Annotated in this window: 44 protein-coding genes (1 of these 44 running past the window's edge); 16 read left to right on the top strand and 28 right to left on the bottom strand. The window is 60.1% G+C overall.

The features are described from left to right. Nucleotides 1–127: 127 nt before the first annotated feature. Nucleotides 128–1,753: a methyl-accepting chemotaxis protein gene (locus K0H47_RS03870; RefSeq protein WP_063028219.1), complete on the bottom strand. Its 1,626-nt coding sequence runs from the start codon at nucleotides 1,751–1,753 to the stop codon at nucleotides 128–130. 147 nt (nucleotides 1,754–1,900) lie between these two features. Then, nucleotides 1,901–2,905, bottom strand: coding sequence for an amidohydrolase family protein (locus tag K0H47_RS03875; RefSeq protein ID WP_219272029.1), 1,005 nt, complete (start codon nucleotides 2,903–2,905; stop codon nucleotides 1,901–1,903). Between the two features lie 140 nt (nucleotides 2,906–3,045). On the opposite strand from K0H47_RS03875, the gene K0H47_RS03880 reads away from it, so the two are divergent. Further along, a complete protein-coding gene (locus tag K0H47_RS03880; RefSeq protein ID WP_017477540.1) occupies nucleotides 3,046–3,462 on the top strand; it encodes an OsmC family protein in 417 nt (138 codons plus the stop codon). A 64-nt stretch (nucleotides 3,463–3,526) separates the two neighbouring features. After that, on the top strand, nucleotides 3,527–4,399 hold the full coding sequence (locus K0H47_RS03885) for a pirin family protein (RefSeq protein WP_017477539.1): 873 nt from the start codon (nucleotides 3,527–3,529) through the stop codon (nucleotides 4,397–4,399). A gap of 135 nt (nucleotides 4,400–4,534) precedes the next feature. Here K0H47_RS03885 and K0H47_RS03890 read toward each other — a convergent pair whose 3' ends face one another. The 4 genes from K0H47_RS03890 to K0H47_RS03905 all read right to left on the bottom strand — a co-directional run bounded on the left by K0H47_RS03890 (nucleotide 4,535) and on the right by K0H47_RS03905 (nucleotide 8,249). Further along, nucleotides 4,535–5,263 (bottom strand): dienelactone hydrolase family protein, encoded by a 729-nt coding sequence (locus tag K0H47_RS03890; RefSeq protein WP_063028214.1) that lies wholly within the window; start codon nucleotides 5,261–5,263, stop codon nucleotides 4,535–4,537. A 66-nt stretch (nucleotides 5,264–5,329) separates the two neighbouring features. Continuing rightward, nucleotides 5,330–7,234 carry a molecular chaperone HtpG gene (gene htpG, locus K0H47_RS03895; protein ID WP_063033923.1) on the bottom strand — a complete coding sequence of 635 codons (1,905 nt, stop codon included), beginning with the start codon at nucleotides 7,232–7,234 and terminating at the stop codon, nucleotides 5,330–5,332. Nucleotides 7,235–7,323: 89 nt separating this feature from the next. Continuing rightward, nucleotides 7,324–7,776, bottom strand: coding sequence for a PaaI family thioesterase (locus tag K0H47_RS03900; protein ID WP_063028212.1), 453 nt, complete (start codon nucleotides 7,774–7,776; stop codon nucleotides 7,324–7,326). After that, nucleotides 7,773–8,249, bottom strand: a complete 477-nt coding sequence (locus K0H47_RS03905; protein WP_063028210.1) for a PaaI family thioesterase — start codon at nucleotides 8,247–8,249, stop codon at nucleotides 7,773–7,775. Before K0H47_RS03905 ends, K0H47_RS03900 begins: the two co-directional genes overlap by 4 nt. A gap of 158 nt (nucleotides 8,250–8,407) precedes the next feature. On the opposite strand from K0H47_RS03905, the gene K0H47_RS03910 reads away from it, so the two are divergent. Both K0H47_RS03910 and K0H47_RS03915 read left to right on the top strand, forming a co-directional pair. After that, the gene (locus tag K0H47_RS03910; RefSeq protein WP_017477534.1) at nucleotides 8,408–8,650 is read left to right on the top strand and encodes a hypothetical protein; all 243 of its coding nucleotides are present in this window, start codon (nucleotides 8,408–8,410) and stop codon (nucleotides 8,648–8,650) included. Nucleotides 8,651–8,894: 244 nt separating this feature from the next. After that, nucleotides 8,895–12,428 (top strand): dermonecrotic toxin domain-containing protein, encoded by a 3,534-nt coding sequence (locus K0H47_RS03915; protein ID WP_219272030.1) that lies wholly within the window; start codon nucleotides 8,895–8,897, stop codon nucleotides 12,426–12,428. A gap of 87 nt (nucleotides 12,429–12,515) precedes the next feature. Here the strand turns inward: K0H47_RS03915 and brnQ are convergent, their stop codons facing one another. The 10 genes from brnQ to sdhC form a co-directional block, all read right to left on the bottom strand. Next, nucleotides 12,516–13,829: a branched-chain amino acid transport system II carrier protein gene (gene brnQ / locus K0H47_RS03920; protein ID WP_063028206.1), complete on the bottom strand. Its 1,314-nt coding sequence runs from the start codon at nucleotides 13,827–13,829 to the stop codon at nucleotides 12,516–12,518. A gap of 430 nt (nucleotides 13,830–14,259) precedes the next feature. Beyond that, entirely contained in the window at nucleotides 14,260–15,141 is an 882-nt protein-coding gene (gene sucD / locus K0H47_RS03925; RefSeq protein ID WP_003210566.1) for a succinate--CoA ligase subunit alpha, read from the bottom strand. Further along, nucleotides 15,141–16,307: an ADP-forming succinate--CoA ligase subunit beta gene (sucC, locus tag K0H47_RS03930; protein WP_003210567.1), complete on the bottom strand. Its 1,167-nt coding sequence runs from the start codon at nucleotides 16,305–16,307 to the stop codon at nucleotides 15,141–15,143. Before sucC ends, sucD begins: the two co-directional genes overlap by 1 nt. A 214-nt stretch (nucleotides 16,308–16,521) precedes the next feature. Then, entirely contained in the window at nucleotides 16,522–17,958 is a 1,437-nt protein-coding gene (gene lpdA, locus K0H47_RS03935) for a dihydrolipoyl dehydrogenase (protein WP_017477531.1), read from the bottom strand. Between the two features lie 95 nt (nucleotides 17,959–18,053). Next, nucleotides 18,054–19,292 (bottom strand): 2-oxoglutarate dehydrogenase complex dihydrolipoyllysine-residue succinyltransferase, encoded by a 1,239-nt coding sequence (gene odhB, locus K0H47_RS03940; RefSeq protein ID WP_093207585.1) that lies wholly within the window; start codon nucleotides 19,290–19,292, stop codon nucleotides 18,054–18,056. Between the two features lie 44 nt (nucleotides 19,293–19,336). Next, nucleotides 19,337–22,168 (bottom strand): 2-oxoglutarate dehydrogenase E1 component, encoded by a 2,832-nt coding sequence (locus K0H47_RS03945; RefSeq protein WP_063028202.1) that lies wholly within the window; start codon nucleotides 22,166–22,168, stop codon nucleotides 19,337–19,339. Nucleotides 22,169–22,430: 262 nt separating this feature from the next. Continuing rightward, nucleotides 22,431–23,135: a succinate dehydrogenase iron-sulfur subunit gene (locus K0H47_RS03950; protein WP_003210571.1), complete on the bottom strand. Its 705-nt coding sequence runs from the start codon at nucleotides 23,133–23,135 to the stop codon at nucleotides 22,431–22,433. A gap of 11 nt (nucleotides 23,136–23,146) precedes the next feature. Then, nucleotides 23,147–24,922, bottom strand: coding sequence for a succinate dehydrogenase flavoprotein subunit (gene sdhA / locus K0H47_RS03955; protein WP_063028200.1), 1,776 nt, complete (start codon nucleotides 24,920–24,922; stop codon nucleotides 23,147–23,149). 3 nt (nucleotides 24,923–24,925) lie between these two features. Continuing rightward, nucleotides 24,926–25,294 carry a succinate dehydrogenase, hydrophobic membrane anchor protein gene (gene sdhD, locus K0H47_RS03960; protein WP_003210573.1) on the bottom strand — a complete coding sequence of 123 codons (369 nt, stop codon included), beginning with the start codon at nucleotides 25,292–25,294 and terminating at the stop codon, nucleotides 24,926–24,928. Then, the gene (sdhC, locus tag K0H47_RS03965; protein WP_008433998.1) at nucleotides 25,288–25,662 is read right to left on the bottom strand and encodes a succinate dehydrogenase, cytochrome b556 subunit; all 375 of its coding nucleotides are present in this window, start codon (nucleotides 25,660–25,662) and stop codon (nucleotides 25,288–25,290) included. The genes sdhD and sdhC overlap by 7 nt, the downstream gene beginning before the upstream one ends. 363 nt (nucleotides 25,663–26,025) lie before the next feature. Here sdhC and gltA point away from each other — a divergent pair, with 363 nt between their 5' ends. Continuing rightward, on the top strand, nucleotides 26,026–27,315 hold the full coding sequence (gltA, locus tag K0H47_RS03970; RefSeq protein WP_003210575.1) for a citrate synthase: 1,290 nt from the start codon (nucleotides 26,026–26,028) through the stop codon (nucleotides 27,313–27,315). 163 nt (nucleotides 27,316–27,478) lie between these two features. Here gltA and K0H47_RS03975 read toward each other — a convergent pair whose 3' ends face one another. From K0H47_RS03975 to K0H47_RS03985, 3 genes are all read right to left on the bottom strand, one after another. Then, nucleotides 27,479–29,137, bottom strand: a complete 1,659-nt coding sequence (locus K0H47_RS03975) for a cation acetate symporter (protein WP_003210576.1) — start codon at nucleotides 29,135–29,137, stop codon at nucleotides 27,479–27,481. Then, a complete protein-coding gene (locus K0H47_RS03980) occupies nucleotides 29,134–29,445 on the bottom strand; it encodes a DUF485 domain-containing protein (protein ID WP_003210577.1) in 312 nt (103 codons plus the stop codon). Before K0H47_RS03980 ends, K0H47_RS03975 begins: the two co-directional genes overlap by 4 nt. Before the next feature lie 239 nt (nucleotides 29,446–29,684). After that, nucleotides 29,685–30,536, bottom strand: coding sequence for a glycine betaine ABC transporter substrate-binding protein (locus tag K0H47_RS03985; RefSeq protein ID WP_026077970.1), 852 nt, complete (start codon nucleotides 30,534–30,536; stop codon nucleotides 29,685–29,687). Nucleotides 30,537–30,866: 330 nt separating this feature from the next. On the opposite strand from K0H47_RS03985, the gene K0H47_RS03990 reads away from it, so the two are divergent. After that, on the top strand, nucleotides 30,867–32,420 hold the full coding sequence (locus K0H47_RS03990; RefSeq protein WP_093210195.1) for a glycosyl hydrolase family 17 protein: 1,554 nt from the start codon (nucleotides 30,867–30,869) through the stop codon (nucleotides 32,418–32,420). 88 nt (nucleotides 32,421–32,508) lie between these two features. Here the strand turns inward: K0H47_RS03990 and K0H47_RS03995 are convergent, their stop codons facing one another. Further along, nucleotides 32,509–32,877: a hypothetical protein gene (locus K0H47_RS03995; RefSeq protein WP_063028197.1), complete on the bottom strand. Its 369-nt coding sequence runs from the start codon at nucleotides 32,875–32,877 to the stop codon at nucleotides 32,509–32,511. 236 nt (nucleotides 32,878–33,113) lie between these two features. Here K0H47_RS03995 and K0H47_RS04000 point away from each other — a divergent pair, with 236 nt between their 5' ends. Both K0H47_RS04000 and K0H47_RS04005 read left to right on the top strand, forming a co-directional pair. Further along, the gene (locus K0H47_RS04000) at nucleotides 33,114–34,412 is read left to right on the top strand and encodes a serine protein kinase PrkA (protein ID WP_010166231.1); all 1,299 of its coding nucleotides are present in this window, start codon (nucleotides 33,114–33,116) and stop codon (nucleotides 34,410–34,412) included. Beyond that, nucleotides 34,405–35,193 carry a VacJ family lipoprotein gene (locus K0H47_RS04005; protein ID WP_003210582.1) on the top strand — a complete coding sequence of 263 codons (789 nt, stop codon included), beginning with the start codon at nucleotides 34,405–34,407 and terminating at the stop codon, nucleotides 35,191–35,193. The genes K0H47_RS04000 and K0H47_RS04005 overlap by 8 nt, the downstream gene beginning before the upstream one ends. 30 nt (nucleotides 35,194–35,223) lie before the next feature. Here K0H47_RS04005 and K0H47_RS04010 read toward each other — a convergent pair whose 3' ends face one another. The 7 genes from K0H47_RS04010 to K0H47_RS04040 form a co-directional block, all read right to left on the bottom strand. Next, a complete protein-coding gene (locus tag K0H47_RS04010) occupies nucleotides 35,224–37,215 on the bottom strand; it encodes an FUSC family protein (RefSeq protein WP_177070620.1) in 1,992 nt (663 codons plus the stop codon). Nucleotides 37,216–37,287: 72 nt separating this feature from the next. Beyond that, complete coding sequence (locus K0H47_RS04015) at nucleotides 37,288–38,271, bottom strand: GlxA family transcriptional regulator (protein WP_063028194.1); 984 nt, start codon at nucleotides 38,269–38,271, stop codon at nucleotides 37,288–37,290. 34 nt (nucleotides 38,272–38,305) lie between these two features. Next, a complete protein-coding gene (locus K0H47_RS04020) occupies nucleotides 38,306–39,211 on the bottom strand; it encodes a DUF808 domain-containing protein (RefSeq protein ID WP_177025435.1) in 906 nt (301 codons plus the stop codon). A 67-nt stretch (nucleotides 39,212–39,278) separates the two neighbouring features. Next, complete coding sequence (locus K0H47_RS04025; RefSeq protein ID WP_093207573.1) at nucleotides 39,279–40,700, bottom strand: efflux transporter outer membrane subunit; 1,422 nt, start codon at nucleotides 40,698–40,700, stop codon at nucleotides 39,279–39,281. After that, the gene (locus K0H47_RS04030) at nucleotides 40,697–43,822 is read right to left on the bottom strand and encodes an efflux RND transporter permease subunit (protein ID WP_177025445.1); all 3,126 of its coding nucleotides are present in this window, start codon (nucleotides 43,820–43,822) and stop codon (nucleotides 40,697–40,699) included. The genes K0H47_RS04025 and K0H47_RS04030 overlap by 4 nt, the downstream gene beginning before the upstream one ends. Nucleotides 43,823–43,827: 5 nt before the next feature. Then, the gene (locus K0H47_RS04035) at nucleotides 43,828–46,890 is read right to left on the bottom strand and encodes an efflux RND transporter permease subunit (protein ID WP_017477517.1); all 3,063 of its coding nucleotides are present in this window, start codon (nucleotides 46,888–46,890) and stop codon (nucleotides 43,828–43,830) included. A gap of 13 nt (nucleotides 46,891–46,903) precedes the next feature. Next, entirely contained in the window at nucleotides 46,904–48,031 is a 1,128-nt protein-coding gene (locus K0H47_RS04040; protein WP_218264108.1) for an efflux RND transporter periplasmic adaptor subunit, read from the bottom strand. A 241-nt stretch (nucleotides 48,032–48,272) separates the two neighbouring features. Here K0H47_RS04040 and K0H47_RS04045 point away from each other — a divergent pair, with 241 nt between their 5' ends. Together K0H47_RS04045 and K0H47_RS04050 are read left to right on the top strand one after the other, a co-directional pair. After that, on the top strand, nucleotides 48,273–48,878 hold the full coding sequence (locus K0H47_RS04045) for a TetR/AcrR family transcriptional regulator (RefSeq protein ID WP_063028186.1): 606 nt from the start codon (nucleotides 48,273–48,275) through the stop codon (nucleotides 48,876–48,878). 206 nt (nucleotides 48,879–49,084) lie between these two features. After that, entirely contained in the window at nucleotides 49,085–49,543 is a 459-nt protein-coding gene (locus K0H47_RS04050; protein WP_081253099.1) for a transposase, read from the top strand. 115 nt (nucleotides 49,544–49,658) lie between these two features. On the opposite strand, the gene K0H47_RS04055 is transcribed toward K0H47_RS04050, so the two are convergent. Further along, nucleotides 49,659–50,099, bottom strand: coding sequence for a heme-binding protein (locus K0H47_RS04055; protein ID WP_063028183.1), 441 nt, complete (start codon nucleotides 50,097–50,099; stop codon nucleotides 49,659–49,661). A gap of 267 nt (nucleotides 50,100–50,366) precedes the next feature. Between K0H47_RS04055 and gcl the strand changes: the two genes are divergently transcribed. The 6 genes from gcl to K0H47_RS04085 all read left to right on the top strand — a co-directional run. Beyond that, nucleotides 50,367–52,142 carry a glyoxylate carboligase gene (gene gcl / locus K0H47_RS04060; protein ID WP_063028181.1) on the top strand — a complete coding sequence of 592 codons (1,776 nt, stop codon included), beginning with the start codon at nucleotides 50,367–50,369 and terminating at the stop codon, nucleotides 52,140–52,142. Between the two features lie 10 nt (nucleotides 52,143–52,152). After that, nucleotides 52,153–52,935, top strand: a complete 783-nt coding sequence (gene hyi / locus K0H47_RS04065; RefSeq protein WP_063028179.1) for a hydroxypyruvate isomerase — start codon at nucleotides 52,153–52,155, stop codon at nucleotides 52,933–52,935. A gap of 163 nt (nucleotides 52,936–53,098) precedes the next feature. After that, nucleotides 53,099–53,989 (top strand): 2-hydroxy-3-oxopropionate reductase, encoded by an 891-nt coding sequence (locus K0H47_RS04070; RefSeq protein ID WP_219272032.1) that lies wholly within the window; start codon nucleotides 53,099–53,101, stop codon nucleotides 53,987–53,989. A 179-nt stretch (nucleotides 53,990–54,168) separates the two neighbouring features. Continuing rightward, a complete protein-coding gene (locus K0H47_RS04075) occupies nucleotides 54,169–55,434 on the top strand; it encodes a glycerate kinase (RefSeq protein ID WP_201139706.1) in 1,266 nt (421 codons plus the stop codon). A 17-nt stretch (nucleotides 55,435–55,451) separates the two neighbouring features. After that, nucleotides 55,452–56,867, top strand: a complete 1,416-nt coding sequence (gene pyk / locus K0H47_RS04080; RefSeq protein WP_063028173.1) for a pyruvate kinase — start codon at nucleotides 55,452–55,454, stop codon at nucleotides 56,865–56,867. Nucleotides 56,868–56,998: 131 nt separating this feature from the next. Then, nucleotides 56,999–57,671: the 5' portion of an urea transporter gene (locus tag K0H47_RS04085; RefSeq protein ID WP_063028171.1), read on the top strand. The gene runs 203 nt beyond the window's last position; only the first 673 of its 876 coding nucleotides appear in the window; its start codon is at nucleotides 56,999–57,001; its stop codon lies beyond the right edge, outside the window.

Here is a 57,671-nt window from a genome sequence, read left to right on the forward strand (position 1 = left end):
GCCCTTTGCTTACTTTGGGCTGGGCCGGCATTCCGGCTTTTCCAAAGTGAGCCGCTGTAAGAGCGGAACCCTAAGTGGCCGTAACCTAAATAACGGATATACACCCCACTCTCCAAAAAACACGGGCCTAAACCGAAAACCTAGCCACCATCGTATTGAGATCCACCGCCAACCGCGACAACTCCTGGCTCGCCGCACTGGTCTGATTCGCCCCCGCCGAAGTCTGCTGCGCCAAATCGCGAATATTCATCAAATTGCGATCCACCTCCCGCGCCACCGCCGCCTGCTCTTCCGAGGCACTGGCAATCACCAGGTTACGCTCGTTGATCAGCGTAAAAGCCGAAGCAATCTCCTCCAGCGCCGTCCCAGCCGACTTGGCGATATCCAGCGTCGACCGCGCCCGAGTATTACTCTGCTGCATAGAGCTCACCGCCTGATCAGTCCCCTGCTGAATCCCACTGATCATCTGCTCGATTTCCTGCGTCGACTGCTGGGTCCGATGAGCAAGCGCCCGCACCTCATCCGCCACCACTGCAAATCCACGCCCGGCATCCCCGGCCCGCGCGGCTTCAATGGCAGCATTCAACGCAAGCAAATTGGTCTGCTCGGCAATCGAGCGAATCACATCCAGCACCTTGCTGATGCCATACACCTTCTGCGCCAGGTCCTCCACCTGAGTCGCATTGGCCGTCACGTCATCCGCCAGGGACTCAATCGACAACACCGTCTGATGCACCTGCTCGCGACCATGCTGGGCAATACGGTCCGACTCACGGGACGCCTGTGAAGTGGCCACCGCATTGCTCGCCACCTCCTCCACCGCCGCCGTCATCTGGTTCACCGCCGTGGCCGCCTGCTCAATTTCCTGACTCTGCTGATGCAGCCCACGGGTGGCATCTTCCGTCACACAGCTGAGCTCTTCGGAAGCCGACGCCAATTGGCTGGACGAATCAGAAATACGCCGAATAGTTTCCCGCAGGCTCTCCTGCATGCTTTTCAGCGCCTGCTGCAAACGCGCCGGTTCATCCTTGCCGCTGACGGTAATCACACCGGTGAGGTCGCCGCTGGCCACGCCCTGGGCGACTTTCAGCGACTGGGATAACGGCAGCACGATGCTGCGGGTCAGCAGCAACGCCAGGCCAATGGTGATCAGTGCCGTCACGGCAATCATGCCCACCACCCAACTGCGCGATTGGGTGAACACACTTTGGGCCAGGCTCGCCGCCTGATTGGCGCTGACCTTGTTCAGTGTCACCAGCTCACGCAGGGTGCCGGCCAATTCATCAGCCAACTGATTCATCTCGCCGTTGACCACCTTGATCGCGTCTTCCAACTGGTTAGCCCGGGAAAACGCCATCACTTGCTCTTGGCGTTGCAGGTAGCGCGCTTCCTCGGCTTTAAAGCGATCGAACAGCACCCGCTCTTCGGGCAGCACAATCAACCCTTCATAGAGCGACTGGGCCTTATGCAGACCGTTTTTCAGTTCGGTGATTTTCTGTTCATTCTGCGTGATCGCCTGCGGGTCGCGGTTAAGCAGCAGACGCAACGTCAAGGCCCGCACCCGCAGCAGGTCCTGATTCATCTCGCCGACCGCCATCACGCTGGGCAGCCAGTTGTTTTCCACCTGGTCCGACTGTTGACGCATATTGCCCATCTGCAACAAGGCGAACCCGCCCAGGGCAAATACCATCAGCGCCAGCAAACCAAAACCCAGGCCGGCGCGAGGGGCGATATTCAGACTTCTGATATTCATGCTCGGATCCTTCCAAATGCGCTGCATCCACCTGCAGCGGGCTCTTGAAAGGTATCGGCGAAGAACGGAGTTTGCGTAAGACGAAAACGCGATATCAAAACGCCTTATGATCGCCCTGCCCCGGCTGTAGCGATTCAGCTAAGCCCATCACCTGGGCTTGGGCAGAATCGCCAGGAAATTGTCCCGCGCGACCTTTCTGGCCACGTCCTCAGGCAGCGCATCAAGGAACGGGTCAAAGCTGCGCATTTCCTTACCGAGCTTGTTGAAACGTCCTACCACGTCTGAGCCGAGCATGAAGCGGTCCGGGAAGCGCTCTACCAGCTTTATCCACTCAGGGCGTGGCTTTCCCGCCTCATCCAGCAAGTAAGGCGTGAGCACGCTCCAGGAGAGGTCGACGTACAGGTTCGGATAAGCCTCCAGCATGCGCGCCAGGGTCGGCAGCAAAAAATCCATCTGCGTCTGGTGCCGATGGATTTCCATGCTGCTGCCCGCGTGGGCCCAGATAAACCGGGTGTGCGGATGGTTGCGCAGAGGCTCTTCCATTTCCGCCAGGTACAACGGATTTTTCTCACGCTTGGAGGTGATGTTGGAATGCACCATCACCGGCAGATCATTCTCCGCCGCCAGGTGATAGATGCGGGTCATCGCCTCGTTGTTGGCCCTTGGGGTGTCGCCGGAGGTCAGCGCAGTCAGGTCGTCGTGACGGGTAAAGACTTCGCCGATGCCTTGCCACAGCCCTGGATTGAGGTCGAGCATGCGCTGGATGTGGGACGCGGCGTTTTTATCGTTGGGGTTGAAACCGCTGAGGAACGGGTGAAAGTGCTGGCGTTGTTCCGAGGCCAGCTTATTCACCGCATCGGCGACAAAGACGTCAGTGGCGCTGTACCAATACGCATCGGCATCGTCGCCGGCGTAATAGCGCGGACGCTTGGGTTCGTCTTCATGCCATTTCTTGGCCACGGGAATGCCGGAAATCATCACATGCTCGATGCGATTATCGGCCATGGCCTTGAGCAACTTGTCCATGCCCGCCGACTCCTGGAAGAAGTCGACGTAGTGCAGGTGTGCATCGCTGTAGGCATAGTCGCGGGCCTGCACCGCAAGGCTCGCGGCGGACAGTAAGAGGGCAATACTCAGGCGGGTCCGGCGCACAGGGGTCTCTCAAACAAGGGCTAATGAAGGTAGACCTCAGGCCTCATCCGTGGGTTCAGCGGTAAACAATGGGGAACACCAAGGTGCCAGCATGCTCTATAACTGCATGAGCTTCTTCCTGCCACCCTGTGAGGTTTGCCATGCCTGTTACCGTGAATACGCTGAACGCCGAAAACTTTCGTCACAGCGTCAACATCAATAACCATGAGCTGTTTACCGACCTGCCCAAGAGCCTGGGCGGCGACGATTCGGCGCCCTCTCCCCACGATTACTTCGATGCCGCGCTGGCGTCGTGCAAGGCGCTGACGGTCAAACTCTATGCGCAGAAAAAAGACATTCCGCTGACCGGCGTCACCGTGGAAGTCACCCACGACAGCACCGAAGAGCAAAAGGGCAAATACAAGCTCAGCGTCAAACTCACCCTCAAGGGCGTACTCACCGACGAGCAACGCGATGAACTGCACCGCGTGGCGGATCGCTGCCCGGTGCACAAGCTGATGACCACTGCCGAAGTCACCATCGAGACCAAGCTTTCGGAAGGCGCCTTCAGCCAGTAGCGGCAACCTCCCGTCGAGCGGGTTATGCTCAGGTCTATCAAACCCGCTCAGACTGGGATGCACCATGACCACAACGACCGTGATCCGCCCGCGTGCCGAAGATGTGGAAGGCCAACCGATCCTGCGCCCGCTGCCCTCCCGGCAATGCCGCAGCGTCGGGCCTTTCGTGTTTTTCGACCATATGCTGCAAACCCGTTATGCCCCGGGCACCGGCATGAATATTCGCCAGCACCCGCATATCGGCCTCTCCACCCTGACCTACCTGTTTGAAGGCGAACTCCTGCACAAGGACAGCCTCGGCTCCGACCAGTTGGTCAAGGCCGGGGATGTCAGCTGGATGACCGCCGGCAGCGCCATTGCCCACGTTGAACGTAGCCCTGAGGCGTTGAAGGCCAGTGGTTTCAGCCTGCATGGGTTGCAAGTGTGGCTGGCCTCGCCCAGGGAACATGAGCAAGGACCGGGGCACTACAGCCATCACCCCGCCGCCAGCTTGCCGGTGAGTGACAACCTCGGCGTGCAGATTCGCCTGATTGCCGGCAGCGGCTTTTGCCTCGAATCACCCGTGCCGGTGTTGTCGCCCACTTTGTATGCCGAGGTGCGGATGCAGACAGCTACGACGCTGCTGATCCCGGATGAGCATGCAGAACGGGCGGTGTATGTGCTGGAGGGTGAGGCGCAGTTGGATGGCGAGGTGCTGGAGGTGCATAGCCTGGTGGTGTTGCCGGCAGGCGAAAGCATGGCGCTGTTTGCCGAGACCGATTGCCATCTGGTGGTGTTCGGCGGCGCGGCGCTGGATGGGCCACGGCGGATTAACTGGAATTTTGTGGCGAGTGATCCTGCGTTGATCGAGCAGGCTCGGCAGCGTTGGGCGGCTGGGGATTGGCCGACAGTGCCGGGGGAAAGTGAGCGGATTGAGTTACCTGGAGGCAAGGCTTAAGCGCTTTATTGCTGGTGAAACAGCCTTCGCGAGCAAGCCCGCTCCCACATTTTGACCGTGTACACCCTGAAGGAACGCGGTCGAAAGGTGGGAGCGGGCTTGCTCGCGAAGGGGCCAGCTCAGGCAACCGAACTATCAGCCCTTGAACACTTCATCCAGCAAGTTATGCATCGACTGGAAGGCCCGTGCAGCGGTCTTCGCGTCATACATCATCTTGCCCGGCACATTGGCGTGCGGGTCGGTAAACGAGTGCACCGCACCGCCGTAGCTCAGCAATTGCCAATCAACACCGGCTGCGTTCATTTCATCTTCAAACGCCGGCAGTTGCTCTTTCGGCACCAACGGGTCGGAAGCACCGTGCAACACCAGCACGGAACCCTTGATGTTTTTCGCATCGGCCGGGTTCGGTGTGTCGAGGCTGCCATGGAACGAAACCGCCGCTTTCAACGGAGCACCGGTACGCGCCAGCTCCAGGGAGCAGCAACCACCGAAGCAGAAACCGAAGGTCGCCAGCTTCGAGGTATCCACCGCGGCTTCGGTCTGGGTTTTCAGGTGATCAAGTGCAACCTGCATGCGCTTGTTCAGCAGCACCCGATCATTCTTCAACGGCATCATCGCCGCGCCCGCTTCATCGCCATTCGAGGGGCGAACCGTTTGCCCGTAGAGGTCGGCGAGCAGCACCACGTAGCCCTTGCTGGCCACGCTCTTGGCGATCTCTTCAGCGCCGGCACTGACACCCATCCAGTTCGGCGCCATCAACAACCCTGGCAGCGGGCCCTTATGACTGGCATCAAACGCCAGGCGGCTTTCATAAGGCTGGCCATCAATCTGATAGACCACGGAACGCACGGTGATTTGGCTCATCATTTACTCCAGGTGAAAGGCTCTAGAACGAAAAAACCCGCCGAAGCGGGTTTTTCTACAACGGTGTTAAACCGACAGTTCAACCAACAGCTTGTTCAGTCGGCGCACATAAGCGGCCGGGTCTTTCAGGCTGTCGCCGGCAGCCAGGGCAGCCTGGTCGAAGAGGATGTGCGACAGATCGCCAAACCGCTCTTCGCTCTGCTCGCCGTCGAGTTTCTCGATCAGCGGGTGAGCCGGGTTGAATTCGAAGATCGGCTTGGAGTCCGGAACCTTCTGGCCGCTGGCTTCCAGGATCTGACGCATCTGCATGCCCAGGTCCTGCTCGCCGATGGCCAGGATCGCCGGGGAATCGGTCAGACGGTGGGAAACCCGCACTTCGCTGACAGCATCGCCCAAGGCGGTCTTGATTCGCTCAACCAGGCCCTCTTTGGACTTGGCCACTTCTTCGGCAGCTTTCTTGTCTTCTTCGGAATCCAGGTTGCCCAGGTCCAGGTCGCCGCGGGCGACGTCAACAAAGCTCTTGCCGTCGAAGTCGCTGAGGTAGCTCATCAGCCACTCGTCGATCCGGTCGGTCAGCAGCAGCACTTCGATGCCTTTCTTGCGGAAGACTTCCAGGTGCGGGCTGTTCTTGACCTGAGCGTAGGTTTCGCCGGTCAGGTAGTAGATCTTGTCCTGACCTTCCTTGGCGCGAGCCAGGTAGTCGGCCAGGGAAACGGTCTGCTCACCGTCGTCACCGTGGGTCGATGCGAAACGCAGCAGGCCGGCGATTTTTTCCTTGTTGGCGAAATCTTCTGCCGGGCCTTCTTTCATGACCTGGCCGAAGTTTTTCCAGAAGCCCTTGTATTGCTCAGGCTCGTTCTTCGCCAGCTTTTCCAGCATGTCGAGGACACGCTTGGTCAGCGCCGACTTCATGGAGTCGATGATCGGGTCTTTCTGCAGGATTTCCCGCGACACGTTCAGCGACAGGTCGTTGGAGTCGACCACGCCTTTGATAAAGCGCAGGTACAACGGCAGGAAGGATTCCGCCTGGTCCATCACGAACACGCGCTGCACGTACAGCTTCAGGCCTTTCGGCGCTTCACGCTGGTACAGGTCGAACGGAGCACGGGCCGGTACGTAGAGCAACGAGCTGTATTCCAGCTTGCCTTCGACCTTGTTGTGACTCCAGCTCAACGGGTTCTCGTAGTCATGGGCGATGTGCTTGTAGAACTCCTGGTATTCCTCGTCTTTGACTTCAGTACGAGGACGGGTCCACAGGGCGCTGGCACGGTTGACCACTTCCCATTCCTGGGCAGGCGCCTCTTCGCCTTCGACCGCCGCTTGCTCTTTCGGCAGTTCGATCGGCAAAGCGATGTGGTCGGAGTACTTCTTGATGATGTTGCGCAGGCGCCAGCCATCGGCGAACTCGTCTTCACCGGACTTCAGGTGCAGCACGATGCGGGTACCACGGTCAGCCTTGTCGACGGTGGCGATTTCAAATTCGCCCTCGCCTTTGGACGACCAGTGCACGCCTTCGCTGGCAGCAAGGCCGGCGCGGCGGCTGAATACTTCAACCTTGTCGGCAACGATGAAGGCCGAGTAGAAGCCCACGCCGAACTGGCCGATCAGGTGCGAATCTTTCTTCTGGTCGCCCGACAGGTTTTTCATGAAATCAGCGGTGCCGGATTTGGCGATGGTCCCCAGGTGGGTGATCGCATCGTCGCGGCTCATGCCGATACCGTTGTCTTCGAGGGTGACGGTTTTCGCGTCTTTGTCGAAGCTCACACGGATTTTCAGTTCCGCGCCGCCTTCCAGCAACTCAGGCTTGGACAGGGCTTCGAAACGTAATTTGTCGACAGCGTCAGAGGCGTTCGAGATCAATTCGCGAAGGAAAATTTCCTTGTTGGAATACAGCGAATGGATCATGAGGTGCAGCAGTTGCTTCACCTCGGTCTGGAAGCCCAGGGTTTCCTTTTGAGTTTCCACACTCATGGTCATCAAACTCCAATTGGATGGCAGTGGCCGCGCCCTTGAGGGTTGGCGGCGGGTTGTCATCAAAGTTGGGGGCTAAGACCAGGATTTCAAGGGCGGGCCGGTTCCTCAATCTTGAAATGTGCACGGGCGGTGGCAATCGGTTCGGCGGGGGTACTTTGCCATGCAGTAATCGCCACATTGGCTACTCGTCGGCCCTGGCGCCATACCTGGCATTTGGCGTAGGTGTCGCGAAACTGGCCGGCGCGCAGGTAATCCAGGGAAAAGTCGATGATTTTGGGTACGCCTGGTGCACCGGTGAATACCAGCAAATGCAACGCCGCGGACAGCTCCATAAAGCCGGCAATCACCCCACCGTGGATTGCCGGCAATATCGGGTTACCAATGTTGTCCTTGTTGGCCGGCATGCGGAACAGCAATTCATCCCCCAGCCGCGTGCATTCAATGCCGATCAGTTTGGCGTAGGGAATCAGGTTGAGCAGCGCCTCATAGTTGCCGCGCTCATGGGCCTGCTGCAGACGCGTCTTGAACTGATGCTTCATGGCTGTTCTCCCTTGATTGCATTGCCCAGGCCCTGGCTGCCCTTGAGGCGCTTGCCCATGCGCATGAAGGTGCCCACCACATGGGCAATCGGCTGCTGCGGGTCGTCCTGATAGGCGAAGCCGCGGGTGAAGATCACGTCGGTGGTCACCCGGTAACACTGGGCAAAACCGAATACCGGCTTGTGGGGTTCGGCCGGGTGCATGTAGTCGACACGCAGGTCCAGGGTCGGGCAGACCTCGAACTCCGGCAACACACATAAGGTGGCCATGCCGCAGGCGGTGTCCATCAAGGACGTGAGCGCGCCGCCGTGGATCACGCCGGTCTGCGGATCACCGACGATATGCGGTCCATAGGGCAGCACCAGCGTCATGCCATCTTCACTGGCGGCATGGACCTGGATACCCAGCACCTGGCAGTGGCGCAAGGCTGAAACAAAGCGCGTGGCACGGGATAAAAGAGGATTTTCGGTCATTCAGTCTGGACTCTTATTAGTGTTGACCCGCGATGTAGACAGTGCGGGTGAAAGTTCCTTGGCGGCTGTGGTTTATATATCTGTGTAATAAAAGGAACTAATGCTGAACCCCTACGCTCGAAAGGCCAGAAGATATCTTCAATAAGGAGAAACACCCCATGCGCAAGACTTTAGCTATTTCCATGATGCTGGCCGCTGCCCTCGGTCTCGCTGCCTGCGACAAGAAATCCGAAGACAAAGCCCAAGATGCTGCTGCACATTCTGAGCAAGCTCAGAAAGACATGGCGAAGGCTCAGGATAAAGTGAATGACGCTGCGAAAGAAAACGCCGATGCTGCCAAAGCTCAGGCCGAATCGAACGAAGCCGCCGCAAAAGAAGCAGCACCTGCAACCGGTTCTTGAGTCTGACGACTTGAACACCGTGGCTTGAAAAGCCAGTGTTGCAAAGAAAGCCCGCCAAGTGCGGGCTTTACTTTGTCTGCTGCTTTTATCGGCGCAGTAACGTGCGAAAGATCGGACTAAGCCTCAATTGGCCCGAGGAACCAGCCCCACATTTAGAATCACTCAATTAACGCCCCGAAGGTACGGAGCTCCGCCATCGCTGGAATAGAAGGGAATGCCATGCTACTTCAGAGATAGAACCACCATGCTCACCCCCTCCAAACCCTCCAGCCCGGTATCCACCCCACACCTTGCCCCGCCGCCCACCAACAAACCGACGGCGCCCACAAGGCCGACAGCGCGACAAATTACGCAACCTCATACAGCGGGCTTGAATCACAGTGATTTCGTCACCCCCGGAGTGCGCGGCATAACGCCGGTCGTCGCGGATACCAACCGCCCCGCCACCGTCACCACCCAATCCCAATTGATTGACCAGCACCGGAAACTGAACAAACAAATTACTGACCTGCTAAGCCACCAGACAACATTCCATCGATTTATTCAGGTCCAGTTGAAAAAAGCCTTTCCCGAGCTCGATTCAATTGATCCGAATTCCATTCACGTCAAAACGTACGGTCAAAAGCCCGGCGCAGAACGCATCCTGACATCTACACAAACGCTGTCCCAGGCACTGTTCGACAAGATCATGGAAGTGAACCTGAACGCACTCACCGGTTCGCCTGACAAAGAAACTGAAACCGCCTTTTATATTGATGCACCAGACGGTGGTGCTCAGCGCAAGCTCAAACCCCGTTGTTCATTGCTCACGATCGCCCAAAATATTGCGACCCGGCTTCCCATCGCGCTCAGCAGCTATTGGAAAAAACCACCCTCAGGCCTCGGGTCCCAAGCGCCACGACAAGAACAGTTGCTGGCCTTGCATAGGCAAATGCTCTCCACCGAGGCGGCGCTACGCGTTGAGGACGGGACACTCAGCCACCCCGGCAAACAGCTGATCGACACGGCCTTTCAGTACCCCACCCTCGCAGCACGCGAAGGTGCGTTTGCATCAGGCAGTCGCCCCGGGGTGTACCCCATCAGGATTAATGACAACACCCCCAAGGGGGCGCTTTTAGCCGGCTGCTTCCTTATCACCAGCAAAGACGGATCGTCAGCTGAAGCGCCCTACACAGCAACGGACATCCGAAATATAGGGCTCAACGCGCCTAACGGTCCCGTTGTGCTTTACACCCCCTGCGACGGTTTTGAGGAGTTCGCGACCCCGGCTGAAGCCCGTGAAGCCTTGTTACGCAGGATCAACGGTGATGAGGAGAAAGCAGGCGTACTGCTGAAAAGCTTGCCGCTGTCGGTGCAGCACAGTCGCAACCCACAATGGGGCGACGACTTGATGCTGGGGTTCGCGCCGGTATCGGGAGACGTGGTGGCCCAGGCATTGCCCTTGTTGCTGAAGCGCCAGGCAGATGAGGTTATGGAAACACTACAGTTCGCCTTCACCGCCGAGCCCGGCAAATATGGCACCGGGAATGTGCTGGATCCCGCAATCGCCACGGGCATCAATGACGCCGCCGACCTGTCGCTGCAATTTGATGGCAGCAATGCGATGCTCGCACGCAACGAAAAACTAATGGAAAAACGCCAGCCGCCATGGCTAAAAGAACTGACTCCGGAGCAGGAAGCCCGCTACCGGGAGCTTGAGCAGGCGGAGCAGACCAGTTTCTCCCGCCTGCAACCGCTGCTGGAGAAATTGCCCTCCCTGGGAGATTTTGCAAAAAAGCTGCTGCTCCAGGCACTGAAAGACAAACTGCAAAAGCACTACCCCAAGGAAGACGTCGACCCCGACAAGCTGATGGTCCGGGTCACGACAGAAAAATCCATAAACCTTCGTCAAATTGTGCTGCCCCGTATCCCTTTGCCGCCTACCACCGAACTGATATCGCTGACCGACCTGGCCCTGCGGAACACCTCGGCCTGGGACTTTGGCGTCTCACTGCTGTCCACCCAAACAACTTGGGAAGCAAACCTGGTCGGCGCCGACGGAAAACGCGTGACGCTGGATACGCAATGGCTTGAGGAGCTGATCAAGCCAGCCGATGTGGGTGGCAACTACCTGAGGCTGCTCGGTGAAAAGCTGGACCCGAGCGCCACATCGGGAGAGGCGGCGGCGTTGCGCAACGCCTGGAAGCATAACCAACAGGCGAGGCTGGCCAAGGACGCTTTTTTGACATCCCTCGATCCGGATGCCTATCTGAACAGGCAAAAAATCGCCGAGCAGTGGATCAACGCATCGATAGCCCATGCAGACTCCACCACATGGCCGGTTGTGAATGGGTCCTCCATTATCTCCCACCGTGTCGCAAGGGATGGAAAACCGGTTCAAGGCATGCTGGTCATCCAGCCAGCCGACCATCCATCGTTGGTGCTATACAGTCCGGACGCCCCCGACGGACGTCCCTTCAGGGAAATAGTCGGCCAGGGCCAACTGAACACTCTACTGGCCAAACCTGAGTGGCAAACCTATATGGACCAGCGGGTTTCACCTGCAGATAAGTACTCGATTCACGACAAACTCTTCATACACCCGGTCAACATGATCCTGAAGCAGCTGGCAGTCGACCATGAAGCCGGTATCGCGCTCAAACCGATCAAAAACTCCCTCGGCGAGCATCTCTACGCGCAAAACGTGGCCTTGGTGGCCGCCAAAGCCGGTAGCCAATTCATCACAAGCACTGAAGTAGCGGCCCAAAGCACCACCAACCAGCTGATATTTGCCGGCGAGGTGGCCATGTTGGTCCTGGACTTGATCCCTGTCACCAAAGGAATTTCCGCCGTCAGCAGGCTCTCAAAGGCTGCCTTGAAGGCCTTGCGCACTCCCGGGCGAAGCTTGCCTAAACTACTCACCCAGCCAGGCCAATGGGGCGCCGTCTATTCGGACTTTTCCATGGCCGCGGCAGGCCTTCCATTGCTTAGAAGAACACCGTTACGCCCGGTGTTCAGAGCGCCTACGCACGCACCTCAACAGCGCCGGCCAATCGCTGCTGGCAAAGCTATTGGGCCAAGCCGTCACGTCTCGCAGGCTCCGAGTACGTCACTCTCGGTGGCGCGCCCCTCCAGCCTCCCTACCCCGTTGCCAAACCCGGCTCGCCCCACGCAGCCGTTGAATCGGGGGGATCTCGTCGCTCATGCGCTGGATAATCAACTACGGGCAGGAAAACCGCTGAACGCCACCGGGCCACAGCACGTAGGTGAAAAAGGGTTGATCCGTTACACCGATAACTCAGGCACGAGCAGCACGTCCAACTTCGGTAGTCGGCAATCAACGCCGCCGGGTCAAAAACCACATCCCGTGTTGACCAATACCAAAGCTCGTGACCTGAATGCCGAGAAACACCTGGCCGGCGCGGCATTGAACCCCAGGGCTCCTCGAGCGGAACTGGTGTCGATCACAAAGCCGGAGGACCTGAACGTGGTATCGAAACCCAATACCGTCAGCAAGTTCGTCTTCACCCAAGACAAGCAATTGATCGTGGGCAACATCGACAAAGATGCGCCGCCAAAATGGTTATCCCATCCTGCCATCGCGGAAATCGGTGCCGGCAGTGGTCAATCAGGACAGGTGGTCAGCGCAGGCTACATCAGGAAAGACATCATGGGGAAAATCCACCTTTCCAATGTATCTGGACACTATCTACCTAAACAAAACGATTTGAAGCCTGCCCAGGAATATTTGAAGAACCTGGGCGTGGATTCGACAAAGAGCATGTTGCCGATCCCCTGAAACAGGCAGATTGTCCTGACTCCGCGCATAAAAAAGCCCCGGAGCATTTGATCCGGGGCTTTTCGATTGCGGCGTAGGCCGGAGGCTTTAAGCGATCGCTTCGCTACGCTTGCCCAGCACGCGGTCAACCACCACAGCAACGACCAGGGTCATCACCGAAGGCACCAGCCACGCCAGGCCCTGCTCGCTCAGCGGCAGGTGAGCCAGTTGCGATGGCATCCAGTCCGCCAGGCCAGCGCCCTTCAACGCGTCAATGCAGCCGAAGATGAACGACACCAGCATCACCGGGCCGACGATCCGGCCCTGCTCCTGCCAGAAGTCCTTACAGAAGCTCAGGGCCACCAGCACGATGCACGGCGGGTAGATCGCAGTCAGTACAGGGATCGAGAACGCGATCAACTTGGTGAGGCCCAGGTTGGATACAAACAGCGAGAACACCGCCAGGATCACCACCAGGGTTTTGTAGGACAGCGGCAACACACGGCTGAAATACTCGGCGCAGGCGCAGGTCAGGCCTACAGCGGTCACCAGGCAAGCCAGGGAAATCAGCACGGCGAGGAAGCCGCTGCCCAGGGAGCCAAAGGTGTGCTGGACGTAAGCGTGCAGCACGGCCGCGCCGTTGGCGGCACCGGCGGCCACTTCATGGCTGCCCGACCCCAGGCGGAACAGGCTGATGTATACCAGCGCCAGGCCCACGCCGGCGATCAGCCCGGCAATGATTGCGTAGCGGGTGATCAGCTTCGGCGACTCGACGCCACGGGAGCGAATCGCGTTGACGATCACGATGCCGAACACCAGGGCGCCCAGGGTATCCATGGTCAGGTAGCCATTGATAAAGCCCTGGGAGAATGGCGCAGCTACGTATTCAGGAGTGGCGACACCCACATCACCGGCCGGCAAGGCGAAGGCGGCAATGCCCAATACGGCCAGGGCGATGATCTTCAACGGCGCCAGGAAGCGACCGACGGTATCCAGCAAACGGCCTGGGTACAGGGAGATGAAGAACACCAACAGGAAGTACACGGAGCTGTAGAGGAACAGCGCCAACGGGCTTTCACCGGTCAGGGGCGCCAAGCCCACTTCAAACGACACGGTCGCAGTTCGCGGGGTAGCGAACAACGGGCCGACTGCCAGGTAGGCAGCTGCTGCCAGCAAGCCACCGGCGATCTTGCCGATCGGGCTGCTCAACGCGTCCATGCCGCCACCGACCTTGGCCAGGGCCACAACGGTGATCACCGGCAAACCGACCGCGGTGATCAGGAAGCCCAGCGCCGCCATCCAGACATGAGGCCCGGACTGCAAACCGACGATAGGCGGGAAGATGATGTTGCCGGCGCCCACGAACAGGGCAAAGGTCATAAAGCCCAACGCCAGGATGTCCTGGCTTTTCAACACTTTCATTTGAGGAAATACCACACTACTGAATCGGAATTTAGAGAGGGCTTCCCTATGGATGAGGGAAATACTGCCGGTCCTGATGGGGACCGACCGGTCTGGCGCGAGGCTTCCTTTTGGGATGCGTACGCATAAAGAGGCGGCTAGCCTAACGAATTTGCGGGTCAAACGCACTGTTGCGGGGCGAACTGTCCGATAAGCGACATTTTTATGTCGCGTTTTTATATTTAAATTTTGAAATGCGATCAAATGTGGGAGCTGGCTTGCCTGCGATAGCATCACCTCAGTGCATCAGAAACACCGAGTAGCCTGCATCGCAGGCAAGCCAGCTCCCACAGTGGGTCGGCGTCATTCCAACCGATGAGTAATCCCCAGAATGCACAAAGGCCACCCGAAGGTGGCCTTTGTGTGGTGAAGCGTCAGTTAAGCGGGAGGCTTACTTGACAGCCCAACCAGTCAGCTCGGACAAAGCCTTGCCGATGTCTGCAAGCGAACGCACGGTTTTAACGCCTGCGTCTTCCAGGGCAGCAAACTTCTCGTCTGCAGTGCCCTTGCCGCCAGAGATGATTGCGCCAGCATGGCCCATGCGCTTGCCAGCAGGGGCAGTCACACCAGCGATGTAGGAAACAACCGGCTTGGTCACGTGTGCCTTGATGTAGGCAGCCGCTTCTTCTTCAGCCGAACCGCCGATCTCACCGATCATTACGATCGCTTCGGTCTTCGGGTCTTCCTGGAACAGCTTCAGGATGTCGATGAAGTTCGAACCCGGGATCGGGTCACCGCCGATGCCGACGCAAGTCGACTGACCGAAACCGGCGTCAGTAGTCTGCTTGACAGCTTCGTAGGTCAGGGTGCCGGAACGGGAAACGATACCGACTTTACCTGGCAAGTGAATGTGACCTGGCATGATGCCGATCTTGCATTCGCCTGGAGTGATCACGCCTGGGCAGTTAGGGCCGATCAGGACTACGCCCAGCTCGTCGCACTTAACTTTAGCGTCCAGCATGTCCAGGGTAGGAATGCCTTCGGTGATGCAAACGATCAGCTTGATGCCGCCGAATGCTGCTTCCAGGATGGAGTCCTTGCAGAAAGGAGCTGGAACGTAGATCACGCTGGCGGTGGCGCCAGTGGCAGCTACAGCATCTTTCACGGTGTTGAACACTGGCAGACCCAGGTGCTCGGTGCCGCCTTTACCAGGCGTAACGCCACCGACCATCTTGGTGCCGTATTCGATGGCTTGCTGGGTGTGGAAACTACCTTGCGAACCGGTAATACCCTGGCAGATAACCTTGGTGTCTTTATTGATCAGGACGCTCATTATTTGCCCTCCGCAGCTTTGACGACTTGTTGAGCAGCGTCGGTCAGGCTGGTAGCAGCGATGATGTTCAAACCGCTTTCTGCCAGTACTTTAGCGCCCAGTTCAGCGTTGTTACCTTCAAGGCGCACAACAACCGGGATTTTAACGCCGACTTCTTTCACTGCACCGATGATGCCTTCGGCAATCATGTCGCAACGAACGATGCCGCCGAAGATGTTGACCAGTACTGCAGCGACGTTGGAGTCGGACAGAATGATCTTGAACGCTTCGGTAACGCGTTCTTTGGTGGCACCGCCGCCTACGTCGAGGAAGTTGGCTGGTTTGCCGCCATGCAGGTTGACGATGTCCATGGTACCCATGGCCAGACCAGCACCGTTGACCATGCAACCGATGTTGCCTTCCAGGGCTACGTAGTTCAGTTCGAACTTGGCAGCGTGCGCTTCGCGCGGATCGTCTTGCGACGGATCGTGGAAAGTCTTCAGCTTAGGCTGACGGTACATGGCGTTGGCGTCGATGTTGATCTTGGCGTCGAGGCAGTGCAGATCGCCGTCAGCCTTGATCACCAGCGGGTTCACTTCCAGCAGGGCCAGATCGTGATCCTGGAACAGTTTGGCCAGACCTACGAAGATCTTGGCGAACTGGGCAACTTGCTTGCCTTCCAGACCCAACTGGAATGCCAGCTCGCGACCCTGGAATGGCTGAGCGCCAACCAGTGGATCGATAGTGGCTTTCAGAATTTTTTCTGGGGTTTCTTCGGCGATCTTCTCAATGTCCACGCCACCTTCGGTGGAGGCCATGAACACGATGCGACGGCTCGAACGGTCAACGACAGCGCCCAGGTACAGCTCTTTAGCGATATCAGTGCACGATTCAACCAGGATCTTGGTGACTGGCTGGCCATTGGCATCAGTCTGGTAAGTCACCAGACGCTTGCCCAGCCACTGCTGAGCGAAGGCTTTGGCGTCTTCTTTGCTGCGAACCAGCTTAACGCCGCCCGCTTTACCGCGACCACCAGCGTGAACCTGGGCTTTGACAACCCACTCGGTGCCGCCGATTTTGTCGCAAGCTTCTGCTGCTGCTTCCGGGGTGTCTACTGCGTAACCCTTGGATACTGGCAGGCCGTATTCAGCGAACAGCTGCTTACCCTGATACTCGTGAAGATTCATGCTTATTACCGTCTTCGTTAGGTACTGCGCATTCGGCGCTGCGCTCTTTATTGAGTGCCGCGCCACCTGTGACTGCTGCTTGCACAGTCAAACCACCAAAGGCCTGGACCCTGGGTGGTGAAACTGCGCAAGACTGCGTCCAGCGGATATTCCGCGGTGAGTCTTGCGCACAAGGCTCACGACGGGCAACCGCCGTGGTTTCTTATTATCTCGCTTAGCGCTTCTTCTTGTTGGCGATGTGGATGGCATGGCCATTCACTGCCAACGCGGCTTCGTGCAGCGCTTCAGACAGGGTCGGATGGGAGAAAACCATCATGCCGATGTCTTCGGCGCTGGTGCCGAATTCCATACCGATTGCGCCTTGCTGAACCAGTTCTGCTGCGCCTGGGCCAATCACGTGGACGCCCAATACGCGGTCAGTCTTGGCATCAGCGATGACTTTGACAAAACCACCGGTGTCGTTGGCTGCCATGGCACGGCCAGAAGCGGCAAACGGGAAGGTGCCGACGTTAACTTCAACGCCTTCAGCTTTCAACTGCTGTTCGTTCTTGCCGACCCATGCAATTTCCGGGTGGGTGTAGATAACAGACGGGATCAGGTCGTAGTTCATCTGGGTCTTGTGACCCTTGATGCGCTCGACAACCATGATGCCTTCTTCGGAAGCCTTGTGCGCCAGCATCATGCCGCGAACCACGTCGCCAATGGCGTAGACGCCTGGCACGGTGGTAGCGCAGTGATCGTCAACGTGGATGAAGCCACGCTCGTCGATGTTCACGCCGCTGTCGGAAGCCAGCAGATCAGTGGTCACTGGACGGCGACCAACGGCTACGATCAGCTTGTCGAAAGTGATGGTTTTTTCGCCATCCTTGTCGGTGTAGGTCACGACGACTTCTTCGCCGTTAACCTTGGAACCGGTAACGCGAGCGCCCAGCTTGATGTCCAGACCTTGTTTGGTCAGGGTTTTCAACGCTTCTTTGGACACTGCCGTGTCGGCAGCCAACAGGAACGTGTCCAGGGCTTCCAGCACGGTCACTTCGGAACCCAGGCGGGACCAGACCGAACCCAGTTCCAGGCCGATCACGCCAGCGCCAATCACGCCCAGACGTTTTGGAACCGATTGGAATTCCAGGGCGCCGGTCGAATCAACGATCACCTTCTGGTCAACAGGAGCCGGTGGAATGTCGATTGGACGCGAACCTGGAGCCAGGATCACGTTCTCGGCTTCGATGACTTCTACCGAACCGTCAGGCTTGGTGATTTCAACTTTCTTGCCGGCCAGCAGTTTGCCGTGGCCTTGCAGGGAAGTCACGCCGTTGGCCTTGAACAGGGTCGCAACGCCGGAAGTCAGGCCTTTAACGATGTTGGCCTTGCGGCCGACCATTGCTGGCACGTCCATGGTCACGCCAGCGTGGTTGATGCCGTGGATGGCAAAACCGTCTTGGGCTTCGTGGAATTTCCAGGAGCTGTCCAGCAGCGCCTTGGAAGGAATGCAACCAACGTTCAGGCAAGTACCGCCCAGAGCCAGTTTGCCTTCCTTGTCGGTGTATTTTTCGATGCAAGCAGTCGAGAGGCCCAGTTGTGCGGCCTTGATGGCGGCAACGTAGCCGCCAGGGCCTGCGCCAATCACTACAACGTCAAATTTCTGCGACATGAAAAAAAATCCTCTTTAGCTAAAAGCTTCAAGCCGTGAGCCGCACTCCGGGCTGCCTTGCGGCAGACCGGGTGGTACGGCGCACCGCCGCTTTATCAGATATCCAGCAGCAGACGAGCCGGGTCTTCCAGCAGGTTCTTGATGGTCACCAGGAAAGTCACGGCTTCTTTACCATCGATGAGGCGGTGATCGTACGACAGCGCCAGGTACATCATCGGGCGGATAACCACTTGGCCGTTGATCGCCATAGGACGCTGCAGAATGTTGTGCATGCCCAGGATCGCAGCTTGTGGCGGGTTGACGATCGGAGTCGACATCATCGAACCGAAAGTACCACCGTTGGTGATGGTGAAGGTACCACCGGTCATCTCGTCGATGGTCAGCTTGCCGTCACGGGCTTTCTTGCCGAAGTTGGCGATGCCGCCTTCGATTTCAGCCAGGCTCATCAGTTCGGCGTTACGCAGAACCGGTACCACCAGGCCACGGTCGCTGGACACGGCAACGCCGACGTCAGCATAACCGTGGTAAACGATGTCGCCGCCGTCGATGGAAGCGTTGACCGCCGGGAAGCGTTTCAGCGCTTCGGTGGCCGCTTTCACGAAGAACGACATGAAGCCCAGGCGCACGCCGTTGTGGGACTTCTCGAACAGATCCTTGTACTTCGAACGCAGGGCCATGACTTCGGTCATGTCGACTTCGTTGAACGTGGTCAGCATCGCCATGTTCGACTGTGCTTCAACCAGACGCTTGGCCACGGTGGCACGCACGCGGGTCATCGGTACGCGCTTCTCGGTGCGGTCGCCAGCGGCGAACACAGGAGCAGCGGCAGCCGGGGCAGCAGCCTTGGCAGGTGCGGCAGCTGGAGCGTTTTTCTTGGCTTCAACAGCGGCAACCACGTCTTCCTTGGTTACACGGCCGTCTTTGCCGGTGCCCTTGATGGAAGCCAGGTTGATGCCGTTTTCGTCAGCCAGCTGACGTGCAGCCGGTGCAGCGATTGGATCTTCGCCGCCCGCAGCCGGTGCAGCAGCTGGAGCTGCGGCAGCAGCAGCGGCCGGTGCAGGAGCGGCGGCGGCGGCAGCAGGAGCAGCAGCAGCGCCGCCCTCTTCGATCGAGCCCAGAACCTGGTTCGACAGAACGGTAGCGCCTTCTTCGGCAACGATTGCGCCCAGCACGCCGTCAGCTTCAGCCAACACTTCGAGCACGACCTTGTCGGTTTCGATGTCGACGATCAGGTCGTCACGCTTGACGGCCTCGCCTGGTTTCTTGTGCCAGGTGGCAACGGTGCCATCGGCAACCGATTCCGGGAATGACGGGGCTTTGATTTCGATAGCCATTATCTGTGGGTCCTTAAAATTCGGTTTCAGTCAGCGCGAAGGCGTTAAACAGTGAAAGCATCTTGCAGCAGTTTTTCCTGCTGCTCGGCGTGCATCGACGCATAACCACACGCAGGTGCAGCAGAAGCATCACGACCGGCGTACTCCAGGCCCAGTGCCTGTTTGTGGTTGCCGATGCTGCGACGCAGATGATGCTGACTGCTGTACCAAGCGCCCTGGTTCATCGGTTCTTCCTGACACCACACCACGTTGGTGAGGTTGGTGTAAGGCGCGATGGCCTCCATCAGGTCGTCTTCCGGGAACGGGTAAAGCTGCTCGATTCGCACGATGGCGATGTCTTCGCGGCCTTCGGCACGGCGTTTTTCCAGCAAGTCGTAGTAGACCTTGCCGCTGCACAGGATCAGGCGAGTGACCTTGGCCGCGTCCAGGGTGTCGATTTCTGAAATAACGGTCTGGAACGAACCATCCGCCAGATCTTCCAGGGTCGAGATGGCCAATTTATGACGCAGCAGCGATTTCGGAGTCAGTACTACCAGCGGCTTGCGCAGCGGACGGATCACCTGGCGACGCAGCAAGTGGTAGATCTGGGCCGGGGTAGTCGGCACGCACACCTGAATGTTGTGCTCAGCACACAATTGCAGGTAACGCTCCAGACGGGCCGAAGAGTGCTCCGGACCCTGACCTTCATAACCGTGTGGCAGCAACATGGTCAGACCGCACAGACGGCCCCACTTGTGCTCGCCGCTGGTGATGAACTGGTCGATAACCACTTGGGCACCGTTGGCGAAGTCGCCGAACTGGGCTTCCCAGATCACCAGCGCCTGAGGCGTGGTGGTCGAGTAACCGTATTCGAACGCCAGTACGGCTTCTTCGGACAGGAACGAATCGAACAGGTCGAAACGTGGCTGGCCTTCGTACAGGTTCTGCAACGGGATGTAGGTGCCCGCGTCTTTCTGGTTGTGCAGCACAGCATGACGGTGCGAGAACGTACCGCGGCCGATGTCCTGGCCAGTCATACGGATCGGGTGACCTTCGAACGCCAGGGTCGCGTACGCCATGGTTTCAGCGTAACCCCAGTTGATCGGCAGGCCGCCGGCTTGCATCTTCTGACGGTCTTCGTAGATCTTCGCAACCTGGCGCTGTACGACGAAACCGTCTGGAATTTCCAGCAGCTTGGCCGACAGTTCCTGCAGGGTTTTCAGATCGAACGAGGTGTCGTGACGCGCAGTCCAGGCGTGGCCCAGGTACGGACGCCAGTCAACGAACAGCTCTTTGTTCGGCTCTTTAACCAGGCTTTTCACTACATGCAGGCCGTTGTCCAGCGCGTTGCGGTATTCATCGATCTTCGCTTGAACACGAGCATCGTCCACCACGCCGGCCTTGATCAGGCTATCGGCATACAGCTCACGGGTGGTGCGCTGCTTGGTGATTTGCTGGTACATCAACGGTTGGGTGCCGCTAGGCTCATCCGCTTCGTTGTGACCGCGACGACGGTAGCAGACCAGGTCGATGACCACGTCACGCTTGAACTGCATGCGGTAATCGATGGCCAACTGGGTCACGAACAACACGGCTTCCGGATCATCACCATTCACATGGAGGATCGGCGCCTGGATCATCTTGGCAACGTCGGTCGCGTACTCGGTAGAGCGCGCGTCCAGCGGGTTGCTGATGGTGAAGCCCACCTGGTTGTTGATGACGATGTGAACGGTACCACCGGTCTTGAAGCCGCGAGTCTGCGACATCTGGAAGGTTTCCAGGACCACGCCCTGACCGGCGAATGCCGCGTCACCGTGGATGGAAATCGGCAGGACCTTCTCACCGGTGGAATCGTTACGACGATCCTGGCGAGCACGCACCGACCCCTCGACCACTGGAGAAACGATTTCCAGGTGGGATGGGTTGAACGCCATGGCCAGGTGAACTTCACCGCCGGTGGTCATTACGTTGGACGAGAAGCCCTGGTGATATTTAACGTCACCGGAACCCAGCTCGACCTTCTTCTTGCCTTCGAACTCGTCGAACAGCTCGCGCGGGTTCTTGCCGAAGGTGTTGACCAGCACGTTCAAACGGCCACGGTGGGCCATACCGATCACGATTTCCTTGGTGCCGTAGGAACCGGAACGCTGGATCAGCTCGTCGAGCATCGGGATCAGGCTTTCGCCGCCTTCCAGGCCGAAACGCTTGGTGCCCGGGTATTTGGTACCCAGGTATTTTTCCAGGCCTTCCGCTGCAGTGACGCGCTCGAGCAAGTGGCTCTTGACGTCTGCAGACAGCACCGGGCGACCACGCACGCCTTCAAGACGGTGCTGGAACCAGTGGCGCTGCTCGGAATCAGTGATGTGCGTAAATTCGGCACCGATGGTGCGGCAATATGTCTGCTGCAACGCTTCGTGAATTTCGCGTAGGCTCGCTTCCTCTTTGCCGATGAACAGGTCGCCGGCACGGAAGGTCGTATCAAGATCGGCATTGGTCAAGCCGTAATGATTGATCGACAGGTCTGCAGGTGCAGGACGCTGCCACAGCCCCAGCGGGTCAAGCTGGGCTGCCTGGTGGCCACGCATACGGTAGGCCTGGATCAGTCGCAATACTTCAACTTGCTTCTTCTCGTGCTCACTGCTCACGCTTCCGGCGGAAACCGGCTGGGCGCGGCGCTGGTTCTTTGCCAGCAGCACGAACTGATCGCGAATTGTTGCGTGCGATACATCGGTGGCAGCGTTGCCGTCTGAAGACAACGTCTGAAATTTGGTGCGCCATTCTTCTGGCACAGCGTTAGGGTCGTGCAGGTAGAGCTCATAAAGCTCTTCCACATAGGCAGCGTTACCACCTGAAAGATAGCCGCTGTTCCACATGCGCTGCATCACGCTTTCTTGCATGCTTGGTCACCCTCGATTTGGGGACACCACCGGCGAAAACACCGAGTTTGCTTGCAAAAGGCCAAGTGCAGCGACCAAAACAAGCCACTTAGGATCACGCTGATAGTTCGGGTACCAACCCGAATGCCCCTGCTTGTCTCATTTCTTCAAAATAAGAGCCGCGTCTTTGTAAGTCGCTGCTCAAGTTAAAACTACGGCGCCGGTTGAAGCCTGCGCCGTAGCATCTACGGGCACAACGGTCCTGCTTTTACTACAACGTCGGTTACACGCCGCTTTGCAGCAGCATGCTACGTACGTGACCAATGGCCTTAGTCGGGTTCAGGCCTTTAGGACATACGTTGACGCAGTTCATGATCCCGCGGCAGCGGAATACGCTGAACGGGTCATCCAGCGAAGCCAGACGCTCGGCAGTCTTGGTGTCACGGCTGTCTGCCAGGAAGCGGTACGCTTGCAGCAGGGCAGCTGGGCCCAGGAACTTGTCGGGGTTCCACCAGAAGGACGGGCAGGAAGTCGAGCAGCAAGCGCACAGGATGCACTCGTACAGACCGTCCAGCTTCTCGCGCTCTTCCGGAGTCTGCAGACGCTCGATGGCCGGAGCCGGCGTGTCGTTCTGCAGGAATGGCTTAACCTTCTCGTATTGCTTGTAGAAGATGCTCATATCGACGACCAGGTCACGGATAACCGGCAAACCTGGCAGCGGACGAACAACCAACTTGTTGCCTTTCACCACGGAAGACAGCGGCGTGATGCACGCCAGGCCGTTCTTGCCGTTGATGTTCATGCCGTCGGAGCCGCAAACACCCTCACGGCAAGAGCGACGATAGGAGAAACCTTCGTCCTGCTCTTTAACCAGGGCCAGCACATCCAGCACCATCAGGTCTTTACCACCGGTATCGACCTGGAATTCCTGCATGAACGGCGCAGCGTCCTGATCAGGGTTGTAGCGATAAACACTGACTTTCAACATGGCAGCCACCCTTAGTAAGTCCGAATCTTCGGTTCAAACGTCGGAACCGTCTTCGGCGAGAAGTTCACGGCACGCTTGGTTACGCGCTTGTCACCCGGGAAGTACAGGGTGTGGCACAACCAGTTTTCGTCGTCGCGGTCTTCATAGTCTTCACGAGCGTGAGCACCACGGGATTCTTTACGAACCTCGGCGGCGATCGCAGTCGCTTCAGCCACTTCCAGCAGGTTTTGCAGCTCAAGGGCTTCGATTCGAGCGGTGTTGAACGCCTGGCTCTTGTCGTTGATCTTGACGTTGGCGATGCGCGAACGCAGGTCAGCCAGCTGGGCGATACCTTTCTGCATGTATTCGCCGGTACGGAACACACCGAAGTAGTTCTGCATGCAGCTTTGCAGCTCTTTGCGCAGCGAGGCAACGTCTTCGCCTTCGGTACGCGAGTTCAGGCCATCCAGACGCGCCAGGGCAGCGTCGATGTCGGACTGGCGTGGACGCGCGTAATCAACGCCTTCCTTGAGGGTCTGTTCCAGGAACAGGCCGGCGGCGCGACCGAATACCACCAGGTCGAGCAGCGAGTTGCCACCCAGGCGGTTGGCACCGTGAACCGATACACAGGCCACTTCGCCTACGGCGAACAGACCAGGGATGATCTGGTCAACGCCGTCGGCGTCCTGGGTGATCGCCTGGCCATGAATGTTGGTGGCAACGCCGCCCATCATATAGTGGCAAGTTGGAACAACCGGGATCGGCGCAACAGCCGGGTCAACGTGGGCAAAGGTCTTGGACAGCTCCATGATGCCTGGCAGACGGCTGTGCAGCACTTCTTCACCGAGGTGATCGAGCTTCAGCATTACGTGGTCGCCATCGGGACCACAGCCGTTACCGGCGATGATCTCTTTAACCATGGAACGGGCTACAACGTCACGACCGGCGAGGTCTTTGGCGTTCGGAGCATAACGCTCCATGAAGCGCTCGCCGTTCTTGTTGATCAGGTAGCCACCTTCACCACGGCAACCTTCTGTAACCAGTACACCGGCGCCGGCGATGCCGGTCGGGTGGAACTGCCACATTTCGATGTCTTGTACCGGGACGCCTGCACGCAGGGCCATGCCGATACCGTCACCGGTGTTGATCAGTGCGTTGGTAGTCGAAGAGTAGATACGGCCTGCACCGCCGGTCGCCAATACGGTGGCGTTAGCCCGCACGTAAGAGGTTTCGCCGGTTTCGATGCAGATAACGATCATGCCTACAAAGGCACCGTCTTCGTTCTTCACCAGGTCGACGCCGTAGTATTCGTTGAGGAATACGGTGCCGGCCTTCAGGTTGGCCTGGTACAGGGTGTGCAACAGCGCGTGACCGGTACGGTCGGCTGCGGCACAGGTACGAGCGGCCTGGCCACCCTTACCGAAGTCTTTGGACTGACCGCCGAACGGACGCTGGTAGATGCGGCCCTGTTCGGTACGGGAGAACGGCAGACCCATGTGTTCCAGCTCGAAGACCGCTTCCGGGCCTACGGAGCACATGTATTCGATAGCGTCCTGGTCACCGATATAGTCGGAACCCTTGACGGTATCGTACATGTGCCAGCGCCAGTCATCGTTTGGATCGGCGGAGGCGATGGCGCAGGTGATGCCACCCTGGGCCGAAACGGTGTGGGAACGGGTCGGGAACACCTTGGTGATCACGGCAGTCTTGTGACCGCCCTGGGCCAGTTGCAGCGCAGCGCGCATGCCGGCACCGCCGCCGCCAATGATGATGGCGTCGAATGAAAGCGTATTAACTGTGTTAGCCATGAATCAGATACCCCAAAGAATCTGCACACCCCAGACGAAGTAAGCGAACATCGCGACGCCGCATACTGCCTGGAAGAGAAACCGTACTGCTGTCGCGGACTTGCCCAGCGCCATCGGCGTCAGGTAGTCGGTCGCGATGGTCCACATGCCAACCCAGGCGTGAGCGCCCAGGGCTACAAGGGCCAGCAGACTGAAGATGCGCATCCCGTTATGAGCGAACAGGCCGTGCCATTGGGCGTAGCCAATGCCAGGGTTCGCCGCGAGGTACCCGATCAGGAAGATGAAATAAGCCGCGAGAACAACCGCAGACACACGTTGCGCCATCCAGTCATAGAGGCCCGAACGCGACAGGTTCGTAACGCTGGTTACCATATCCAAACTCCCGCCAGAACGATCAGCACCACGGAAATGGCGATGACGATTTTCGAGCCCAGCTTGCCGCCTTCCAGCGTCTCACCGATACCCATGTCCATGATCAAGTGGCGAATACCGGCCACAAGGTGATAAAGCAGAGCGGACAGGAGGCCCCAGGCGACGAATTTGGCCAGCGGACTGGTCAAGCATGCCTTCACCTCGGCGTACCCTTCTTCCGAACCCAGGGATTTGCTCAATGCATAAAGCATGATGCCCAGGCCAAGAAACAGGATGATGCCGGATACACGGTGCAGGAACGACGTTACGCCGGTGATGGGGAGTTTGATGGTCCTTAGGTCTAGGTTTACAGGTCGTTGGCTATTCACGGCTTTTTTTCACACTGAAGAGCCCCTAACAATCAGGGCAAAGTTGTTGGGGAGTGCACTGGTCAGGTAACCACCACCCAGGGAGTGCGACCCCCATCAAAACGGGCCCAAAAGCCCCTGGCGGTCGGAGGCCGAGTATAGACAGTTAGGCAACTAATGACAACGCGCACTCCTCACCCTAATAGCGCATTGCGCTGGCGGCATAAAAGGCGTAAATGGCAGGTAATTTCGAGGAAAAAGTACGGTTAAAGCCTTCTGGAGCAAGACTTTAGGCAAATTGACATCTGAATTTATCTCACTATAGTGGTGCGGGCCCTGCGTGGGGGGTCTGTCTGATGATTTGAAGCATAAATAGGAGGCCACATGGCTGACAAAAAAGCGCAGTTGATCATCGAGGGCGCAGCCCCCGTCGAGCTGCCCATTTTAACCGGCACCGTTGGTCCCGATGTTATCGACGTACGGGGCCTGACGGCCACGGGCCGTTTTACATTTGACCCAGGCTTCATGTCGACCGCCTCTTGCGAGTCGAAGATCACCTATATCGACGGTGATAACGGTATCTTGCTGCACCGCGGCTACCCGATCGAACAGCTTGCTGAACAGTCGGACTACCTGGAAACCTGCTACCTGCTGCTTAATGGCGAATTGCCAACAGCCGAGCAAAAGGCCCAGTTCGTCAGCACCGTGAAGAACCACACCATGGTTCACGAGCAGTTGAAGACCTTCTTCAACGGCTTCCGTCGCGACGCCCACCCAATGGCCGTCATGTGCGGCGTAGTCGGCGCCCTGTCGGCCTTCTATCACGACTCCCTGGACATCAATAACCCGCAGCATCGCGAAATCTCCGCGATCCGCCTGGTTGCCAAGATGCCTACCCTGGCCGCAATGGTTTACAAGTACTCCATGGGTCAACCCATGATGTACCCGCGCAACGACCTGACGTACGCGGAAAACTTCCTGCACATGATGTTCAACACCCCGTGCGAGATCAAACCGATCAGCCCGGTGCTGGCCGCCGCGATGGACAAGATCTTCATCCTCCACGCCGACCACGAACAGAACGCCTCGACGTCTACCGTGCGCCTGGCGGGCTCTTCGGGTGCCAACCCGTTCGCCTGTATCGCCGCCGGTATCGCCGCACTGTGGGGCCCTGCCCACGGCGGTGCGAACGAAGCCGTATTGACCATGCTCGATGAAATCGGCGATGTATCCAACATCGATAAGTTCATCGCCAAGGCCAAGGACAAGAACGATCCGTTCAAGTTGATGGGCTTCGGTCACCGGGTCTACAAGAACCGCGACCCGCGCGCCACCGTGATGAAGAAGACCTGCGACGAAGTGTTGAAGGAGCTGGGGATCAAGAACGATCCGCAACTCGAACTGGCCATGCGCCTGGAAGAGATCGCCCTGACCGACCCGTACTTCATCGAGCGCTCGCTGTACCCGAACGTCGACTTCTACTCGGGGATCATCCTCAAGGCGATCGGCATTCCAACCAGCATGTTCACCGTGATCTTCGCCCTGGCGCGGACCGTGGGCTGGATCTCCCACTGGAAAGAAATGCTCTCCAGCCCGTACAAGATTGGCCGCCCGCGCCAGCTGTACACCGGCTACGAGTCGCGTGACATCACCAAGCTGGAAGACCGCAAGTAAGCTAACCGCTACTTGGCCACACCGAAAACGGCCTCCTTTGATAGGGAGGCCGTTTTTATTTGTACCGGATTTGAGAAACAGTTTTGTCGTATTCGTTACCAATAAAGGCAAAAAAAAGCCCCGATCTCACGACCGGGGCCTTTTTTTTGTAACGGTTACACGCTTAGTGGCTTACCGCCCCACTCGCCCCCAGGCCAGTCTGCGAACGCACAAACTGCGGGAAGTACAGCGCACGCTCCTTCTCTGCCGCCGCCGACTTGTCGGTGATGGAGAAGAACCAGATGCCGATGAACGCGATGATCATCGAGAACAGCGCCGGGTATTCGTAAGGGAAAATCGCCTTCTCATGGTGCAGGATCGAGACCCAGATGGTTGGGCCGAGGATCATCAGGCCAACGGCGCTGATCAAGCCCAGCCAGCCACCAATCATTGCACCGCGGGTGGTGAGGTTTTTCCAGTACATGGAAAGCAGCAGCACCGGGAAGTTACAGCTCGCCGCAATGGAGAACGCCAGGCCTACCATGAACGCAATGTTCTGGCTTTCAAAAAGGATGCCCAAGCCAATCGCCAGCACTGCCAGGGCGATGGTGGTGATCTTCGATACCCGAATCTCATCCTTCTCGTTGGCCTTACCTTTCTTGATCACGCTGGCGTACAGGTCATGGGACACCGCCGAAGCACCCGCCAGGGTCAAACCGGCAACCACTGCCAGAATGGTGGCAAACGCCACGGCCGAGATGAAGCCCAGGAAGATACTGCCGCCCACCGCGTTGGCCAGATGCACCGCCGCCATGTTGTTACCGCCGAGCAAGGCACCTGCAGCATCCTTGAACGCCGGGTTGGTGCTGACCAGCAGGATCGCGCCGAAGCCGATGATGAAGGTCAGGATATAGAAGTAGCCGATGAAGCCAGTGGCATACAGCACGCTCTTGCGAGCTTCCTTAGCGTCACTCACGGTGAAGAAGCGCATCAGGATGTGCGGCAGGCCAGCGGTACCGAACATCAGTGCCAGGCCGAGGGAGAACGCCGAAATCGGGTCTTTCACCAGGCCGCCCGGGCTCATGATCGCTTCACCTTTAGGGTGAACCTTGATCGCCTCGGCAAACAGCATGTTGAAGTCGAAGTTGACGTGTTTCATCACCATCAGCGCCATGAACGAGGCACCGGACAGCAGCAGCACTGCCTTGATGATCTGTACCCAGGTGGTCGCCAGCATGCCGCCGAACAACACATAGAGGCACATCAGGATGCCCACCAGGATCACCGCAACATGGTAATCAAGGCCGAACAGCAGCTGGATCAGCTTGCCCGCGCCGACCATCTGCGCGATCAGGTAGAACGCCACCACCACCAAAGAGCCACAGGCCGACAGGCTGCGGATCTGGGTTTGCCCGAGGCGGTAGGACGCCACGTCGGCAAAGGTGTATTTGCCCAGGTTACGCAGGCGCTCGGCGATCAGGAACAGAATGATCGGCCAGCCCACCAGGAAGCCGATCGAGTAGATCAGGCCGTCGTAGCCGGAGGTGAACACCAGCGCGGAAATCCCCAGGAAGGACGCCGCCGACATGTAGTCACCGGCAATCGCCAAACCGTTCTGGAACCCGGTGATCTTGCCGCCCGCTGCATAGTAGTCGGCCGCCGACTTGTTGCGCTTGGACGCCCAGTAGGTGATGCACAAGGTCGCGCCAACAAAGGCCACGAACATCAGGATCGCTGCGATATTCAGCGGTTGTTTATGCACTTCGCCGGTCAATGCATCGGCCGCCCAAACGGCAGGTGCAAAGGCCGAAGCGCCGAGTACAGCCAATAGACGACGGATCATTGCGCAGCCTCCTTGAGAATCGCATTGTTCAGGTCGTCGAATTCGCCGTTGGCGCGTCGTACATAGATGCCGGTGAGGACGAAAGCCGAGACAATCAGCCCGACCCCGATTGGGATCCCCCACGTGATGGACGAACCGGGGCTGATCTTGGCCCCCAGTATTTGCGGCCCATAGGCAATCAGAAGAATGAAAGCGGAGTACAGCCCAAGCATGATTGCCGAGAGAATCCAGGCGAATCTTTCCCTTTTACTAACCAGCTCCTTGAAACGCGGGCTGTTTTGAATCGAGAGGTAAATGCTGTCGTTCATTGTTTTTATCCTCGCAGCACAGCTTTTTATTATTGGAACATATCCACTGTATGCGGCTGAAGAACAGGTTCCAGACGACCTTAGTAGTAGAAGGAGTGTAGCGAGGGATATTGAAGGCGCAGGAATAATTGGCGGGGCGAAATAATGTGGGAGCCGGGCTTGCCCGCGATGGGATCACCTCGATACATCAGGTGCACCGAGGCGTCTGCATCGCAGGCAAGCCAGCTCCCACAAGGGTCTTATTTAGCAGTCCACTCGGCGACACGCTCAGGGTGCTTGGCCACCCAATCCTTGGCCGCCGCTTCAGGCTTGGCGCCCTCTTGGATCGCCAGCATGACTTCGCCGATTTCATCCTTGGAGGCCCACTGGAATTTCTTCAGGAACGCCGCGACTTCCGGGGCTTTCTTTTCCAGGCCTTTGCTGCCGATGCTGTTGACGGTTTCAGCAGCACCATAAATTCCTTTTGGGTCGTCCAGGAAACGCAGTTTCCACTTGGCGAACATCCAGTGTGGCACCCAACCGGTGACCGCAATGGATTCCTGTTTGTCTTCGGCACGGGTCAGCTCGGCGATCATCGCCGCGCCCGAACTGGCTTGCAGCTTGTAGTCCAGGCCATAGGCCTTGATCGCTTCATCGGTCTTGAGCATCACGCCTGAACCGGCGTCGATACCGACGATCTTGTTCTTGAAGGTGGTATCGGTCTTGAGGTCTTCGATGGATTTGGCTTTCACGTACTCAGGCACGATCAGGCCAATCTTGGCGTCCTTGAAGTTGGGGCCGTAGTCGACCACCTTGTCCTTGTTCTTGGCCCAGTATTCACCGTGGGTCACCGGCAGCCAGGCGGAGAGCATGGCGTCGAGTTTGCCGGTGGCCACGCCTTGCCACATGATCCCGGTGGCGACCGCTTGCAGTTTCACGTCATAACCGAGCTTTTGCTTGATCACTTCTGCCGCCACGTGGGTGGTGGCGACACTGTCCGACCAGCCATCCACATAGCCGATGCTCAGGGTTTTGCTGTCGGCGCTGGCCAGTGTGGAGCTCATCGCAACTACCAGAGTGGCAGCTGCGCCCAAGAGTCGTCGCATCTTCATAGTGCTTCCCCGAAAGTGCTGCGCCCGGCGGATGCCGAGCGACGTCAACCTGTTGTTATGTGGTGCACCGCGCCCCCTTCACGCGCATCAATCACGTGGGTGCCTCGTCAGTGGAGGGCTGACACTTCGATCATCAACCTGCTGCCACAAGCGACCTGCTCTGACTGCGACCTCAGGTAAGCAAGAAACGACATCACATCGCCAGCAGGATGATTTGTAGGATATTCACCGACGATCCCGCCCGAACTTTGCATGTCAAAATTATGCGGCCCCACTGGGACGGCTCAAATCCGGGTAAGATGCGCGCCTTTGCCCCCAGACGGCCTGATCATGCCCGCGACTGCACGTTTCCCGCTCCTGCCCTATTTATTTGCCCTGATCCTCGGTGTGCTGGCCCTCGGCGGCTATTGGTACGGCCTTGGCCAACCGGTGGTGCTGCCGGACGTGGCCAGCGCCAGCCACAAGCTGCAATGTGCGTCCTACACGCCCTTCGACAAAGACCAATCGCCGTTCGACCAGCCGTTCAAACTGCGCCCCGAGCGCATGGACGCCGACCTGGCGTTGCTGGCCACCCGTTTCGAATGCATCCGCACCTACTCCCAGACCGGCCTTGAAGACTTGCCGGCACTGGCGCGCAAACACGGCCTGAAGCTGATGAGCGGCGCATGGGTCAGCAGTGATCCGGTGGCCACCGCCAAGGAAGTCGAGGCACTGATCGCTTCGGCCAATGCCAACCCCGACGTCGTCACCTCGGTGATCGTCGGCAACGAAACCCTGCTGCGCAAGGAAGTCACCGCCGGGCAGTTGGTCAAGCTGATCCATCACGTCAAGGACCATATCAAGCAACCGGTCACCTACGCCGATGTGTGGGAGTTCTGGCTGCAACACCCGGAAATCGCCCCGGCCGTGGACTTCCTGACCATCCACCTGCTGCCTTACTGGGAAGATGACCCGTCGGGCATCGACCAGGCGCTCAAGCACGTGGGCGATGTGCGCCAGACCTTCGGCAACAAGTTCGCCCCCAAGGACGTGATGATCGGCGAGACCGGCTGGCCGAGCGAAGGCCGTCAGCGGGAAACCGCAGTGCCGAGCCGGGTCAACGAAGCCAAGTTCATGCGCGGGTTCGTGGCCATGGCTGAAGCCAATGGCTGGCACTACAACCTGATCGAAGCGTTTGACCAGCCGTGGAAACGCGCCAGCGAAGGTGCTGTGGGTGGTTACTGGGGTCTGTTCGATGCGGATCGCCAGGACAAGGGCGTTCTCGCCGGCCCGGTGACCAATGTGCCGTACTGGCCGGTTTGGCTGGGGGTTGGCGGGATTATCCTGCTGGGTACGCTGCTGTTGGGCGGCCGCGTACGCACCACCCGTGCTGCGTTGGTGTTGCCGTTGCTCGGTGCCGTCGCTGCCTGCTCAATCGGCACCTGGGGCGAATTGAACCGGGTCACAGCGCGCTTCACCGATGAGTGGGTGTGGGCTGGATTGCTGGTGGCCTTGAACCTTGCGGTACTGGCTCACGCCGCCCTGGCGTTGAGTGCACGAGAAGGTTGGCGTGAACGCGCCTTCAACTGGATCGAGCAACGCGCTGGCTGGCTGGTGGCAATCGCCGGGTTCGCCGGTGCGGTCATGATGCTGGCGCTGGTGTTTGACCCGCGTTATCGCAGCTTCCCGAGTGCCGCGCTGGTATTGCCGGCGCTGGTGTACCTGGTGCGTCCGGTGAGCGGGCTGCGGCGGGAGATTGCATTGCTGGCGTTCATCATCGGTGCCGGTATTGCGCCGCAGTTGTTCCGTGAAGGGCTGATGAACCAACAGGCGTGGGGTTGGGCAGTGGTGAGCCTGCTCATGGTTGTAGCGTTGTGGCGATGCTTGCGGGTGCGCAAGGCTTAAGACCGCTATCGCAGGCAAGCCAGCTCCCACATTTGGATCTGTGAACACGGTCAAATGTGGGAGCTGGCTTGCCTGCGATGGGGCCCTGTCAGGCTGCCCGAGGCGCCCTGACCAACCGCAACCCCGCAATCACCACCGCAAACACCGCAAAGGTCGTGTTGTACAACGCCAACGCCGGAAACCCGAACACCAGCGCCAACACCGCCAACCCCCACCCGGCTCGGCCCGGCACAAAAAACGCCAGCACCGACGTGATCAACGCCGCCCAGCCCAGCACCTTGAAGTGAATCATCAGCCCCAGGTTGGAACGCACCTGGCATTCCCAGCGGCTGGCCTCGTCAGCACAAATGCCCACCCAGCGGCCGTCCTCCATGAATCCGTAACGCGCGCCATAACTGGCGGCCAGCCAAAGCGGCAGGGCAATAAGCAACAGAATCAGCGGAAAACGGCGGGACATGAGGCACTCCGATAGACGAAAACGGCGCCCAGCTTAATCCCCCGGCAGCCGTTGGCAAGGCTTGGAAACAGATAAGTATTCATTAGTGCGTGCCAAAGTGTATCGTCTGGCTACTATTACCCCGATTCCGACGTTTTTTCCGACTTTTCGTGCCGAAGGCTGGCACTTCGGCAGCAACGCGGTGGTCATAGCCTGCGAACTCCACTTCAGCACGTTTTCCTCTTAGGGATTTAGTCATGCTCCGTTCCTTGCGCTGTGCGGCCCTGTTGGGCAGCCTTTTTCTGAGTGCGTCAGCACTGGCGGTCGATATCGACCAGGCCAGCTATGGCTACCCTTTGACCAACCCATTTGAAGCGACCATCGCGACCACCCCGCCGAACCTGCGGCCGGAACTGCCGTCCGACGATGAAATCAATCAGTCCGACTACACCCTGACGATGCGCCCCGAGCGTGAATTCAGCCTTCCCGACAATTTCTGGGCAGTGAAGAAACTCACCTACCGCATCGCCAAGCAAGACCGCGCCGCACCGCTGATCTTCCTGATCGCCGGCACCGGCGCACGCTTTGACAGCACCATCAACGAATACCTGAAAAAGCTGTACTACAAGGCCGGTTACCACGTCGTCCAGCTGTCGTCCCCCACCAGCTTCGACTTCATCGCCGCCGCCTCGCGCTTCGCCACGCCCGGCATCAGCCAGGAAGACGCCGAAGACATGTACCGCGTGATGCAGGCCGTACGTGCGCAAAACCCGACGCTGCCCGTGACCGACTTCTACCTCACCGGCTACAGCCTCGGCGCCCTCGACGCAGCCTTTGTCAGCAAGCTGGACGAAACCCGTCGCAGCTTCAACTTCAAGAAAGTCCTGCTGCTGAACCCGCCGGTCAACCTCTATACCTCGATCACCAACCTCGACAAGCTGGTGCAGACCGAAGTGAAGGGCATCAACAACAGCACCACCTTCTATGAACTGGTGTTGAACAAGCTGACCCGCTACTTCCAGCAAAAGGGCTACATCGACCTCAACGATGCACTGCTCTACGACTTCCAGAACTCCAAGGAACACCTGACCAACGAACAGATGGCGATGCTGATCGGCACTTCGTTCCGCTTCTCGGCGGCCGACATTGCCTTCACCTCGGACCTGATCAACCGCCGCGGCCTGATCATCCCGCCCAAGTACCCGATCAGCGAAGGCACCAGCCTCACCCCGTTCCTCAAGCGTGCGCTGCAGTGCGACTTCGACTGCTACCTCACCGAACAGGTGATCCCGATGTGGCGTGCCCGTTCCGACGGTGGCAGCCTGTTGCAACTGGTTGACCAGGTCAGCCTGTATGCCCTCAAGGACTACCTGCACGACAGCCCGAAAATCGCCGTCATGCACAACGCCGACGACGTGATCCTGGGCCCGGGCGACCTTGGCTTCCTGCGTAAAACCTTCGGCGATCGCTTGACCGTCTACCCCCTGGGCGGCCATTGCGGCAACCTCAATTACCGCGTCAACGCCGACGCCATGCTGGAGTTCTTCCGTGGCTAAATATCTTCTGCTGCTCGCCGCCCTGATGTGCGCGGGCGTGGCCAATGCCGACAACAGCAAGGCCCACACGCCGACTGTAGTGGACTCCGACGGCTTCAAGGAGCCACTGAGCCATCTCAAGTTCAACCCCGGCCTGGACCAGCGTGAGTTCGAGCGTTCGTCGGTCAACGCCCTGAATGTCTACGACCCGCTGGAGTCGTGGAACCGTAGGGTGTACCACTTCAACTACCGCTTCGACCAGTGGGTGTTCTTGCCGGTGGTGGACGGTTACCGTTATGTCACCCCAAGCTTCCTGCGCACCGGCGTCAGCAACTTCTTCAACAACCTGGGGGATGTGCCCAACCTGTTGAACAGCCTGCTGCAGCTCAAGGGCCACCGTTCCCTGGAAACCACCGGGCGTCTGCTGCTCAACACCACCATCGGCATCGCCGGTCTGTGGGACCCGGCCACCGCCATGGGCCTGCCGCGCCAGAGCGAAGACTTCGGCCAGACCCTGGGCTTCTACGGTGTACCGGGCGGCGCCTACCTGGTGCTGCCGCTCTTCGGCCCCTCCAACCTGCGGGATACCACCGGCCTGCTGGTGGACTACGGCGCCGAGACCGAGATCAACTTCCTGAACGTGTCCAAGGTCAGCGAAAACCACCCGGAAATCTGGGCCCTGCGTGCTGTCGACAAGCGCTACCAGACCAGCTTCCGCTACGGCCAGATGAACTCGCCGTTCGAATATGAAAAGGTGCGCTACGTGTACACCGAGGCGCGCAAGTTGCAGATCGCCGAGTAATCCCCCCTGTAGGCGCTGGCTTGCCAGCGCCTACATCCCCCGCCGACACCACTTCCGCCACGTAAACCGCAATTGCAGCACGGCCGCCCTGGCCATATCCCGGTCCTGCCCAGCCAGCACCGAAGGCTGCTCAAGGGCTTCAAGCATCGCAACGCTGGCCGCATCCATCAGTGACTCATTCGCCACGCTCGGTCCACCCTCCTCCAGCGCCGTCTCCAACGCCCGCAAATAGCGATCGCGTTCAATCGCCAACGCGCCCCGGCTGCCCGCCAGGCAGGCACGCAATTCCAGCAACTCATCCCCCAGGTCCAGCCCGAGCAATCCATTGTCCCAATGGGCACGGCGATCAGCAGGCAAGGTTTCGCTGTAGCGCGACAAGCGAATCAGCCGGTCCGCCATGCGCCCGCCAAACCAGCTTTCAGCCTGCTCCAAGGGACGGGAAGTCAATTGCGCCAGGTCGAACAACGACGCCTTGAACATCCGCCGATAGTGATGCTCACCGGGATTGAGCTGGATCAGCCGAAACACCAGTACGGCGATCCCGACCCCCACCAACGTCGCAATGGCCTTGTTGAGGAAGGCGGCGAAGTCGTAGGTCATCACATTGCTGGGCCCGACGTTGTTGACGAAAAAGATGCAGAACGCTGAAGCCGTCGCCGCCAGTTTGAGGCGGCTCATGCACAGCGAAGCGAAAAACAGCGGCACGCCCAACGCCAGGCATAACAAGGGAAAGCCATCGAAGCCGGGCAACAGCACGAAGCACACAAACCCCGCCACCGGGATCGAAAGCGCAATGCCCTTGAGGAAATTCAGGCTTGAGGCCGACGGGTTTTCCCGTGCCGCAAACAGGCTCAGCACCACACCACAAATCGACACCGCGCCCAACCCCGAAGGCCATGCCGTAAAGATCCAGAACGCCGCCACCGCCAGGAACGCCAAGGCACTGCGCAACCCACCGAGCACGCCCTGCTCAATATCCCGGTGCCAGGACATCGCCCCCGGCGCGCCGGGCGGCACCCTGCCTTCTTCGACCGCGACCAGCGTCAATCCCCCCAGCTCAATCAAACGCAGTACTCGAGCCAGTTGCATCAGGCAAAAGTGCGCCTCCTGGCCAAGATGCGAATCCTGCAAGACCAGGCCAAGCCGTTGCGCCAGCTCGGGCAGGTCATCGAGACGCTCCTGCTGCAACGCACCCGCCACCTCTTCAATCAGTGGCACCACCGCTGCCGTCTCATCGAGCATCATCCGCTGGCGCGCCACACCTCGCGCCGCCCGCAGCAGGCTGAGCAGGTCACGGCTGAGCACGCGCAAGGCCTGGGAGCGGCGTCGGCCCTTGGGCCCTTCAAACCAGGCGTGGTCGCGCTGGCTGTCCACCGCCACCAGGCGGCTCAACGCTTCGAGCAACCCTTTACGCTGATCATTGCCCAACAGCTCCGAAGCCGCGGCGCGCACCCCGGCCTGCCACGCGGCCCGCGCTTGAACCGCCAACACCTGCTCCACCCGGCGGGGCCATAAAATCGTGCTGGCGATGGAGGCGCAAAGGATCCCCAGGCTAATCTCCTGACAGCGTGCCACCGCCTCATCGAACACCCCCAGAGGTGCTGCGGTAGCCGGCAACGCGATAATCGCCGTGGTGTAACCCGCCAGTACAAAACCATAGGACGCGTGATTGCGCAGCAGCGAAGCCCCGGTGGTACAGAACGCCAGCCACAGCGCCATGCACAGCAGAAACAACAGCGGTGCCTGGCCAAACACGCCGATCATCGCGATGGAGACCATGGCCCCGACAAACGTGCCTACCAGCCGATACGCGCCTTTGGCCAAGACCATGCCGCTGGTGGACTGGCCAACGATAAACACCGTGGTCAAAGCCCATTGAGGCTGCTGCAAGTCAAAACAGAAGGCCAGGTACAACGCGACCCCGCCGGCGATCATGTTGCGCAAGGCAAACAGCAGATCGTTGCGGGACGGGGCCAGCGTCGCTTGCCAGAAATCAGGGAGCTGAAAGGTGGAAGATTTCATGGAACCCGCATATAGATAGCAAGCTAATGATTAGCATCGTATCTATATTTTTTGCGAATGCCAATGTCGCGGTTATTTGACCAACCGCTTTTCCTTGGACGGCCTGTAGCCAAAGTAGGCGCTGTAGCACTTGCTGAAATGGCTTGGTGAGACAAACCCGCAAGCCACCAGCACATCCACCTGGGACAGCTCGGTGTGTTGAAGCAGCCGGCGAGCCTCGGTAATGCGCAGTTCCAGGTAATAACGCTGAGGTGTGGTGCCCAGTTGCTCCTTGAACAAGCGCTCCAACTGGCGCCGGGAACGGCCCGCATAGACGGCCAGTTGCTCAAGTTCCAGAGGCTCTTCGAGGTTGGCGTCCATCAGGTTGACCACCTCGCGCAACGGCGCGCTCAAGCAGACGTTCTCAGTCGGTTTCACCCGCCGGTAGCGCGACTCCTCAAACGCCAGGATGTCCTCGATCCCCTCCACCAACGCTTTACCGTACAGCCCCTTGATCCAGTCCAGCGCCATATGAAACGCCCCGGACGGACTCGATGCCGTCAACCGGTCGCGGTCAATCACATACGGCTCGCTGCTGACCTGGGTCGCCTTGCAGAACTCGGCCAAGGCCGGGCGATGTTCCGGATGCACGGCGCATCGGTAGCCCCCCAGTAAACCCGCACGCCCGAGGAACCAAGCACCATTCCACAAACCGGCGAGGTTCACCCCCTGCTCCGCAGCGCTTCTCAGCAGATGGATGAATTCGTCGCAGGCCTTCAGTTCGGTGCGATAGCCACCACAAATCACCAGCAGGTCCAACTCTTTAAGCACCGAAGACTCAAGCCGCGCATCGGGCCGGATCACCAACCCCAGGTCGCTGGTCACCTCGCCTTCCTGCAAGCCGAAGGTCGAGGTAGAAAACGACGCGGGCCGCAGCAGGTTCGCGGTGATCAGCGTATCCAGCGCCTGGGTAAACGCCGGCAGCGAGAAATGTTCGAGCAACACAAATCCCGCACGCACCGTCTGACGGGCCTCGCCGGGACTTTCATTCAGGTAACGGAGGTTCTTGCCTTTCATGCCCCCGCTGAACTGCCGTCGCTCGATCAATTGCCTACGCCCTCGCCCGCTTCCAGAGGTTACCCACCACGCTGACCACCGCCAACACCACGGCCCCGGCAATGATCCCCGCTACCGCATTGAGCAACGTCGGCATCAACCACGCCAGCCCGCCGGTGCTCTGGCTCACCGTCTCGATCCAGTGATGCACCACCGGCACACCGTGGGTCAGGATCCCGCCGCCGACCATGAACATCGCCGCCGTGCCGATCACCGACAGGCTTTTCATCATGTACGGCGCCGCCCGCAAGATCGCCCCGCCAATGCTGCGCGCCGCCTGGCCGGGCTTCTGGGTGAGCCACAGGCCCAGATCATCAAGTTTGACGATACCCGCCACCAGGCCGTAGACGCCGATGGTCATGACGATGGCGATACCCGACAACACGATCACTTGCTGCATCAGCGGCGCATCGGCCACGGTGCCGAGGGTGATGGCGATGATTTCGGCAGATAGGATGAAATCGGTACGGATCGCGCCCTTGATCTTGTCCTTCTCGAAGGCCACCAGGTCAGTGGCCGGATCCGACACGGCTTCCACCAGGTGCGCCTGTTCTTCGGTGCGCTTGTGGAAGAAGCTATGGGCGAGCTTTTCGAAACCTTCAAAACACAAATAAGCGCCGCCCAGCATCAACAACGGCGTCACCGCCCACGGCGCAAACGCGCTGATCAGCAAGGCAGCCGGCACCAGGATCAGCTTGTTGACGAAGGAGCCCTTGGCCACCGCCCACACCACCGGGATCTCCCGCTCGGCGCGCACCCCGGAGACTTGCTGGGCATTCAGCGCCAGGTCATCCCCCAACACGCCGGCGGTTTTCTTCGCAGCCATCTTGGTCATCAACGCCACATCGTCGAGCACCGCAGCGATGTCGTCGATCAATACCAGCAAACTGCTTCCTGCCATGGCTCAGGCTTCCCGTGATTCAAAGTGCGCCGAGAATAACGCGGCGCACACCGGGTTAGCGAGCCGTTCAGTGCTGAGGGGTTTGCCAACCACCGCCCAGGCTCTGGATCAGCGCCACACTGCCCTGGCTGAGCTGGCCCTGGGTGTCGCGAAGATTCTGCTCGGCTTGCAGCAACACCAGTTGCTGGGTCAGCACGGCTTCCTGGCTGACGGTGCCGGCGCGCAGCTGCGCCTCCTGGCTGCCGAACAGTTGCTGGTTGCGCTGGTAGACCTGCTGGAAGGCGTCGGCCTGGGTTTGCAGGTGGTTGATTGCCGAGAGGTTATCTTCGACGTTCTGCAAGGCACTGAGCACGGTGCCCCGGTAATTGGCGGCGATCTGGTCGTAGCTGGCCTCGGCCTGCTTGACCGCCGCTTCACGGGCGCCGCCGTCAAACAGGGTTTCCGCCAGGGCCGGGCCCAGGGTCCAGATGCGATTGGGCAGCGAGAATAGCCCGCCAAGGGCACTGCCCCGATAGCCGGCTTCAGCGGTGAGGTCCAGGGTCGGGAAGAATGCGGCTTCAGCCACGCCAATTTTCGCGTTGGCCGCCGCCGCCGAGCGCTCCGCCGCGACCACATCGGGACGCCGTTGCAGCAGGGTCGATGGCAAGGTCAAAGGGGGGCGCGGCAGGACGAAGCTGTAGTCATCCCGCACAGCCACGGCAAACTCGCTCGGCGCCACGCCCACCAGCACGGCCAGCGCATGTTCGTACTGCTCGCGGTCACGCAGCGAGGTCTGTAGATCGGCGATCGAGGTGGTCAACTGGTCTTGGGCCACCAGCAACTGGTCGTTGGTGGCGACGCCCTGGGTGAACTGCACCTGAATCATGTCCAGCAGTTGCTGATTGATCTTCTGCTGTTGTTGCAACAGGCGCACGTCGATATCCATCTGCCGCAGGGCCAGGTAGTTGCTGGCGACGCTGGAACTGATGGACAACCGCACCCCGGCCAGCAATGCGTCGGACTGCTGGGCGGTGGCCTGGCTGGACTCGATCCCGCGCCGCACCAGGCCCCACAGGTCCGGCTCCCAACTGGCGGTCAAGGTCGCGCTGACACTGTTTGAGACCCCGCCCGTCGTGGTACCGGTAGTCGACGTACCGCTGCCGCTGCCTGTCGACCCCCGCGAACCCGACAATCCTACGCCGACGGTCGGCCACAACCCTGCACGACTGGACGCCACCTGCGCCTGGGCCAAACGATAAGCGGCCTCCGCCGCGATGATCGACTGGTTGGCCTTGGCCGAGCGCGCCACCAGGTCGTTCAACACTGGGTCCTGATAGGCCAGCCACCACTGACTGTCCATCGCCCCCTGGGGATTCGACGCCGCACGCTGCCACTGCGCGCCTTCCTTGAATGACTGCGGCAGCTCCATGGCGGGCTTCTGGTAATCGGGCCCGACCATGCAGCCGCCGAGCAGCAGGCTGATGCAAAGCACGCTGTATTTCACATTCATAACCTTGCTTCCTTACGCCGACCCAGGCGCTGTGACGCCCGGTCGAGCCACAGGTAGATCACCGGGGTGGTGTACAGCGTCAGCACCTGGCTGAACAGCAGGCCACCAATAATCGAAATCCCCAACGGCCGGCGCAGCTCCGAACCGTAGCCGGTGCCCAGCACCAGCGGCAGCGCGCCAAGAATCGCCGCCAGGGTAGTCATCATGATCGGCCGAAAACGGATCAGGCAGGCCCGGCGAATCGCTTCCTTGGCCGTGAGGCCGAACTCCCGCCGCTCGGTGATCGCGAAGTCGATCATCATGATCGCGTTCTTCTTCACGATACCAATCAACAGAATCACCCCCACCAGCGCAATGATCGACAGCTCGGTGCCGGTCAGCAGCAAGGCAATCAGCGCACCGACACCGGCCGAGGGCAAGGTCGAGAGGATGGTCAGCGGGTGCATCAGGTTTTCGTAGAGGATGCCCAGCACGATATACACCGAGAGCAACGCGGCGACGATCAGCAACGGTTCGCTGGCCACCGACGACTGGAACACCTGGGCCGTACCGGCAAACTGGCCCACCACACTGGCGGGCATGCGCAGCTGCTTCACCGCGTCGTCCACCATTGCCGTGGCCTGGCCGATGGACGTGCCGGGGGCCAGGTTGAACGAGACCGTCACCGCCGGGAACGTGCCCTGGTGACTGATGGAAATCGCCGTGCGCGCCACCGTGTTGTCCGCCAGGGCCGACAGCGGCACCAGGGTCTGTTGAGTGGTCAGGTTGGGCGCTGCCGTGGTGCCCTTGGTGGCCGTGGCCTGGGTGCCCGTCGGCACGTAAATACCTTTGAGCGCTGAAGGGTCGGTCCAGTATTCCGGGGCGATTTCCATCACCACGTGGTATTGGTTGGCCGCGCGATACAGGGTGGCGACCTGGCGCTGGCCAAAGGCGTCGTACAGCGCCTGGTCGACCGCCGAGATACTCACCCCGAGGCGCGCCGCCGTGTCGCGATTGATCTGCACATTGGCCAGCAGGCTGTTGTCCTGCTGGTCGGTATTGAGGTCGGTCAGTTGCGGCAACTTGTGCAGCACCTCCACCACCTTGGGCACCCATTCGTCCAGGGATTCCTGGTCATCGGCGGTCAGGGTGTACTGGTATTGCGCGCCACTTTGCCGACCACCTACGGTGATGTCCTGGGCCGATTGCAAATACAGCTTGGTGCCCGGCAGGTCGCCAAGGCTGCGCCGGATCTGCCCGATCACCTCGGTGGCGTTGTCCTTGCGGTCGCCCAGGGGCTTGAGCAAGACAAACATCTGCGCGCTGTTGACCGCCCCGCCGCCGCCTCCGCCACCCCCGACAAAGCCAGCCACGGTTTCGATGTTCGGGTTCTTCATCACCTTGCGGTTGATCTCGGTGAAGTCCTTCTGCATTGCCCCGTAGGAAATGCTCTGGTTCGCCAGGATGCTGCCTTGCAAGCGTCCGGTGTCTTCCTGGGGAAAGAAGCCCTTGGGCACCAGCACGTACAGCACGCCAGCGAGGACGATCACCAGCACCGTGACAAAGCCCATCAGCACCGTATGGTCGATCACCCAGCCGAGGGTGCGATCGTAGAAGCGGTGAAAGCGCGAATCCGGGTGTTCGTTGCCTTGGTGAATCTCCTTCGGCGCCCGCAGCAGCACACTGGCGAGCATCGGCGTAACGGTCAGGGAGATCAGCATCGAGATCACGATGGCCACCGACAACGACACCGAAAACTCACGGAACAGCCGCCCGACAATCCCGCCCATCAGCAGCAGCGGAATAAACACCGCCACCAGGGACACGCTGATGGTCAGTACCGTAAAGCCGACTTCACGGGCCCCTTCCAGCGCGGCCTCCACCCGGGTCTTGCCGCGCTCCAGGTGGCGCATGATGTTTTCCACCACCACGATGGCATCGTCCACCACGAAGCCGGTGGAAATGGTCAGCGCCATGAGGGACAGGTTGTTCAGGCTGTAGCCGAGGAAGTACATCGCGCCGAAGGTGCCAAGCAACGACAGCGGTACCACGATCGCCGGCACCAGGGTGCTGCGCCAGTCGCGGAAGAAACCGAACGTCACCAGGGTCACCAGCAGGATCGACACCAGCAAGGTCACTTCCACGTCGTGCAACGAGGCACGAATGGTGGTGGTGCGGTCCATCAGCAGGCTGAGCTTGATCGTCGCCGGAATCGAGCTCTGCAAAAAAGGCAGCGAGGCTTTCACCGCGTCCACCGTTTCGATCACGTTGGCCCCCGGCTGCTTGAACACCACCAGCAACACCGCCGGCTTGCCGTTGGACAGGCCGAAGTTGCGCAGGTCCTGCACGTCTTCGCGCACGTAGCCCAGGTCGGAGATATGGATCAGGTCGCCGTTGTGGGCCTTGACCACCAGTGGCCCATAGTCCTTTTCATCGAGCAACTGGTCGTTCGCCGCAATCCCGTAGTTACGGTCGCCGATGGCCACGTTGCCCTTGGGCAGGTTGACGTTGGAGGCGTTGATCACCTGGCGCACCTGCTCCAGGCTGACGCCGTACTGGTTGAGCCGGTCGGGGTTCAATTCCACCCGCACCGCCGGCAGCGCGCCGCCGCCCACCGTCACGTCACCGACGCCGGTGGTCTGCAACAACTTCTGCTCCAGCAGGGTCGAGGCCACGTCATACATCTGCCCCGGCGTGGCGCTGTCGGAGGTCAGGCTGATGATCAGGATCGGCGAGTCGGCCGGGTTGACCTTGCGGTACGTCGGGTTGCCCGACAGGTCACTGGGCAGGTTGCTGCGGGCGGCGTTGATCGCGGCCTGCACGTCCCGGGCGGCGCCGTCGATGTCGCGGTTCAGGTCGAACTGCAAGATGATCCGCGCCGAGCCGAGGCTGCTGGACGAGGTCATCTGCGTGACCCCGGCGATCTGCCCGAACTGCCGCTCCAGGGGCGTGGCCACCGAACTGGCAACCGTGGTGGGATCGGCACCGGGCAACGAGGCGCTGACGCTGATGGTGGGGAAATCCACCTCCGGCAGCGGCGCCACCGGCAACAGCATAAAGGCCAGCGCGCCAAACAACGCGAGGCCGGCCGCCATCAAGGTGGTTGCAATCGGGCGGCGAACAAACGGCGCGCTGAGGTTCATCGCCATCAGACCGCTTCAGCCGGACGGCGGCTGAAGCGCTGCCCCAGGCTGTGCATGGCCAGAAAGATTACGGGTGTGGAAAACAGCGTCAGCAACTGACTGAGCAACAACCCGCCGATAATCGCGATGCCCAGCGGATGACGCAGCTCCGAGCCAATCCCGGTGCCCAGCGCCAGCGGTACCGCGCCGAACAGCGAGGCCATGCTGGTCATCAGGATCGGCCGGAACCGCAACTCCGCCGCCTGACGGATCGCCGCCACAGGGCTCAGGCCCCCCTCACGTAAGAGTTCCAGGGCGAAGTCGACCATCATGATGCCGTTTTTCATCACGATGCCGATCAGCAGCACAATCCCTATCAAACCGATAATGTCGAACTGCGTGCCGGTCACCAACAGCGCCAGCAAAGCCCCGAGCGCCGCGGAGAGCAACGTCGAGAGGATCGTCACCGGGTGCACGAAGCTCTCGTACAGAATCCCCAGCATCAGGTACACCACCACAATCGCCGCCACCACCAGGAACACCTGATTCGACAGCGACTGCTCGAACGTCGCCGCTGCACCTTCGAGGTTGGCCTGCACCGACAGCGGCAGGCCGACCTTGGCCTCGATGTCCTTGAGCCGCGTGACCGCCGCGCCAAGGGTCTGGCCGGGCGCGAGGTTGAACGACACGTCGGCATACGGAAACTGGCCCAGCCGGTTGATGGTCACGGGCGTACGCACCACCTGCAGGGTCGCCATGCTCGACAGCGGCGCGACCCCGCCGCCCGGGATGTCCACGTACAAGCCCGTGAGCAAGTCCGGCAGGTTGCGCGGCGGATGGTCGGTGGCGATCACCACGTGGTACTGGTTGAGCTGGGTGTAGATGGTCGAGACCTGGCGCTGGCCGAAGGCGTCGTAAAGCACGTCATCGATTGCCTGGGGCGTGATGCCCAGCCGCGACGCCGTGGCGCGGTCGAATGTCAGCTGGATCTGGTTGCCGAACTGCATCGCCTGGCTTTGCACATCGGTGAACATCGGGTCTTGCTTGATCGCCGCCAGCAGCTTGGTGGTCCACTGTTCCAACTCGTCCGGGTCGGTGGCTTGCAGGCCCAGGCGGTAACTGGTGGTGGACACCGTAGCGTCGAGGGTCAGGTCCTGTACCGAGTGCAGGTACAGGCGGATGCCGGCGTCATCGGCGTTGGCATCGGAGAGCCGGCGGATCACTTCGGTGGCGCTGTCACGCTCGCCCCGCGGCTTGAGGTTGATCAGCAGGTTGCCCTGGTTGATGGTCGGGTTGGTCTGGTCGATCCCGACAAAGGACGACAGGCTTTGCACCGCAGGGTCTTTGAGGATTCGGGCGGCCAGGCGCTGCTGTTCGGTCTGCATCTGCTGGAACGAAACCGTCGGCGCCGCCTGGGAGATGCCCTGGATCAGGCCGGTGTCCTGGTCCGGGAAAAAGCCCTTGGGCATGATCACCAGGGTCAGCAGCGTCAGTGCGGCGGTGAGCACCACCGAGATCAGAGTCAGGGTGCGGTGGGCCAGCACCCAGTCGAGGCCACGCACGTAGTGGGTGTTGATGCGGTCGAAGAAATCCGCGCGGCGTTCTTCGTGCTTATTCTTGAGCATCCGCGCGCACATCATCGGCGTCAGGGTCAGCGAGATGAAGGCCGAGATAACGATGGTCACGGCCACCGTCATGGCGAATTCGCGGAACAACCGGCCGACCACATCGCCCATGAACAGCAGCGGGATCATCACCGCAATCAGGGCAATCGACAGCGAAATAATCGTGAAACCAATCTGCTCCGAGCCCTTGAGCGCCGCCTCCAGCGGTGAGTCGCCGGCCTCGATATAGCGCGTGATGTTTTCGATCATCACGATGGCGTCATCCACCACAAAGCCGATGGCGATGGTCAGCGCCATCAGCGTCAGGTTGTTCAGGGAGAAGCCCAACGCATAGGCCACGGCCAGGGTGCCCACCAGCGTCAGCGGAATGGTGACGGCGGGAATGATCGTGGCCGGCACATTGCGCAGGAACGCAAAAATCACGATCACCACCAGCCCGATGGCCATGGCCAGTTCGTACTGCACATCGGTGACCGAGGCGCGGATGGTTTGCGTGCGGTCGGTCAGTACATCGACCTTCAAAGTGCCCGGCAAACTGGCGCGCAGTTTGGGCAGCAATTGCTGCACGCGGTCGACCACTTGAATCACGTTGGCGCCGGGTTGGCGCTGGATATTCAGCACAATCGACGGCGTGCTGTTGGTCCACGCGGCCTGGCGCGGGTTCTCCGGGCCCTGGGTGGAAGTGGCGATCTGCGACAGGCGAATCGGCGCGCCGTTTTTATAGGCGATCACCAGGTCGCGGTATTCCTCGGCCGATTGCAGCTGGTCGTTGGCACCGATGGAATACGCCTGGAACTTGCCGTCGATATTGCCCTTGGCCTGGTTGACGTTGGCCGTGCCGAGGGAAGTGCGCAGGTCGTCGATGGACAGGCCCAGGCTGTTGAGCGCCGAGGTATTCGCCTCCACACGCACCGCCGGGCGCTGGCCGCCGCTGATGGTCACCAGGCCGACACCGGTGATCTGCGAGATCTTCTGCGCCAGCCGTGTATCCGCCAGGTCTTCGACCTTGGTCAGCGGCAAAACGTCGGAGGTCAGGGACAGGGTCAGCACCGGCGCATCCGCCGGGTTGACCTTGCTGTACACCGGCGGGTACGGCAGGTTGGCCGGCAGGAAAGTGCCGGCGGCGTTGATGGCGGCCTGCACTTCCTGTTCGGCGACGTCCAGGGACAGCGACAGGTCGAATTGCAGGGTCACCACCGAAGCGCCGTCGGAACTGGTGGAGTTCATGGACTTGAGGCCCGGCATTTCGCCGAGCTGACGCTCCAGCGGCGCGGTGATGGATGAGCTGACCACATCCGGGCTCGCGCCGGGGTACTGGGTGAAGACCTGGATGGTCGGGTAATCGACTTCGGGCAAGGCCGACACCGACAGCAAGTGATACCCCAACAGGCCCAGCAACAGCACCGCCACCATCATCAAGGTGGTGGCGACGGGACGTTCGATAAAGGGCCGCGAAATGTTCATGCTCGGCAGCTCCTCACTGGGCGACGACCTTCACGGCCGAACCGTCATCCAGTTTGTCGGCGCCTTCGGTGATCACCTGCTCGCCTGGCTTGACCCCGTTTTCGAGCACCGCCGACACATCGCCCATGGACGGGCCGGTCTTGATATTGCGCAGGCTGGCCTTGTCGCCATTCACCACGAACACGAAATCGCCCTTGCTACCATGCTGGATCGCCCGGGTGGGCACCACGGCGACCTGGGTCAAGGTGTCGGCCTTCAGGCGCGCATTGACGAACTGGTTGGGGAACAGCGCATTGCCCGAATCATCGAACTGCGCCTTGACCTTGATGGTGCCGGTGGTGGTGTCCACCTGGTTATCCAGAGCCAATACGCTCCCGGTGGCCAACAGCGCCTTTTTATTGCGGTCGTAGGCCAGCACCGTCACCGCGCCACGGCTCAACGCCTGATTGATCGGCCCCAAATCATCCTCGGGCACGGCGAATACCACAGTAGCCGGGTTCATCTGGGTGATGACTACGATTCCGGTGGTGCTGGTGGTCGTGACGTAGTTGCCGGGGTCTACCAGGCGCAGTCCCACTACACCGTCGACCGGCGAGGTGATAGTGCAGTAGCCGACCTGCACTTCAAGGTTCTGCACATTGCCCTGATCGGCGGCCACGGTACCCAGTTGTTGCTGGACCAGGGAGGCCTGGGTATCGACGGTTTGCTGGCTGGTGGACCCGGCCTTGACCAGTTCGCGGTAGCGCGCCAGATCGCGCTGGGCATTGCTCAATACGGCCTGGTCATGGGCCAGGGTGCCCTTGGCCACGGCCAGTTGGGCCTTGAGGGCACGGTCATCGATTCGCGCAATCACCTGGCCCTTGCTGACGTGCTGGCCTTCCTTGAATTCCACACTGCTGAGGATGCCATCGACCTGGCTGACCACGGTCACGCTGCGGGTGGGAGTGACGGTGCCGAGGGCATCGATGTAAACCGGCACGTCCTGCAAGGTGACAGGCACCACGGCTACCGGTTCGCCGGGGGCGGGTGGCTTGCCTTTATGCCCACCTGCAAAGAAGTGCAAACCCAGGGCAATCAACAACGCTACCAGTAACAACGTGCCAACTGCCCAGGCGAACGTACGTCGTCTGCTTCTCTCCACGGTTTCTCTCTCGAACGCCGAAATCAGAATGGAGCGAGCCGCCTGATTGGCCGCTCGCTGCCCTGAACTCTAGCAGTGCGTACAACTCATGCCTGTACGACCGTGAATGCGTTCAGCATCAAGACAGACAAAGTCAGCTGAGCGCCCCGTAACGCAAGGGCTGCAGCGCGATTCTTGAGCCCTGCGCAAAGCCGGTGCTACCATGCCCGACCGCCTGTCTTGGCAAGGAACCTCCTGGTCTATGAGCACCATTCGCGAGCGCAACAAAGAACTGATCCTGCGGGCTGCCAGTGAGGAGTTTGCCGACAAGGGCTTCGCCGCGACCAAAACCAGCGACATCGCCGCCAAGGCCGGGCTGCCCAAGCCCAACGTCTATTACTACTTCAAGTCCAAGGACAACCTCTACCGCGAGGTGCTCGAAAGCATCATCGAGCCGATCCTGGCGGCCTCCACCCCGTTCAATCCCGACGGCGACCCCAAGGAAGTGCTAAGCGGGTACATCCGCTCGAAAATCTGCATCTCCCGGGATTTGCCGTTTGCCTCGAAAGTATTCGCCAGCGAAATCATGCACGGCGCTCCGCATTTGAGCCCCGAGCAGGTGGAACAGCTGAATGCCCAGGCCAAGCACAACATCGACTGCATCCAGAGCTGGGTTGACCGTGGGCTGATTGCGCCGATTGATCCACATCACCTGATGTTCAGCATCTGGGCGGCGACGCAGACGTATGCGGATTTTGACTGGCAGATTTCAGCGGTGACCGGGAAGGCGAAGCTGGATGAAGCGGATTATGAGGCGGCGGCGCAGACGATTATTCGGTTGGTGCTTAAAGGGTGTGAGCCGGACTGATAGACCGCGGTGTAGCCATCGCAGGCAAGCCAGCTCCCACACTGGATTTGTGCCAGACACAGAATGTATGAACGACGGAGGTCCCCTGTGGGAGCGGGCTTGCCCGCGATAGCGATCTCCCGGACACATCCCGCCAAAACCTGGAAGATCCCTTAAAACATTCCCATCTAGCCTTTCAGAACTCACTTCTGCAAAGGGGCAACGGAATGCCTGATCTACCCGCATCATGTCGTCTACGCACTGGCCGCTATAACGAACCCAACCGAATTTATCTTCTGACCAGCAACACACTGCATCGCGAACCAATATTCAGCGACTTCAAGCTAGGCAGACTGGTTGTTCAGCAATTCAGAATTGCGCAAAATCAGCGGCTGGCAACCTCACTCGCCTGGGTAGTGATGCCCGATCATTTCCACTGGTTGATTTCGCTGGAAAGCGGTTCGTTGGCTGACCTGATGCGCCAAGTCAAATCCAAAAGTACTCGAGTCGTGAATGCTGTTGCCGGGAGAAAAGGGCGTCTTTGGCAACCAGGTTTCCATGATCATGCCGTGCGGCGCGAAGAAAACCTTGAGGGCATCGCTCGGTACATCGTGGCCAATCCCTTGAGGGCGGGGCTCGTGCAAAAATATGGCGACTACCCACTGTGGGATGCGATCTGGCTTTGACTGGAGACCGAGTCGCCGCCATCGCGGGCAAGCCCGCTCCCACATTTTGATTTGTGAATACATTCAACTGTGGGAGCTGGCTTGCCTGCGATGACTATCCATCAGTCACCTCAAATCAAGCAGACACCCCCGCATCCGCCCACAACCCCTGCCCCTCGATCGCACTGATCGCACACTGCTCATCAATATCCGACGTATCCCCGCTGATCCCGATTGCCCCCAGCACCACCCCCCCCTGATCCCGAATCAACACCCCTCCCGGTGCCGGCACCACGCTGCCCTGCCCCAAACTGTTCAACGCCGCAATAAACGCCGGCCGCTGCTGCGCATCCAGCGCCAGCAGCCGCGAGCCTTTGCCCAGGGCTATCGCACCCCAGGCCTTGCCGATCGCGATCTGCGGGCGCAGCAGGCTCGCGCCATCTTCGCGCTGCAACGTAATCAAATGCCCGCCGCTGTCGAGTACCGCAATGGTCAGTGGCGCTGACGAAAGGGTGCGGCCTGCCGCGATGGCATGACTGGCCAGGTTGACTGCGACTTTCAAGGTTAAAGCGCTCATGGGTGCCGTCCTTATCTTGTTATGGGAAAGCCGTGGGGCTCTGTTTGATCAGAAGCCGGATCAAACAAATAGAACACAATAGATTTATTTTTTGTATACAATATTTCGAAACATGCGCACCACACGTCGAAATATTCCTGTCCAGAAGCCTTCCGACGAACGTAAAGGCCACCCAAGAAAATGGATTGACCTGCCCCGCTCGCCGTGAATACACTTCGGACCAACACCACTTGTATACAATTACAAAACGCAAGAGGCACCAAAACCATGAGCAAAATGAGAGCAATCGAAGCCGCTGTCCTGGTGATGCGCCGTGAAGGGGTCGACACCGCCTTCGGTATCCCGGGCGCCGCGATCAACCCGCTGTATTCGGCCTTGCAGAAGGTCGGTGGCATCGATCACGTCCTTGCTCGCCACGTTGAAGGCGCCTCGCACATGGCCGAGGGCTACACCCGCACCAAGGCCGGCAATATCGGCGTGTGCATCGGCACATCGGGCCCGGCGGGCACCGACATGGTCACCGGCCTGTACAGCGCTTCGGCGGACTCGATCCCGATCCTGTGCATCACCGGCCAGGCGCCCCGTGCACGGATGCACAAGGAAGACTTCCAGGCCGTCGACATCACCAGCATCGTCAAGCCGGTGACCAAGTGGGCAACCACCGTCCTGGAACCGGGCCAGGTGCCCTATGCCTTCCAGAAAGCCTTCTATGAAATGCGCTCCGGCCGCCCAGGCCCAGTGCTGATCGACCTGCCATTCGACGTGCAAATGGCCGAGATCGAATTCGACATCGACGCCTACCAGCCGCTGCCCCTGGCCAAGCCGTTGGCGACCCGCATCCAGGTGGAAAAAGCTCTGGCCCTGCTGGACCAGGCCGAGCGTCCATTGCTGGTGAGCGGTGGTGGCGTGATCAACGCCGACGCCAGCGAGCTGCTGGTTGAATTCGCCGAATTGACCGGCATTCCGGTGATCCCGACCCTGATGGGCTGGGGCACGATCCCGGACGATCACCCACAGATGGTGGGCATGGTCGGCCTGCAAACCTCCCACCGTTATGGCAACGCGACGATGCTGAAATCGGACGTGGTGCTGGGCATCGGTAACCGCTGGGCCAACCGTCACACCGGTTCGGTGGAGGTGTACACCGAAGGCCGCAAATTCATTCACGTGGACATCGAGCCGACGCAAATCGGCCGCGTGTTTACCCCGGACCTGGGCATCGTTTCCGACGCCGGCTCTGCATTGACTATGTTCATTGAAGTGGCCCGCGAGTGGAAAGCCGCCGGCAAGCTCAAGGACCGCAGCGCCTGGCTGCACGACTGCCAGCAACGCAAGGCCACCCTGCACCGCAAGACCCACTTCGACAACGTGCCGGTCAAGCCGCAACGGGTGTACGAAGAGATGAACCAGGTGTTCGGCAAAGACACCTGCTACGTCAGCACCATCGGCCTGTCGCAGATTGCCGGCGCGCAGTTCCTGCACGTCTACAAACCCCGCCACTGGATCAACTGCGGCCAGGCCGGCCCGCTCGGCTGGACCATTCCGGCGGCGCTGGGTGTGGTCAAGGCTGATCCGACCCGCAAAGTCGTGGCGCTGTCGGGCGACTATGACTTCCAGTTCATGATCGAAGAACTGGCGGTGGGCGCCCAGTTCAAGCTGCCGTACATCCACGTGGTGGTGAACAACTCCTACCTGGGCCTGATCCGCCAGGCCCAGCGTGGGTTTGAAATGGACTACTGCGTGCAGCTGTCCTTCGACAACCTCAACGCGCCGGAACTCAACGGTTATGGCGTCGACCACGTGGCCGTCGCCGAAGGCCTGGGTTGCAAGGCCCTGCGCGTATTCGAGCCGGGTCAGATCCAGCCTGCACTGCGCAAGGCTCAGGAAATGATCGAAGAGTTCAAGGTGCCGGTGATCGTTGAAATTATCCTGGAGCGGGTGACCAATATTTCCATGGGCACCGAGATCAACGCCGTCAACGAATTCGAAGATCTGGCACTGGTGGGCAACGACGCACCGACTGCCATTTCACTGCTCGATTAAGGAGAACCCCATGCCGCGTTTTGCCGCCAACCTGTCCATGCTGTTTACCGAGCAGGATTTTCTTGCCCGTTTCAAAGCCGCCGCCGACGCGGGGTTCAGTGGCGTGGAATACCTGTTTCCCTATGAATTCAGCTCGGCTGAAATCAAGGCGCAACTCGATGCCCACGGCCTGACCCAAGTGCTATTCAACCTGCCGGCCGGTGACTGGGCCAAGGGCGAACGCGGCCTGGCCTGCCACCCGGACCGGGTCGAGGAATTCCGTGCCGGGGTCAACCTGGCCATCGCCTACGCCCAAGTGCTGGGCAACACCCAGATCAACTGCCTGGCGGGGATTCGTCCTGCCGGTGTGGATAACGAGACGCTTGAAAAAACCTTCGTCGCCAACCTCAAGTACGCCGCCGACAAGCTGCAAGCGGTGGGCATCCGGCTGGTGATGGAGATGATCAACACCCGCGATATCCCGGGCTTCTACCTGAACAACACGGCCCAGGCCCTGTCGATTCGCGAGCAGGTAGGCAGTGCCAACCTGTTCCTGCAATACGACATTTATCACATGCAAATCATGGAAGGCGATCTGGCCCGCACCATGGCCGCGCACCTGGGTGAGATCAACCACATCCAGCTGGCGGACAACCCGGGGCGCAACGAGCCGGGCACGGGTGAGATCAACTACCGCTTCCTGTTCGAACATTTGGACCGCATTGGTTATCAGGGTTGGGTCGGCTGTGAGTACAAGCCGCTGACCACCACCGAAGCGGGTTTGGGTTGGCTCAAAAGCCACAACGCGATCTAACCCACAACACAGAACCCAATGTGAAAGCAGGGCTTGTGTGGGAGCTGGCTTGCCTGCGATGCAGGCAACTCGGTCTCTCAGTTAAACCGAGGTGATGCCATCGCAGGCAAGCCAGCTCCCACAAAAAGCAGCGCTCACATCGAATAAAGAGAGGATTTTCATCATGGCTAAAATCGGATTTATCGGCACCGGCATCATGGGCCAACCCATGGCCGCCAACCTGCAAAAGGCCGGTCACCAACTGTTCCTTTCCGAGCACCACGGCAAGGCGCCGGCTGAATTGATCGACGCTGGCGCGGTGGCCCTGGCCAACCCGCAGCAAGTGGCCCAGGAAGCCGAGTTCATCATCGTCATGGTGCCCGACACCCCGCAGGTCGACGATGTGCTGTTCCGCGCCGACGGCGTTGCCGCAGGCCTGGGCCCGAACAAAGTAGTGATCGACATGAGCTCGATCTCGCCCACCGCCACCAAAACCTTCGCCGCGAAGATCAACGAGACCGGCGCGCGCTACCTCGATGCACCGGTATCCGGTGGTGAAGTCGGGGCCAAGGCCGGCACCCTGAGCATCATGATCGGCGGCGACCCGCACACCTTCGAACGCGCCCTGCCGCTGTTCCAGGCCATGGGCAAGAACATCACCCTGGTGGGCGGCAATGGCGATGGCCAGACCGCCAAAGTGGCGAACCAGATCATCGTTGCCCTGAACATCCAGGCGGTGGCCGAAGCGCTGCTGTTCGCCTCGAAGAACGGCGCCGACCCGGCCAAGGTGCGTGAAGCGCTGATGGGTGGTTTTGCCTCCTCGAAAATCCTCGAAGTGCATGGCGAACGGATGATCAAGGGCACCTTCGACCCGGGTTTCCGTATCAGCCTGCACCAGAAGGATCTGAACCTGGCGCTGGCCGGTGCCAAGGAGCTGGGGATCAACCTGCCGAACACCGCCGGCACCCAGCAGGTATTCAGCACCTGCACCGCCATCGGCGGCGGCAACTGGGACCACTCGGCGCTGATCAAGGGCCTGGAACATATGGCGAATTTTTCGATTCGCAATAAATAACCTCCCCTGTTGGAATGCAATCCCTTGTGGGAGCTGGCTTGCCTGCGATAGCGATCTTTCAGACACCTTCCCATTGCCTGATACACCGCTATCGCAGGCAAGCCAGCTCCCACACTTAATCGCATTTCAAGTTTGAAAATGATGCACCCCTAATAACAAGAATCCCCGGGAGCCCGCTTATGTCGGTCGATCCGCAACACCTGCTTCGCGAGCTGTTTGCCACAGCCATCGACGCCGCCCACCCCCGGCAAGTCCTCGAACCCTATCTGCCCGCCGACCGCAGCGGCCGTGTCATCGTGATCGGCGCCGGCAAAGCCGCCGCCGCCATGGCGCTGGTGGTGGAAAACTGCTGGCAAGGCGAAGTCTCGGGCCTGGTGGTGACCCGCTACGGCCACGGCGCGCCCTGCAAGAAAATCGAAGTGGTCGAAGCCGCGCACCCGGTCCCGGATGCCGCAGGCCAGGCCGTCGCCAAGCGTGTGCTGGAGCTGATCAGCAACCTCAGCGAAGACGACCGCGTGATCTTCCTGCTCTCCGGCGGCGGCTCTGCACTGCTCGCCCTTCCGGCCGCTGGCATCACCCTGGCAGACAAGCAAGCGATCAACAAAGCCCTGCTCAAATCCGGCGCCGCCATTGACGAGATGAACTGCGTGCGCAAGCACCTCTCGGCGATCAAGGGCGGGCGCCTGGCCAAGGCCAGCTGGCCGGCCACGGTCTACACCTATGCGATTTCCGATGTGCCGGGTGACCAGGCCACGGTCATCGCTTCAGGCCCCACCGTCGGCGACCCGAGCACTTCGCAACAGGCGCTGGCGATTCTCAAGCGCTACCAGATTGAAATCCCGGCGTCCGTACGCACCTGGCTGCAAAGCCCGGAGTCGGAAACCGTCAAGCCCGGCGACCCGGTCCTCGCCCGCAGCCATTTCCAGCTGATCGCCCGCCCGCAGCAATCCCTGGAAGCGGTGGCGGTGAAAGTCCGCCAGGCCGGTTTCAGCCCGCTGATCCTTGGCGACCTGGAAGGCGAAGCCCGAGACGTGGCCAAGGTGCACGCCGGTATCGCCCGGCAGATCATCCAGCACGGCCAACCGCTGGCGGCGCCTTGCGTGATCCTTTCTGGCGGTGAAACCACCGTGACCGTGCACGGCAATGGCCGTGGCGGGCGCAATGCCGAATTCCTGCTGAGCCTCACCGACAGCCTCAAGGGCCTGCCCGGCGTCTACGCCCTGGCGGGTGACACCGATGGCATCGACGGCTCGGAAGACAACGCCGGCGCGATCATGACGCCCACCAGCTACGCCCGCGCCGAAGCCCTGGGCTTGAGCGCCAGTGACGAACTGGACAACAACAATGGCTACGGCTACTTCGCGGCCCTCGACGGCTTGATCATCACCGAGCCGACACGCACCAACGTCAACGATTTTCGCGCCATTCTGATCCTAGAGCCCTGAAAGAGAGTCCCCTGAACATGACGCCTGACAAGAAGGTCAAGATCCTCGCCACGCTGGGCCCGGCCACCGACAGCATCGATGACATCCGCGAACTGGTGGAAGCCGGGGTGAATATCTTCCGGTTGAACTTCAGCCATGGCGATCATGCCGACCACGCCCAGCGCTACCAGTGGATTCGCCAAGTGGAACGCCAGCTCAACTATCCCCTCGGCATCCTCATGGACCTGCAAGGCCCGAAGCTGCGGGTCGGGCGTTTTGCCGAAGGCAAGGTGCAACTGATTCGCGGCCAGGCCCTGCGCCTGGACCTCGACCCGACGCCCGGCGACCAGCGGCGGGTCAACCTGCCGCACCCGGAAATCATCGCCGCCCTCAAGCCCGGCATGGACCTGCTGCTGGACGACGGCAAACTGCGCCTGCGGGTGATCACCAAGCACGCCGATGCCATCGACACCACCGTGCTCAATGGCGGCGAACTGTCAGACCGCAAAGGCGTGAACGTGCCCCAGGCGTTGCTGGAACTCAGCCCGCTGACCACCAAGGATCGCCGCGACCTGAGCTTCGGCCTGGAACTGGGTGTGGACTGGGTGGCGCTGTCGTTTGTGCAACGCCCGGAAGATATCCGCGAAGCCCGCGAGTTGATCGGCGACAAGGCATTCCTGATGGCCAAGATCGAGAAGCCCTCCGCGGTGCAGCGCCTGCAGGAAATCGCCGAGCTGAGCGACGCGATCATGGTCGCCAGAGGAGACCTGGGGGTGGAAGTGCCGGCGGAGAGCGTGCCGCAAATCCAGAAGGACATCATTGGCGTCTGCCGTCAGCTGGGTAAACCGGTGGTGGTGGCCACGCAGATGCTCGAGTCCATGCGCTTCTCACCGGCGCCGACCCGCGCCGAGGTCACGGACGTGGCCAACGCGGTGGCTGAAGGGGCGGATGCGGTGATGCTCTCGGCGGAAACCGCTTCCGGTGAATACCCGCTGGAAGCGGTGTTGATGATGAGCAAGATCATTCGCCAGGTGGAAAACGGCCCGGACTACCAGACGCAACTGGACGTCAGCCGGCCCAAGGCGGATGCCACGGTGTCGGACGCCATCAGCTGCGCGATTCGCCGTATCAGCAGCATCCTGCCGGTGGCGGTGCTGGTGAACTACAGCGAGTCGGGCAGTTCCAGCCTGCGGGCGGCGCGGGAACGGCCGGCGGTGCCGATTCTGAACCTGACGCCGAACCTGTCCACGGCACGGCGCTTGAGCGTGGCATGGGGCGTGCATTCGGTGGTGAATGATCGGCTGCGGCAGGTGGATGAGGTGTGTTCCACGGCGCTGGAAATTGCCCAGGCACAGGGCATGGCGCAGCGCGGGGATACGTTGGTGATCACCGCGGGGGTGCCGTTTGGGCAGCCGGGGTCGACCAATTCGTTGCGGATCGAGACATTGATCTAGCGCCTGTAAGGGCCCCTTCGCGAGCAAGCCCGCTCCCACATTTTGATCACTGTTCGACATGACAACTCGGTCGAATGTGGGAGCGGGCTTGCTCGCGAAGGGGGCAACTCGGTCCCTCAGACTCACTCACCATGCCCAACCAATCCTGCCCCGACTGGGCCGAAGCCCTGCTCAACGGCTTCAGCCAGATTTTCCTCCAGCGCCACCCGCTGTGTGGCCTGCTCTGCCTGCTGGCGATCCTGATCGGCGCCCCGGCCCTGCTCGGCGGCGCACTGCTGGGCGGTGTCGCCGGTTTGCTGACCGCCCAACGCCGCGGCTATCCCAAGGCCGAGCGCCAGGCTGGCCTCTATAGCTATAACGGCGTGCTACTCGGCTTGCTGATCAGCCAGCATTTCACCTGGTCGGCACTCTTGCCACCGTTGATCCTCGCCTGTGGCGGCCTCAGCGCGATCGTCACCCGCCAGTGGCTCAAACGCGCCTCCACCCCGGACGATCTGCCCGCCTACACCGCACCGTTTGTCGTGCTCGGCTGGCTGCTGCTCGGCACCACTCCACCTGTCGCATTCGCCGCCAGCGAACCCGGCACCTGGGCGCTGCTCTGCGCACCGTTTAATGGCCTTGCCCAAGTCATCCTGCTGAACCAGCCTCTGGCCGGCCTGTTGATCGCCCTCGGCCTGCTGCTCGCCAACCGCCGCGCCGCGTTGTGGGCATTGACCGGTGCGAGCCTCGGCGTGCTGCTCGCCCTGCTGATGGACGAGCCCGCCAGCGCCCTGCTCGGCCTGCACAGCTATAACCCGGCTCTGG

Source organism: Pseudomonas sp. Xaverov 83 (assembly GCF_019352905.1).
GTDB classification, from domain to species: Bacteria; Pseudomonadota; Gammaproteobacteria; order Pseudomonadales; family Pseudomonadaceae; genus Aquipseudomonas; species Aquipseudomonas yamanorum.

Coding starts and splice junctions, on each gene's coding strand:
- hyi (WP_063028179.1), top strand. CDS start 52,153: ATGCCGCGTTTTGCCGCCAACCTGTCCATGCTGTTTACCGAGCAGGAT.
- K0H47_RS03945 (WP_063028202.1), bottom strand. CDS start 22,168: ATGCAAGAAAGCGTGATGCAGCGCATGTGGAACAGCGGCTATCTTTCA.
- K0H47_RS03990 (WP_093210195.1), top strand. CDS start 30,867: ATGCCCGCGACTGCACGTTTCCCGCTCCTGCCCTATTTATTTGCCCTG.
- K0H47_RS03885 (WP_017477539.1), top strand. CDS start 3,527: ATGACCACAACGACCGTGATCCGCCCGCGTGCCGAAGATGTGGAAGGC.
- K0H47_RS04045 (WP_063028186.1), top strand. CDS start 48,273: ATGAGCACCATTCGCGAGCGCAACAAAGAACTGATCCTGCGGGCTGCC.
- lpdA (WP_017477531.1), bottom strand. CDS start 17,958: ATGTCGCAGAAATTTGACGTTGTAGTGATTGGCGCAGGCCCTGGCGGC.
- K0H47_RS03975 (WP_003210576.1), bottom strand. CDS start 29,137: ATGATCCGTCGTCTATTGGCTGTACTCGGCGCTTCGGCCTTTGCACCT.
- K0H47_RS03985 (WP_026077970.1), bottom strand. CDS start 30,536: ATGAAGATGCGACGACTCTTGGGCGCAGCTGCCACTCTGGTAGTTGCG.
- K0H47_RS03915 (WP_219272030.1), top strand. CDS start 8,895: ATGCTCACCCCCTCCAAACCCTCCAGCCCGGTATCCACCCCACACCTT.
- K0H47_RS03890 (WP_063028214.1), bottom strand. CDS start 5,263: ATGAGCCAAATCACCGTGCGTTCCGTGGTCTATCAGATTGATGGCCAG.
- K0H47_RS04050 (WP_081253099.1), top strand. CDS start 49,085: ATGCCTGATCTACCCGCATCATGTCGTCTACGCACTGGCCGCTATAAC.
- sdhD (WP_003210573.1), bottom strand. CDS start 25,294: ATGGTAACCAGCGTTACGAACCTGTCGCGTTCGGGCCTCTATGACTGG.
- K0H47_RS03900 (WP_063028212.1), bottom strand. CDS start 7,776: ATGAAGCATCAGTTCAAGACGCGTCTGCAGCAGGCCCATGAGCGCGGC.
- gltA (WP_003210575.1), top strand. CDS start 26,026: ATGGCTGACAAAAAAGCGCAGTTGATCATCGAGGGCGCAGCCCCCGTC.
- odhB (WP_093207585.1), bottom strand. CDS start 19,292: ATGGCTATCGAAATCAAAGCCCCGTCATTCCCGGAATCGGTTGCCGAT.
- K0H47_RS03995 (WP_063028197.1), bottom strand. CDS start 32,877: ATGTCCCGCCGTTTTCCGCTGATTCTGTTGCTTATTGCCCTGCCGCTT.
- K0H47_RS04025 (WP_093207573.1), bottom strand. CDS start 40,700: ATGAATGTGAAATACAGCGTGCTTTGCATCAGCCTGCTGCTCGGCGGC.
- K0H47_RS03905 (WP_063028210.1), bottom strand. CDS start 8,249: ATGACCGAAAATCCTCTTTTATCCCGTGCCACGCGCTTTGTTTCAGCC.
- sucC (WP_003210567.1), bottom strand. CDS start 16,307: ATGAATCTTCACGAGTATCAGGGTAAGCAGCTGTTCGCTGAATACGGC.
- sdhA (WP_063028200.1), bottom strand. CDS start 24,922: ATGGCTAACACAGTTAATACGCTTTCATTCGACGCCATCATCATTGGC.
- htpG (WP_063033923.1), bottom strand. CDS start 7,234: ATGAGTGTGGAAACTCAAAAGGAAACCCTGGGCTTCCAGACCGAGGTG.
- K0H47_RS04070 (WP_219272032.1), top strand. CDS start 53,099: ATGGCTAAAATCGGATTTATCGGCACCGGCATCATGGGCCAACCCATG.
- gcl (WP_063028181.1), top strand. CDS start 50,367: ATGAGCAAAATGAGAGCAATCGAAGCCGCTGTCCTGGTGATGCGCCGT.
- K0H47_RS03950 (WP_003210571.1), bottom strand. CDS start 23,135: ATGTTGAAAGTCAGTGTTTATCGCTACAACCCTGATCAGGACGCTGCG.
- pyk (WP_063028173.1), top strand. CDS start 55,452: ATGACGCCTGACAAGAAGGTCAAGATCCTCGCCACGCTGGGCCCGGCC.
- K0H47_RS04000 (WP_010166231.1), top strand. CDS start 33,114: ATGCTCCGTTCCTTGCGCTGTGCGGCCCTGTTGGGCAGCCTTTTTCTG.
- sucD (WP_003210566.1), bottom strand. CDS start 15,141: ATGAGCGTCCTGATCAATAAAGACACCAAGGTTATCTGCCAGGGTATT.
- K0H47_RS04055 (WP_063028183.1), bottom strand. CDS start 50,099: ATGAGCGCTTTAACCTTGAAAGTCGCAGTCAACCTGGCCAGTCATGCC.
- K0H47_RS04030 (WP_177025445.1), bottom strand. CDS start 43,822: ATGAACCTCAGCGCGCCGTTTGTTCGCCGCCCGATTGCAACCACCTTG.
- K0H47_RS04075 (WP_201139706.1), top strand. CDS start 54,169: ATGTCGGTCGATCCGCAACACCTGCTTCGCGAGCTGTTTGCCACAGCC.
- K0H47_RS04010 (WP_177070620.1), bottom strand. CDS start 37,215: ATGAAATCTTCCACCTTTCAGCTCCCTGATTTCTGGCAAGCGACGCTG.
- K0H47_RS03910 (WP_017477534.1), top strand. CDS start 8,408: ATGCGCAAGACTTTAGCTATTTCCATGATGCTGGCCGCTGCCCTCGGT.
- brnQ (WP_063028206.1), bottom strand. CDS start 13,829: ATGAAAGTGTTGAAAAGCCAGGACATCCTGGCGTTGGGCTTTATGACC.
- K0H47_RS03880 (WP_017477540.1), top strand. CDS start 3,046: ATGCCTGTTACCGTGAATACGCTGAACGCCGAAAACTTTCGTCACAGC.
- K0H47_RS04020 (WP_177025435.1), bottom strand. CDS start 39,211: ATGGCAGGAAGCAGTTTGCTGGTATTGATCGACGACATCGCTGCGGTG.
- K0H47_RS04015 (WP_063028194.1), bottom strand. CDS start 38,271: ATGAAAGGCAAGAACCTCCGTTACCTGAATGAAAGTCCCGGCGAGGCC.
- K0H47_RS03870 (WP_063028219.1), bottom strand. CDS start 1,753: ATGAATATCAGAAGTCTGAATATCGCCCCTCGCGCCGGCCTGGGTTTT.
- K0H47_RS03980 (WP_003210577.1), bottom strand. CDS start 29,445: ATGAACGACAGCATTTACCTCTCGATTCAAAACAGCCCGCGTTTCAAG.
- K0H47_RS04035 (WP_017477517.1), bottom strand. CDS start 46,890: ATGAACATTTCGCGGCCCTTTATCGAACGTCCCGTCGCCACCACCTTG.